Source organism: Amycolatopsis camponoti (assembly GCF_902497555.1).
Classification (GTDB): Bacteria; Actinomycetota; Actinomycetes; order Mycobacteriales; family Pseudonocardiaceae; genus Amycolatopsis; species Amycolatopsis camponoti.
The window spans coordinates 108934-165376 of sequence record NZ_CABVGP010000004.1; the positions used below are offsets into that span (position 1 = coordinate 108934).

At 72.0% G+C, this 56443-nt stretch carries 51 protein-coding genes and 1 riboswitch (2 of these 52 running past the window's edge); of the genes, 27 read left to right on the forward strand and 24 right to left on the reverse strand.

The window, feature by feature from the left end; translation table 11 throughout:
• The 3 genes from AA23TX_RS47515 to AA23TX_RS47525 all read left to right on the forward strand — a co-directional run.
• Window positions 1-706: the 3' portion of a helix-turn-helix transcriptional regulator gene (locus tag AA23TX_RS47515; RefSeq protein WP_155549625.1), read on the forward strand. 317 nt of this gene lie to the left of the window's left edge; 706 of the gene's 1023 nt are visible here — the last part of the coding sequence; the start codon falls outside the window, past its left edge; it ends in the stop codon at window positions 704-706.
• Window positions 707-801: 95 nt separating this feature from the next.
• Window positions 802-2481 carry an AbeC-like domain-containing protein gene (locus AA23TX_RS47520; RefSeq protein WP_155549626.1) on the forward strand — a complete coding sequence of 560 codons (1680 nt, stop codon included), beginning with the start codon at window positions 802-804 and terminating at the stop codon, window positions 2479-2481.
• A complete protein-coding gene (locus tag AA23TX_RS47525; protein WP_155549627.1) occupies window positions 2481-2822 on the forward strand; it encodes a hypothetical protein in 342 nt (113 codons plus the stop codon). The genes AA23TX_RS47520 and AA23TX_RS47525 overlap by 1 nt, the downstream gene beginning before the upstream one ends.
• Here the strand turns inward: AA23TX_RS47525 and AA23TX_RS47530 are convergent.
• A complete protein-coding gene (locus AA23TX_RS47530; RefSeq protein WP_155549628.1) occupies window positions 2815-3651 on the reverse strand; it encodes an alpha/beta fold hydrolase in 837 nt (278 codons plus the stop codon). The genes AA23TX_RS47525 and AA23TX_RS47530 overlap by 8 nt on opposite strands.
• A gap of 73 nt (window positions 3652-3724) precedes the next feature.
• Here AA23TX_RS47530 and AA23TX_RS47535 point away from each other — a divergent pair, with 73 nt between their 5' ends.
• Window positions 3725-4504: an enoyl-CoA hydratase/isomerase family protein gene (locus AA23TX_RS47535; RefSeq protein WP_196425952.1), complete on the forward strand. Its 780-nt coding sequence runs from the start codon at window positions 3725-3727 to the stop codon at window positions 4502-4504.
• A 46-nt stretch (window positions 4505-4550) separates the two neighbouring features.
• On the opposite strand, the gene AA23TX_RS47540 is transcribed toward AA23TX_RS47535, so the two are convergent.
• The 4 genes from AA23TX_RS47540 to AA23TX_RS47555 form a co-directional block, all read right to left on the reverse strand.
• The gene (locus tag AA23TX_RS47540; RefSeq protein ID WP_155549630.1) at window positions 4551-5114 is read right to left on the reverse strand and encodes a cytidylate kinase family protein; all 564 of its coding nucleotides are present in this window, start codon (window positions 5112-5114) and stop codon (window positions 4551-4553) included.
• Window positions 5115-5220: 106 nt separating this feature from the next.
• Window positions 5221-6030, reverse strand: a complete 810-nt coding sequence (locus AA23TX_RS47545; protein WP_155549631.1) for a hypothetical protein — start codon at window positions 6028-6030, stop codon at window positions 5221-5223.
• Window positions 6031-6141: 111 nt separating this feature from the next.
• The gene (locus AA23TX_RS47550) at window positions 6142-6921 is read right to left on the reverse strand and encodes an aminotransferase class IV (protein WP_155549632.1); all 780 of its coding nucleotides are present in this window, start codon (window positions 6919-6921) and stop codon (window positions 6142-6144) included.
• On the reverse strand, window positions 6921-7796 hold the full coding sequence (locus AA23TX_RS47555; RefSeq protein WP_155549633.1) for a peptidylprolyl isomerase: 876 nt from the start codon (window positions 7794-7796) through the stop codon (window positions 6921-6923). The genes AA23TX_RS47550 and AA23TX_RS47555 overlap by 1 nt, the downstream gene beginning before the upstream one ends.
• Window positions 7797-7944: 148 nt before the next feature.
• Between AA23TX_RS47555 and AA23TX_RS47560 the strand changes: the two genes are divergently transcribed.
• Together AA23TX_RS47560 and AA23TX_RS47565 are read left to right on the forward strand one after the other, a co-directional pair.
• Entirely contained in the window at window positions 7945-8511 is a 567-nt protein-coding gene (locus tag AA23TX_RS47560; RefSeq protein ID WP_155549927.1) for an MBL fold metallo-hydrolase, read from the forward strand.
• A gap of 2 nt (window positions 8512-8513) precedes the next feature.
• On the forward strand, window positions 8514-9164 hold the full coding sequence (locus AA23TX_RS47565) for a hypothetical protein (protein WP_155549634.1): 651 nt from the start codon (window positions 8514-8516) through the stop codon (window positions 9162-9164).
• Here the strand turns inward: AA23TX_RS47565 and AA23TX_RS47570 are convergent.
• The 3 genes from AA23TX_RS47570 to AA23TX_RS47580 all read right to left on the reverse strand — a co-directional run bounded on the left by AA23TX_RS47570 (window position 9136) and on the right by AA23TX_RS47580 (window position 12240).
• Window positions 9136-9381 carry a hypothetical protein gene (locus AA23TX_RS47570; protein ID WP_155549635.1) on the reverse strand — a complete coding sequence of 82 codons (246 nt, stop codon included), beginning with the start codon at window positions 9379-9381 and terminating at the stop codon, window positions 9136-9138. The genes AA23TX_RS47565 and AA23TX_RS47570 overlap by 29 nt on opposite strands.
• 73 nt (window positions 9382-9454) lie before the next feature.
• Entirely contained in the window at window positions 9455-11041 is a 1587-nt protein-coding gene (locus AA23TX_RS47575; protein ID WP_155549636.1) for a YibE/F family protein, read from the reverse strand.
• A gap of 221 nt (window positions 11042-11262) precedes the next feature.
• Window positions 11263-12240, reverse strand: a complete 978-nt coding sequence (locus AA23TX_RS47580) for a GlxA family transcriptional regulator (protein WP_155549637.1) — start codon at window positions 12238-12240, stop codon at window positions 11263-11265.
• 98 nt (window positions 12241-12338) lie between these two features.
• Between AA23TX_RS47580 and AA23TX_RS47585 the strand changes: the two genes are divergently transcribed.
• The 5 genes from AA23TX_RS47585 (at window position 12339) to AA23TX_RS47605 (ending at window position 18997) form a co-directional block, all read left to right on the forward strand.
• The gene (locus AA23TX_RS47585) at window positions 12339-13043 is read left to right on the forward strand and encodes a DJ-1/PfpI family protein (protein ID WP_155549638.1); all 705 of its coding nucleotides are present in this window, start codon (window positions 12339-12341) and stop codon (window positions 13041-13043) included.
• Window positions 13044-13144: 101 nt separating this feature from the next.
• Window positions 13145-16435 carry an AfsR/SARP family transcriptional regulator gene (locus tag AA23TX_RS47590; RefSeq protein WP_230863122.1) on the forward strand — a complete coding sequence of 1097 codons (3291 nt, stop codon included), beginning with the start codon at window positions 13145-13147 and terminating at the stop codon, window positions 16433-16435.
• A gap of 100 nt (window positions 16436-16535) precedes the next feature.
• Complete coding sequence (locus tag AA23TX_RS47595; RefSeq protein WP_155549639.1) at window positions 16536-17045, forward strand: hypothetical protein; 510 nt, start codon at window positions 16536-16538, stop codon at window positions 17043-17045.
• Between the two features lie 83 nt (window positions 17046-17128).
• Window positions 17129-17485, forward strand: coding sequence for an SPW repeat protein (locus AA23TX_RS47600; protein ID WP_155549640.1), 357 nt, complete (start codon window positions 17129-17131; stop codon window positions 17483-17485).
• A 60-nt stretch (window positions 17486-17545) separates the two neighbouring features.
• A complete protein-coding gene (locus tag AA23TX_RS47605) occupies window positions 17546-18997 on the forward strand; it encodes an MFS transporter (RefSeq protein ID WP_155549641.1) in 1452 nt (483 codons plus the stop codon).
• Between the two features lie 4 nt (window positions 18998-19001).
• Here AA23TX_RS47605 and AA23TX_RS47610 read toward each other — a convergent pair whose 3' ends face one another.
• From AA23TX_RS47610 to AA23TX_RS47625, 4 genes are read right to left on the reverse strand one after another with little or no spacing between them, the layout of a single operon-like run.
• On the reverse strand, window positions 19002-20069 hold the full coding sequence (locus tag AA23TX_RS47610; protein WP_155549642.1) for a DNA polymerase ligase N-terminal domain-containing protein: 1068 nt from the start codon (window positions 20067-20069) through the stop codon (window positions 19002-19004).
• Between the two features lie 55 nt (window positions 20070-20124).
• Window positions 20125-22134, reverse strand: a complete 2010-nt coding sequence (locus AA23TX_RS47615) for an ABC transporter ATP-binding protein (protein WP_155549643.1) — start codon at window positions 22132-22134, stop codon at window positions 20125-20127.
• Entirely contained in the window at window positions 22131-23864 is a 1734-nt protein-coding gene (locus AA23TX_RS47620; protein ID WP_155549644.1) for an ABC transporter ATP-binding protein, read from the reverse strand. The genes AA23TX_RS47615 and AA23TX_RS47620 overlap by 4 nt, the downstream gene beginning before the upstream one ends.
• Window positions 23858-24523 (reverse strand): TetR/AcrR family transcriptional regulator, encoded by a 666-nt coding sequence (locus AA23TX_RS47625; RefSeq protein ID WP_155549645.1) that lies wholly within the window; start codon window positions 24521-24523, stop codon window positions 23858-23860. Before AA23TX_RS47625 ends, AA23TX_RS47620 begins: the two co-directional genes overlap by 7 nt.
• Window positions 24524-24865: 342 nt before the next feature.
• Here AA23TX_RS47625 and AA23TX_RS47630 point away from each other — a divergent pair, with 342 nt between their 5' ends.
• The 7 genes from AA23TX_RS47630 to AA23TX_RS50660 all read left to right on the forward strand — a co-directional run bounded on the left by AA23TX_RS47630 (window position 24866) and on the right by AA23TX_RS50660 (window position 30132).
• The gene (locus tag AA23TX_RS47630; RefSeq protein ID WP_155549646.1) at window positions 24866-26095 is read left to right on the forward strand and encodes a sensor histidine kinase; all 1230 of its coding nucleotides are present in this window, start codon (window positions 24866-24868) and stop codon (window positions 26093-26095) included.
• Window positions 26092-26529, forward strand: coding sequence for a roadblock/LC7 domain-containing protein (locus AA23TX_RS47635; RefSeq protein ID WP_125315245.1), 438 nt, complete (start codon window positions 26092-26094; stop codon window positions 26527-26529). Before AA23TX_RS47630 ends, AA23TX_RS47635 begins: the two co-directional genes overlap by 4 nt.
• A 92-nt stretch (window positions 26530-26621) precedes the next feature.
• Window positions 26622-26990 (forward strand): DUF742 domain-containing protein, encoded by a 369-nt coding sequence (locus AA23TX_RS47640; RefSeq protein ID WP_086678176.1) that lies wholly within the window; start codon window positions 26622-26624, stop codon window positions 26988-26990.
• Window positions 26965-27585: a GTP-binding protein gene (locus AA23TX_RS47645; protein ID WP_155549647.1), complete on the forward strand. Its 621-nt coding sequence runs from the start codon at window positions 26965-26967 to the stop codon at window positions 27583-27585. The genes AA23TX_RS47640 and AA23TX_RS47645 overlap by 26 nt, the downstream gene beginning before the upstream one ends.
• A gap of 19 nt (window positions 27586-27604) precedes the next feature.
• A complete protein-coding gene (locus tag AA23TX_RS47650) occupies window positions 27605-28831 on the forward strand; it encodes a styrene monooxygenase/indole monooxygenase family protein (protein WP_155549648.1) in 1227 nt (408 codons plus the stop codon).
• A gap of 84 nt (window positions 28832-28915) precedes the next feature.
• Window positions 28916-29788, forward strand: coding sequence for a non-homologous end joining protein Ku (ku, locus tag AA23TX_RS47655; RefSeq protein WP_155549649.1), 873 nt, complete (start codon window positions 28916-28918; stop codon window positions 29786-29788).
• Window positions 29789-29922: 134 nt separating this feature from the next.
• Window positions 29923-30132, forward strand: a complete 210-nt coding sequence (locus AA23TX_RS50660) for a hypothetical protein (protein ID WP_155549650.1) — start codon at window positions 29923-29925, stop codon at window positions 30130-30132.
• 311 nt (window positions 30133-30443) lie between these two features.
• Here AA23TX_RS50660 and AA23TX_RS47665 read toward each other — a convergent pair whose 3' ends face one another.
• The 5 genes from AA23TX_RS47665 to AA23TX_RS47685 form a co-directional block, all read right to left on the reverse strand.
• A complete protein-coding gene (locus AA23TX_RS47665) occupies window positions 30444-30599 on the reverse strand; it encodes a hypothetical protein (protein ID WP_086678182.1) in 156 nt (51 codons plus the stop codon).
• Window positions 30600-30719: 120 nt separating this feature from the next.
• Window positions 30720-32180 carry an adenosylhomocysteinase gene (gene ahcY, locus AA23TX_RS47670; RefSeq protein ID WP_155549651.1) on the reverse strand — a complete coding sequence of 487 codons (1461 nt, stop codon included), beginning with the start codon at window positions 32178-32180 and terminating at the stop codon, window positions 30720-30722.
• Window positions 32181-32278: 98 nt separating this feature from the next.
• A riboswitch (S-adenosyl-L-homocysteine riboswitch) is annotated at window positions 32279-32355 on the reverse strand.
• 31 nt (window positions 32356-32386) lie between these two features.
• A complete protein-coding gene (locus AA23TX_RS47675; RefSeq protein ID WP_155549652.1) occupies window positions 32387-32869 on the reverse strand; it encodes a GNAT family N-acetyltransferase in 483 nt (160 codons plus the stop codon).
• On the reverse strand, window positions 32866-33546 hold the full coding sequence (locus AA23TX_RS47680; protein WP_155549653.1) for a hypothetical protein: 681 nt from the start codon (window positions 33544-33546) through the stop codon (window positions 32866-32868). Before AA23TX_RS47680 ends, AA23TX_RS47675 begins: the two co-directional genes overlap by 4 nt.
• Before the next feature lie 57 nt (window positions 33547-33603).
• Window positions 33604-34494 carry an AurF N-oxygenase family protein gene (locus tag AA23TX_RS47685; protein WP_155549928.1) on the reverse strand — a complete coding sequence of 297 codons (891 nt, stop codon included), beginning with the start codon at window positions 34492-34494 and terminating at the stop codon, window positions 33604-33606.
• 86 nt (window positions 34495-34580) lie between these two features.
• On the opposite strand from AA23TX_RS47685, the gene AA23TX_RS47690 reads away from it, so the two are divergent.
• Entirely contained in the window at window positions 34581-35228 is a 648-nt protein-coding gene (locus tag AA23TX_RS47690) for a TetR/AcrR family transcriptional regulator (RefSeq protein WP_155549654.1), read from the forward strand.
• Here the strand turns inward: AA23TX_RS47690 and AA23TX_RS47695 are convergent.
• Together AA23TX_RS47695 and AA23TX_RS47700 are read right to left on the reverse strand one after the other, a co-directional pair.
• Window positions 35225-36250: a DNA polymerase IV gene (locus AA23TX_RS47695; protein ID WP_155549655.1), complete on the reverse strand. Its 1026-nt coding sequence runs from the start codon at window positions 36248-36250 to the stop codon at window positions 35225-35227. The genes AA23TX_RS47690 and AA23TX_RS47695 overlap by 4 nt on opposite strands.
• 23 nt (window positions 36251-36273) lie before the next feature.
• Window positions 36274-36537, reverse strand: a complete 264-nt coding sequence (locus tag AA23TX_RS47700) for a DUF3040 domain-containing protein (protein WP_155549656.1) — start codon at window positions 36535-36537, stop codon at window positions 36274-36276.
• Window positions 36538-36766: 229 nt separating this feature from the next.
• Here AA23TX_RS47700 and AA23TX_RS47705 point away from each other — a divergent pair, with 229 nt between their 5' ends.
• On the forward strand, window positions 36767-37825 hold the full coding sequence (locus AA23TX_RS47705; RefSeq protein ID WP_155549657.1) for a cobalamin-independent methionine synthase II family protein: 1059 nt from the start codon (window positions 36767-36769) through the stop codon (window positions 37823-37825).
• A 28-nt stretch (window positions 37826-37853) separates the two neighbouring features.
• On the opposite strand, the gene AA23TX_RS47710 is transcribed toward AA23TX_RS47705, so the two are convergent.
• Window positions 37854-38486, reverse strand: coding sequence for a LysE family translocator (locus AA23TX_RS47710; protein ID WP_155549658.1), 633 nt, complete (start codon window positions 38484-38486; stop codon window positions 37854-37856).
• A 158-nt stretch (window positions 38487-38644) separates the two neighbouring features.
• Here AA23TX_RS47710 and AA23TX_RS47715 point away from each other — a divergent pair, with 158 nt between their 5' ends.
• Window positions 38645-39250 carry a GTP cyclohydrolase II gene (locus tag AA23TX_RS47715; RefSeq protein WP_155549659.1) on the forward strand — a complete coding sequence of 202 codons (606 nt, stop codon included), beginning with the start codon at window positions 38645-38647 and terminating at the stop codon, window positions 39248-39250.
• On the opposite strand, the gene AA23TX_RS47720 is transcribed toward AA23TX_RS47715, so the two are convergent.
• Window positions 39247-39780: a MarR family winged helix-turn-helix transcriptional regulator gene (locus AA23TX_RS47720; protein ID WP_155549660.1), complete on the reverse strand. Its 534-nt coding sequence runs from the start codon at window positions 39778-39780 to the stop codon at window positions 39247-39249. The two genes, AA23TX_RS47715 and AA23TX_RS47720, sit on opposite strands and share 4 nt — an antisense overlap.
• A gap of 99 nt (window positions 39781-39879) precedes the next feature.
• Between AA23TX_RS47720 and AA23TX_RS47725 the strand changes: the two genes are divergently transcribed.
• Window positions 39880-40842, forward strand: a complete 963-nt coding sequence (locus tag AA23TX_RS47725; protein WP_155549661.1) for an MBL fold metallo-hydrolase — start codon at window positions 39880-39882, stop codon at window positions 40840-40842.
• A 4-nt stretch (window positions 40843-40846) separates the two neighbouring features.
• The gene (locus tag AA23TX_RS47730; protein ID WP_155549662.1) at window positions 40847-42382 is read left to right on the forward strand and encodes an FAD-dependent monooxygenase; all 1536 of its coding nucleotides are present in this window, start codon (window positions 40847-40849) and stop codon (window positions 42380-42382) included.
• On the opposite strand, the gene AA23TX_RS47735 is transcribed toward AA23TX_RS47730, so the two are convergent.
• On the reverse strand, window positions 42284-44497 hold the full coding sequence (locus AA23TX_RS47735) for a discoidin domain-containing protein (protein WP_155549663.1): 2214 nt from the start codon (window positions 44495-44497) through the stop codon (window positions 42284-42286). The genes AA23TX_RS47730 and AA23TX_RS47735 overlap by 99 nt on opposite strands.
• A 509-nt stretch (window positions 44498-45006) precedes the next feature.
• Here AA23TX_RS47735 and AA23TX_RS47740 point away from each other — a divergent pair.
• Together AA23TX_RS47740 and AA23TX_RS47745 are read left to right on the forward strand one after the other, a co-directional pair.
• On the forward strand, window positions 45007-46701 hold the full coding sequence (locus tag AA23TX_RS47740; RefSeq protein WP_230863123.1) for a discoidin domain-containing protein: 1695 nt from the start codon (window positions 45007-45009) through the stop codon (window positions 46699-46701).
• 29 nt (window positions 46702-46730) lie between these two features.
• The gene (locus AA23TX_RS47745) at window positions 46731-49604 is read left to right on the forward strand and encodes a glycoside hydrolase family 3 C-terminal domain-containing protein (RefSeq protein WP_155549929.1); all 2874 of its coding nucleotides are present in this window, start codon (window positions 46731-46733) and stop codon (window positions 49602-49604) included.
• On the opposite strand, the gene AA23TX_RS47750 is transcribed toward AA23TX_RS47745, so the two are convergent.
• Both AA23TX_RS47750 and AA23TX_RS47755 read right to left on the reverse strand, forming a co-directional pair.
• Window positions 49547-50602 carry a LacI family DNA-binding transcriptional regulator gene (locus AA23TX_RS47750; protein ID WP_155549665.1) on the reverse strand — a complete coding sequence of 352 codons (1056 nt, stop codon included), beginning with the start codon at window positions 50600-50602 and terminating at the stop codon, window positions 49547-49549. The genes AA23TX_RS47745 and AA23TX_RS47750 overlap by 58 nt on opposite strands.
• 76 nt (window positions 50603-50678) lie before the next feature.
• A complete protein-coding gene (locus AA23TX_RS47755; protein ID WP_155549666.1) occupies window positions 50679-53735 on the reverse strand; it encodes a discoidin domain-containing protein in 3057 nt (1018 codons plus the stop codon).
• Between the two features lie 233 nt (window positions 53736-53968).
• Here AA23TX_RS47755 and AA23TX_RS47760 point away from each other — a divergent pair, with 233 nt between their 5' ends.
• Both AA23TX_RS47760 and AA23TX_RS47765 read left to right on the forward strand, forming a co-directional pair.
• Window positions 53969-54721 carry a sulfite exporter TauE/SafE family protein gene (locus AA23TX_RS47760; RefSeq protein ID WP_155549667.1) on the forward strand — a complete coding sequence of 251 codons (753 nt, stop codon included), beginning with the start codon at window positions 53969-53971 and terminating at the stop codon, window positions 54719-54721.
• Between the two features lie 43 nt (window positions 54722-54764).
• A protein-coding gene (locus AA23TX_RS47765) for a xanthine dehydrogenase family protein molybdopterin-binding subunit (protein WP_155549668.1) crosses the window boundary here: on the forward strand, window positions 54765-56443 show its 5' portion. The gene runs 586 nt beyond the window's last position; the window shows 1679 of its 2265 coding nt (coding positions 1-1679); the start codon lies at window positions 54765-54767; its stop codon lies beyond the right edge, outside the window.

The following is a 56443-nucleotide window of genomic DNA, read 5'->3' on the forward strand; positions in this document are numbered from 1 at the left end:
CGTCGAGCGCAGCGGGCGGCTCAACGAGGTCTGGCGGCCGCTGGGCCTGCGCCACGAGCTGCGCGTGGTGTTCCGGGTCGACGGGACGTCGTGGGGCGCGGCCGGCCTGGTGCGGCGCGGCGAGTTCGGCGACCGCGAGGTCGAGTTCCTGACGGCGATCGCACCGGCGGTGGCGGCGGCGACGCGGGTGGCCGCGCGCACGCGTGACGCGGGGGAGCGGGCGGACCCGGCGATCGTGGTGGCCGGCCCGGACGGCGGGCAGCGGGCGGCCACCGGCGCGGCCGCGGCGTGGCGGGCCGAACTGGACGCGATCGCCCCCGGCCGGTTCGCGGTGCTGCTGCGCGCGGTGGTGACCGGCGCGCGGGCGGCCGCGACGGGAACCTTCCGCGCCCGGGTCCGCGACGCCCGCGGTGGCTGGATCGTGCTGCACGCGAGCCGGCTGGTCACCGGGTCCGCCGACGACGAGACGGTGGTGACGATCGGCCGCGCGTCGGGGGCCGAACTGCTGAGCGTGCGGCTCGCGGCCTACGGGCTGACCGCGCGCGAAAGCGAAGTCTGCCGCGAGGTACTGGCGGGCCGGTCCACTTCGGACATCGCCGGCCGGCTCGGCATCTCGGCGCACACCGTGCAGGACCACCTCAAGGCCGTGTTCGGGAAGGTGGGCGTCCGCAGCCGCGGGGAACTGACGGCGGAACTGCTGGCGTGACCGGTGCCCGAAATACCGTCCCCCGTCCCCAATGTGCATGCTACGGTCGGCAACTTGCTGAGTGGGTCTTTCCGGAGTTCCCCGAGGGAGCGAGCATGTCCCCAGGCTCGGCCGACGACACCACGCGCTACCTGTGCGCGGCCTCCTACCTCGATCCCCGCTTCGGCACGCGGGCGATCACCGAGTTCCTCGTCGAGCCGACCCGGCCGGTCCCGCCGTCGCCCGGCCTCGACGCGGGCCGCGTGCTCACCGAGGCGGTGCGGGCACGGGCGCGCCGGAAGAACTACGACGGCCTGCTGGTGCTGCTGATGGCCGTCGTCATCGGGCTGTCGTGGGACAACCCGCTGCTGTACGGCTGGATCGTGCTCTCGATCGTGCTCGTGATCGCCCGGTCGGGGAAGAACGTCCGGGTGACCGAGCGGCCGCTCAGCCCGAAGACGCTCGCACTGGTGGGCGTCGCCGTCGTGATCGTCTGGCTGCTGCTGACCTACTCCGGCGAAATCTTCGACTCCGGCCGGAGCTATTCGTCGCGCTACTACGACGACGTCCAGTTCGACGACTCCTCGGGCGGCGACACCGCCCGGTACGTCATCGGCATCGTGCTCGCCGTGGTCGTCCTGATGGTCGTGACCTTCGAACGCTGGTCGCTGTGGAACCTGCTGACGACGCGCTTCAAGCGCTTCGCCCCGCCCGCTCCCGACACCGGCACCCTCGCCGGGCTGTTCACCGAAGACTTCCGCGCGCAGCTCGGGCGCTACCGGCAGATCGACGAGTTCGCCGGTGCGCCGGGCGCGCCCCTGGTGGTGTACCGCGGCTACAAACCGTTCGTGGGCGCGGGTTTCCGGCGCGACGCCTGGTCCATGGCGATCCCGCTCGAGCGCGTCGAGGACGACGGGACCGATCCGGCGGACCGCCGCGAGCTCACCACCGAGACGTTGTACGAGGAGATCCGCGGGGCCATCGCGGACCTCCGCCGCTCGGCGCCGCTGTCGCCGGACCGCCGGCTGGGCGGGCTGACGGTGACGGAGGCGGTGTTCACCCCGGCCGCCGAGCTCGTCGACCACCTGGGGGAGAGCGAGGCCGCCGCCTACCTGCCGGACATCGAGTACCCGCCGCACACCCGGCTGCCCGAGGCCGAAGTCGAGCGGATCCGGCGGGAACCGAAGGAGTGGGCGCGCTACTACCTGTGCTTCCAGGTGGAGACCTGGGACCGGGAGCTGGTGCTCACGACGTTCCTGCACGTGGCGGTGGACGAGACGACGCTGTACGTCGAGTGGACGCCGTTCATGCTGCCGCCGATCCGCGCCGAGTACCGCGCGGTGGACAAGATGCGGCAGGAGTCGTTGCGCCCGTTCGGTCAGGGGCTGGTCGGCTGGCTGGAGCTGCCGGCGAGCCTGCCCGGCCGGATCGCGAACCTGGCGTCGTGGATCCGGCAGCCGAGGCGCGAAGCCGGCGTCCTCGACCCGGAGCGCTACGGCGCCGCCAGCACCTTGCGCGAGCTCGCGTCGGCGAACCTCTTCACCGACTACTTCCAGCTCGTCGACATCGAGCGGTACGAGAAGATCATCGGGAGCCGGCTCCTGCCGACGATCGGCAAGCTGCTCGGCGACGCCGGGTTCTCGACGGCGAACTTCGACGAGCAGGCGGCGGTCGTCGTCAACAACGACATCACCATCGGCGGCGACAACAGCGCCCCGATCACCCAGACCGGACAGCGCGGGCCGCGGCCCCGCCCGTCCAGGATGACCGGGCGGCAGACCGGAGCGGAGGCCTGATGGGACACCGGATCACGAACAAGGTCAGCATCGGCGGCGACAACTCGGGCCGGATCACCCAGACCGGCATCGAGGGGGGCGACGCCGACGCCACGGTCTCTTCGCTGCTGGAGCTGATCGAGCGGCTGACGACCGAGGTGCGCGGCAAGGACCTCGCGAAGCAGGAGGTGCTGGAGGACACCCTGACCGACCTGGCCGGCGACCTGCGCGCGGGCGACGCCGCGGAGCCGGCGGTGGTGCGCAGCCGCTGGGAGAAGGTCAAGGGCCTGCTGGGCGGGGCGGTGCAGTTCTCCGAGCTGGTCGCGAAGATCTCCGATCAGGTGCAGAAGATCTTCAGCTGAGGACCTTCCGCAGCACCTCGTTGACCTCGTCGGGCCGTTCCATCGACGGCAGGTGACCGGTGTCGGGGAGTTCGACGAGCTCCGCGTCCGGCAGCGACGCCGCGAGGTGGTGGGACAGCTCGACGAGACCGGGCGCGTCCGCCGTCCCGATCACCACCAGGGCGGGCGTCGTGATCTCGCCCAGCCGGTGCCGGGTGTCCGGGACCTTCTCCGTCCACTGTGGAGCCGTCCAGTCGTGCCGGTAGACCTGCTCGCACATTTCCCTGACCAGCGCGACCATTTCCGGCGGCAGCACCGAGACGTCCCGCTCCGGGCCGGCGACCAGGTAGCGGATGTTCGCGTCGGCCATCACCCGTACGTCCGCCGGGTCGACCTCGGCTTCGCGGGCGGCGTACCGGGCGAGCCGCCCGGCGGGGAGCGCTTCCGCGGCCAGCCGCTCGATGTCCGCCAGCATGTGGTCCGGCCAGGTGTGCCCGGTCAGGCCCGAGCCGAGCAGCGCGAGCCGGGTGATCCGCTCCGGCGCGGCCAGGGCGGCGTCCAGCGCGCACGCCCCGCCCATCGACGCCCCGACCAGCGCGGCCCGCTCGATCCCCCGGGCATCGAGCAGGGCCAGCAGGTCCTCGTAGTGGGCGTACTCGCCGGGGCCGTCGGCGGTTTCGCCGAAGCCGCGGCGGTCGTCGCGGATCACCCGGTGCGTGGCGGCGAGCGCGGTGAACTGGGCGTCCCACATCCGGCGATCGCCGATCGCGGCGTGCAGCAGCACGACCGCGGGCCCCTCGCCCGCTTCGTCGTAGCCGAACGCCGTGCCGTCCACCTCGATCGTCGCCATGGCCCCAAGCTAGCGACCCGACCGCGTCACACACCGCAGTTTTCGCTCAGGGCGAGCAGCTATCGTGCGGTTCATGACCGACGGATTCGACCTGACGCGCGACGGCGAAGTCGCCCGGCTCACGCTGACCCGCCCGGAGAAGATGAACGCGATCACCTACGGCATGTGGTCGGCGATCCCGGACGTGGTGGCCGAGGTGGAGGCCGACCCGGGGCTGAAGGTGCTCGTGATCGCGGGCGCGGGGAAGCACTTCTCGGCGGGCGCGGACATCAGCGAGTTCGGCGAGCTGCGGACGACGGCCGAGGGCGCGGCGAGCTATGACAAGGCGGTCGAAGGCGCGGTGGCGGCGCTGACCGCGATGCGCAAGCCGTCGGTGGCGATGATCCAGGGCAACTGCATCGGCGGCGGCTGCCAGGTGTCGGTCGCGTGCGACTTCCGCTTCGCGGCCGAGGGGTCCCGGTTCGGCATCACCCCGGCGAAGCTCGGCATCGTCTACCACTTCGACTCGACGCGCCAGCTGGTCTCGCTCGTCGGACCGGCGCACGCCAAGTACTTCCTGCTCTCGGGCGAGCTGATCACGGCGGACCGGGCCCGCGAAATCGGGCTGCTCAACGACGTCTTCCCGGCGCCGGATCTGGAGACCTCGACGCTGGAGTTCGTCTCGACGCTCTGCTCGCGCTCGCAGGCGTCGATCCGCGGGATGAACCGGATCATCGAGAAGATCGTGGCGGGGCAGGAAACCTCGGACGCCGAGGTCGAGGAGATCCGGTCCGCAGCACTGCACGGTGTGGACTACGCGGAGGGCGTCGCCGCGTTCCTCGAGCGGCGCCCGCCGCGCTTCACCCACCGCTGACCGGCCCGGACCGCGGTCGTCCACATCGGACTCGGCCGCCGGAGCCTCAGGCGTCCAGGTAGGCGCGGAAGTGCTCGGCGACCACGTCGGTGACGCCGGCCGGGTCGAGCCGGCCGTCGATCTCGATGACGCGGATGCCGGCCTCCCGCGCCGAGCGCACGGCCTGCGCGGCGAGCATCCGGTCGCGCGTCAGGCGGGTGCGCTGCCGCGGGATCGTGGGCTCGTCCGGCCGGTGCCGCAGCTGGTGCTGGCGGAACAGCTCGGTCGGCACCAGCACGACCATCCGGCTCGGCGAGTCCACGAGCGGGGCGACCAGCTCCGGGCGCAGGCTCCGGCCCTCCGCGACGATCGGTCGCGGTGACTCCCACGCGCGCAGCTCGTCCAGCGCGGATTCGAACCGCCGCCGGAACTCGGCCAGCACCGCGGTCAGCTGGTCGCCGGCGGGGATGTCGTCGGCGGGGGCGGCGGCGGGCCGGGCCCGGTCGTCGTGGTGGTAAGCCGCCAGCCCATGCCGCGCGGCCAGCAGCCGGGCGACGGTGGACTTGCCCGTCCACGGGGCCCCACCGATCCAGAGCGTCTTCCGCAGCGTCCCGAACGGATCCGAGGTCATCGTTCGACTATTGCGGCACCGGCGGGCCGAAGCCAGTGTTCCGGCACCGGTTGAGCCGTTCAGCGCAGAGTGACCCGGCGCGCACGGGGGGCCACGAGCGGATCGGTCACGATCTGTCGCCTTCGTCGTCGACGACCAGGACGGTGGAGCCGTCGACGAAGCCCGGTTCCTTGTCGAAGCGGAACCGGAACTGCGCGCCGGGCCGGATCGCGGCGATCACCTGCGTGTCGGCGGTGTCGAGCACGATGATCGAGTGCTCGGCGGTGATCGGTTCCTGGCGCAGCAGCACCTCCGGCGTCGCGTCGGGACGGGGTTCGGGGACCACGACCGGGATCGGCAGGGTCCCGCTGACCGAGCCGGAGCCGTCGACGTCCTCGTGGTGCTCCGGCTGGAAGGGTGGCGGCGGGAGGAGCTGGGGACGGCGTCGCCACCAGAGCCCGGCGATCAGGCCGGTCAGCAGACCGCCGGTGCCGCTGACCGCCGAGGCCAGCCCGACGTCGAGCCCGGAGGACTCCTCGACGGGTTTCGCCTGCGGAACGACCGGGGGAGCGGCCGGCAGCGGGCCGAACTGCACGGCGGGGTCCCGGGCGTCCTCGGGCAGCTGCAGCACCTGGCCGGGCTCGATGGCGGTGGCGTCGGTGAACGGTGTCCCGTCCGGGCGCGGGCGGCCCTGGTTGAGCCGGAAGATCTCGGGGAACCGGTTTCCGTCGCCGAGGGCGCGCTCGGCGATCTTGAACAGCGAGATGTCGTCGGGGTTGTCGGCGTGCGGGACGATGTAGTACTTGACCGGAGGCGGCGGCGTGGCCTGCGCCAGCGCGGGCCCGCCCGCGAGCACGGCGAAGAGGACACCGGCGGCGCCGGCCTGCCCGGTCCGCCCGAGGACGCGGCGCACCGCGGGAACCCGGTTTCCGGCCATGGCTCTCCCACCCTCTCCCCGGCGACCCCGGCGGGTCCCGGTGTTGCCCTTGACACGGGGCCGGAGCGGGCGCGGTTCAGATCTTGCGATCGGGAGAGGGCGAGCCGTGGTTCAGATCTCGTCCCAGGGCACGGTTTCGTACGCCTTCGCGAGCAGCTCCACCGCGCGGTCCGCGGGCGGCAGCACGAGGTCGTCGACGGACGCCACCGCGCGTCCCGGCGTCTCGGAGTTCGTCACGAACATCGCGTCGAAGCCGCGGAGGTCGGCGGGCCGGACCTCGCGCGTCTCCTGCGGGACACCCAGGCGGCGCAAGGCTTCCTTCTGGACCAGCATCGTGATCCCCGGCAGCACCGCGGCTTCCGGCCAGACGACCGTGTCGCCGGCCAGGAACCCGGCGTTCCAGACGGATGCTTCGCTGATCCGCCCCGCGGGGTCGACGAACAACGCGTCGTCGTAGCCGGCCAGCTCGGCCTGGCGGGCGTGGTAGATCAAGCCGAACGTGCCGAGGTGCTTCACCTGCGGCAGATCCCGTTGGTAGCGCACCGTCCCGAGGCGCAGCGGTGCCGGCTCGGGCGGGTGCGGCGGGAGCGTCCGGACCAGGATCTCCGGCGTCATCGGTTCGGCGAACGAGCGTGTGAGCACCAGGACCCGCACCGAAAGCTCGGGTTCACCGGCGATCGCCCGGCGGACGTAGGACCGCACCAGGTCGACGTCGAGATCGGTGCCGAACAGCAGGCGGGTGCTCGTGGCCAGCCGTTCGAGGTGGTACGCGAGCCCGCGGACCCGCCCGTCCCGGACCTGCATCGCGGTGAAGTGACCGTAGGAGGTCATTCCCGCGACGAAGGCGTCCGGGCCGAGCGGGTCCCCGTTCAGCTCGATGCGCCGCGTCACTACTGGACGGTGACGCCCGTGAACTTGACCTGCTTCGTCGGCGCCCCGGTGCCGTCCTGCGGGTTCGGGTTCGCGATGCCCGCCTTGGCGACCGCGTCGAGCACCTTCAGGCCCTCGTCGCCGATGGTGCCGAACACCGAGTAGTCGGGCGGGAGGCCCTCGGCGTTGCCGTAGACCATGAAGAACTGGCTGCCGCCGGAGTTCGGGGCGGACGTCTTCGCCATCGCGAGGATGCCGCGGCCGTACTTGATCTCCGGGAACGCCTCGTCCGGCATCGTGTAGCCGGGGCCGCCCTGACCGTCCTGGGTCGGGTCGCCGGTGGCCGACGGGTCACCGCACTGCAGCATCTGCAGGCCCTCGGTGCCCAGCCGGTGGCACATGGTGTCGTTGTAGAAGTTCTGCTTCGCGAGGCTGATGAAGCTCTGCACCGCGCAGGGCGCGAGCGCCCGGTCGAGCGTCAGCGGAATGTCGCCCGCCGTGCTCTTCAGCGTCACGTTCACCGTGCCGGTCGACGGGACGTTCTTGCCGTCGGGCAGGTTCACCTTCTTCGGCGCCTTGCCCGTCGTGTCGGCCTTGAAGTCGCACGTCGTCGGGTTCGGCAGCGCCGTGGTCCGCTTCGCCGCCGCGGTGCGCTGCGTCGGGATCTGGACCTCGGTGGGCGTCGGGGCGGCCGAGGAGGAGGACGCCGCGGCGTCGGTGGTGTCCGCGCCGTTGGAGCTGACGATCCAGACCACGATGCCGGCGATGACGAGCACCGACACGGCCGTCACGCCGATGCCGATCTGCTGACGCCGCTTCCGCTGCTCCTTACGGCGATCGAGCTGTCGCTCGAGTTTGCGCTTCGCAGCTTCGCGGCGCTGCTGGTTGGTCGCCACCCCGTACCCTCCCAGGTTTCCGCTCGTGTCACACGTCTGAGGTAGCGGCAGTGTATGGGCACAGCCTGTGAGGACCATGTACAGGGCCCGCTAGTCTCAACCCGATCGTGATCGGCGCCATCCGGCGCGGATGTCCGGGAGGCGTTCGGTGCTCGTCGTCGGGTTCGGCAGCGGCCCGCTGCAGGCCAACTGCTACCTGCTGGCGGAGGCCGCCGGCGGGCCGTGCGTGGTCGTGGATCCGGGGCCGGAGGTGGCCGCGCCGCTGACCGCCGCGCTCGGGGAGCACCGGCTGGTCCCGGCGGCGCTCGTGGCGACCCACGGCCACCCGGACCACGTCGCGTCGGCCGCGTCGCTGTCGGCCGAGCACGGCGTCCCGCTGCACCTGCACCCCGGCGACGCGGAGCTCTACGACGGCGACAGCGTGCCGCTCGAGGCCGGGATCTTCGCCGGGTTGGCCATCGATGTCCGGCACCTGCCGGGGCACACGCCCGGATCTGTGGTGCTGGGCCTGGGGACGGCCGAGGGCGGGCGGCTCGCGCTGACCGGCGACACGCTGTTCGCCGGCTCGGTCGGCCGCGGCGCCGACCCGGCGGCGGTGCGGACCCTGCTGGAGAGCCTGCCGGACGACACGGTGGTGCTGCCGGGCCACGGCCCGGCGACGACGATCGGGCGGGAACGCGCGGGCAACCCGTTCCTGGCCGGGACGGGGGCGTGAGCATGGCCGAGGAGACAGAGAAATCATCGGAACGGGTGGCGCTGTTCGAGGAGGACCCGCGCGGACGTCGTCGCCGCGGGATCTCGGGGCTGATCGGCGTGGTGATCGTCGCCGCGGCGTTCGGCGGCGTCGCGGGCCTGATCGGCGGCACGGTGATCGGGCTGGTCGTCGCGCTGGTGATCGCGCTGCCCCTGCTGTACGTGATGGCCGTGAGCATCCGGCGCCGCGTCTGGCTGGAGGGCTCGACGCTGCTCGTGCGCACGTGGGGGCTGCGCCGGGTCGACCTGGTCACCGCCACGCGGCTCGACCTGGTGATCGGCGACGTCCGCGGCTCCCGCACGGTGAGCCTGCTGGTCAACGCCGGTCAGCGGGGCAAGGTCGGGAAGGTCGACCTCGCGGTGTTCTCCGGGACGGGCGGGCGCGAGCTGGGCATCCTGCAGCTGCGGAAGCTGGCGAACGCGCTGATGAACAACGTCGAGGCGAACGGCCTCGTGTTCGGGGAGCTGCTGGTCGCCGAGCTGAAGGCCGAGGCGCGCGGCTCCGGTGTGGCCGACCGCCCGCTCTACCGGCTGGCGTCGGTGGCGCCGTCGGGCAAGTACGTGCAGCGGTTCACGATGGAGGCCGTCAGCCGGTTCGTGGCGACTCTCGACTGAGCTCTTCGTCCGCCTCGCGCAGCTGCTCGAGCTGGTAGACGAGCTCCGGCACCTCCTGCGCGATGTACGCGGCGAGGCGCTCCACGTGGTGCAGGGTGGCCCGGACGTCCTCGAGGGCGGCCGCGATGCGCGGCAGCGACTCCACGGCCTGGACGGTGGCCGTGACGACCCGCAGCGCGCCGCGCACGAAGTAACGCGGACCGGCGAGCAGGAACATGGCGCCTCCCGGGGTCGGCTGCCGCCTTCCTACCGCGTTCCCGCCCGTCTGGCGCGGCCGGGGTGCGCCGGTGTTACGGGTGGGACGGAACGGCCTTCGTGGTGCTGCTGAGGTACCCGGCGGGCTCACGGGAGGCGATCAGCGCGGCCAGGACCGTCGTCACCGGGACGGCCGCCACGATGCCGACGCTGCCGGCGAGCGTCCGGATGATCTCCTGCGCGATCTCCTCGCTGCCGAGCAGCGAGCCCAGCCCGACGCCGGAGATGGACGAGTACAGCAGCACCGGCAGCGCGGCGCCGGCGTACGCCATGACGAGCGTGTTGACCGCCGAACCGACGTGGTCGCGGCCGATCCGCAGGCCCGAGCGGTACAGCTCCTGCCAGCTCAGGTCGGGGTTGGCGCGGCGCAGCTCCCAGACGGCGCTGGTCTGCGTGACGGTGACGTCGTCGAGCACGCCGAGCGCGCCGATGACGACGCCGGCGAGCAGCAGCCCGCGCGAGTCGATGCCGTGGCCCAGTGAGCCGATCAGGGTCGACGTGCTGTCGTCGAGCCCGGTGAGCGAAGCCGCGGCGGAGAAGATCGCCGACAGGACGCCGATGAGGGCGAGGCTGGCGAGCGTGCCGAGGACGGCCGCGGACGTTCTCGCCGTCAGCCCGTGGGTGAGGTAGAGCGCGATGAACATGATCGCACCGGACCCGGCGATGGCCACGACCAGCGGGTTCTCCCCGGCGAGGATGGCCGGGAGGATGAACAGCGCGATCACTAGGAAGGACAGGCCGAGCGCGACGAGCGCGGCCAGGCCCTGCCAGCGGCCGAGCACCAGCACCGCGACCGCGAAGAGCGCGGCGAGCACGAGCAGCGGGGTGCCGCGCTGGAAGTCGACCAGCTGGAAGCTCGCGGGGTCGCCGGCGTTCCCGCCGTTGTAGGCGAGCACGACGGCGTCGCCCGCACTGAACCGCGGCGTGCTGGGCTCGATCGGCACGGTCAGCTTGAGCTGCTTCCCGCTCGCCGGGCCGTCGGTCATGGTGAGGTCGGCGGTCAGGCAGGGTTTGGCGTTCGGGTCGGTCTGGTCGCCCACCTGGACCTGGCCCTGGGCGAGGCAGGGGCCGGTGTTCGTGGCGGTGATGTTCGCGGCCACGGGCGTCCCCTGCGGGACGACGCTGGTCGGGTCCGGCTTGCCCCAGGGGTACAGCACGATCATGCCGACGACGGTGGCCAGCGCGAGCGGGGCGAGCATCCAGATCAGGAGCAGCCGGACGCGTTTCGACGCCGGGGCGGCGGGACCGTGGCCATGTCCGTGCCCGTGGCCGGCTTCGGCCTCGGGTTTCTTCGCGGTGCGCGGCTTGGCCGGGACCGCCTGCGGGCCCGTATCGCCGCGGCGGACGGCGCGTTGGGGGCCGGTGTCCGGCCGCCGGGCGGTGCGCTGCGGGCCGGTGTCGGTCCGCTTGTCCGCGCCGGGAACGCGCTGAGCGCCGGTGTTCGGAACCCGCTGCGGTCCGGTGTCGGCGCGGCGGCGGGCGCCTTCGGGCGGCGCCGGGCGGGCGGGCTTGCGGGGCGTTCCCGGCTTTCCGGACGCGCCGCGGACCGGCGAAGGGGACACCTCGTCCGTGATCCGGCGAATCGGGCCGGTTGCGTCGTCGTCCAGGTCGGGGCGGTCCACGCGCACATCCTGACAGCGGGATTCCCCGCCCCGCGCAAGGGGCCGCCGACGGCCCGGTTCGTCCCGATGCGCCGTGTCGTCCCGTCAATCACGCGTGTCGACCCTCCAGTCACGCGTGTCGGCTTCCCAAGCACACGGCCCGGCCCGGCTCTCGGCGTGCTCCGGGAGTCGACACGCGTGATCAGGGGGTCGACACGCGTGATTGCGGGGTCGACACGGCGTCAGCCGTTGGCCTGGCGGACGTGGACGCGCCGGTAGGCCGACGGCGGGGTGTCGAAGTGGTCGAGGAAGGCCTGCCGCAGCGTCTCCGTCGAACCGAAGCCGCAACGGCGGGCGATGGTCGCCAGGGGGAGGTCGGATCCGGACAGGAGCCGGGCCGCCTGCTCGGTGCGGATCGTGCGGACGTACTTGCCCGGCGTCGTGCCCAGGTGCGCGTCGAACAGGCGGGTCAGCTGGCGGGTGCTGATGCCCGCCCGGAGCGCAAGGGCCGGCGTGCCGAGGTCCTCGTCGAGGTGCTCGGCGATGTACGCGGTGAGGTCGCGGACCTCGCGGTGCTCCGGCGGCGGGCCGGCCAGGAACAGGCTGACCTGGGCCTGGTTCCCCGGCCGCTGCAGGTACGTCACCAGGGAACGGGCCACCTCGCGGGCCAGCGTCGGGCCGTGGTCGGCCTCCACGAGCGCCATGGTCAGGTCGAGCCCGCTGGTCACCCCGGCGGCGGTGTAGACGTTGCCGTGCCGGATGTACAGCGGTACCGGATCCACCGTCACCGCCGGGTAGTTCTCCGCGAGCTGAGCCGCCCAGCGCCAGTGGGTCGTCGCGCGGCGGCCGTTGAGCAGGCCCGCCGCGGCGAGCACCTCCGCGCCCGTGCAGACCGACGCCACCCGCCTGCTGGTCTGGGCCAGCCGCCGGATGTGGGCCAGCACGCGCTCGTCGGACGCCGCCGTCGTGCTGCCCCAGCCGCCCGCGACGACCAGCGTGTCGAGGTCGCCCGCCACCTGGTCGAGCCGCAGGTGGGGCTGCAGGATCAGGCCGGAGCAGGTGCGGACGGCCTGGCCGTCGATCGTGGCCAGCCGGATCTCGTACGGCGGGCGCGCGCCGTGGCGGTTCGCCGCGTCGAGGACGTCGGCCGGGCAGGCGACGTCCAGCAGCTCCACGTCGGGAAATCCGACGATGGTTACCCGTCTGGGTGAACCTGCCATGATCGCACGCTAGCAGCCGGACCGGCCTTCGGACGCGGTTCGCAGGAATTCGGACATCCGCGCCCGCCGCGCCGGCGACCCCCGCCAGGGTGAGGGCCATGACCGCTGAGCAGAAGACCCTCGCTTTCGTCGTCTACCCGGGGCTGACGCCACTGGACCTGGTGGGCCCGCTCCAGGTGCTGAGCGCCCTCGCGCAAATGGATCGCGGCTACCGGACCGTCGTCGTGGGCGCCACGAAGGACACCATCGGCACCGACACGCCGCTGAGCGTCGCGCCGAGCCACACCTTCGACGAGGTGCCGTCGCCCTACGCGGTGCTGGTGCCCGGCGGCACCGTGCCGACCCTGAAGGCCATGTCGGACGAGCGCCTCCTCTCCTGGCTGCGCACCGCGGCCGCCGGCGCCGAGCTGGTGACGTCGGTCTGCACCGGCTCGATGATCCTCGGCGCGGCCGGGCTCCTGGACGGCAAGCGGGCGACGACGCACTGGATGTTCCGCGACCTGCTGACCGGTCTGGGCGCGACACCGGTCGCCGAGCGCTGGGTCGAGGACGGCCGGGTGATCACCGCGGCGGGCGTCTCGGCCGGGATCGACCTGGCGCTGCACCTGGTGGAGCGGCTGGCCGGGCGGCAGATCGCGACGAACGTCCAGTTCGCCATCGAGTACGACCCGGAACCGCCGCAGGGCGAACTGGATTGGGCGAACCAGCCCTACGGCGACCTCAAGCCGCTGCGCGAGCACACGCTGCGGGCCGGGCTGGGGGACAACCCGGAACTCCTGGGCAAGCTGCTCGCGCACACCTGAACCAACGTCGTCGGCCATCCGGGTGAACGAGGGAAATGCCAGACCCCGGGCGGCTAGATTCACCCCGCTCGATCAGGTGATCTCGCGGGTGAGGTGTAGCCGTGCGGTTCCAGGTCCTCGGTCCGATGACGGCCTCCGTCGTGCTGCCCTCGGCAGCCCAGCCGCGGCGGCTGCTCGCCGTCCTGCTCGCCCAAGCCGGCCGCTTCGTCGGCCGTGACACGCTGATCGACGAGCTGTGGCCGGACGGCGCGCCGTCGAGCGCCGCGGCGATCGTGCAGGTCACCGTGTCGAAGCTGCGCAAGTCGCTCTCGCCCGGTCTCGGGGCCGCCGAGGCCGGGCAGCGCCTGCTCTCCGGCCCGCGCGGGTACGCGCTCGTCGTCGAGCCGGGGGAGCTGGACGCGGACGACTTCGTGACGCTGCTGGCCGCGGGCGCCGACGACCGGGCCCAGCGCCGGCGCGCGCTGGAGCGGGCCTTGGCGTGCTGGCGGGGTGACGCCTTCGCCGACGTCGCGGGCGGGCCGCTGCTGGAGGCGCACAAGCTGTGGCTGGAAGACCGGCGCTCGGCGGCTCTGTTGCAGCTGGTCGAGCTGGAGCTCGCCGACGGCGACGGGCGGGCCGTCGTGGAGCGGCTCGACCCCGTCGTCGCGGCCCGGCCCGCCGACGAGCGGTTCGCCGCCCGGCTCGCGTCCGCGCTCGGCACCGTCGGCCGCCGCGAGTCGGCCCTGGAGGTGCTCCGCCGGACGCGGCGGGCGCTCTGGGAGGAGGCGGGCGTCCGGCCGGGCGACGACCTCGTCGCGGTGTACCGCCGGATCGCGGGCACCGACTGGACGACGCCCGGGCCGCCCGCCCAGCTCCCGCCCGCGGTCGCCGACTTCACCGGCCGCGTGGCCGAACTCGCCGACGTCGGCCGTGCGCTGCGTGGCCCGGGTCCGGTCGTCCTGCACGGAGCGGCCGGCGCCGGGAAGTCCGCGCTGGCCGTCCAAGCGGCCTGGCGGGCGCGCCGCCGGTTCCCCGACGGCCAGCTGACCGCGTCGCTGCGGGGCCAGGACGCCGACCCGGCGACGGTGCTGACCGGCTTCCTGCGCCTGCTCGGCGCGACGCCGGCGGAGCTGGCCGATCGAGCCGGCCTGACCGGGCTCTGGCGCAGCTACACCGCGGACCGGCGGCTGCTGGTGCTGCTGGAGGACGTCACGAACGAGGCCCAGGTCCGGGCGCTGCTGCCGAGCGGGCCCGGCTGCGCCACGCTGGTCACCGCGCGCCGGGAGCTGCCCGGCCTGTGCGGAGCGCGACCGGTGCCGGTCACCGGATTGTCCACAGAGGACGCGTGGGCGCTGCTGGCGGCGATCGCCGGGGAGGTGCGGCTGCGGGCGGAACCCGAAGCGGTGCAACGGCTTCTCGGCCACTGCGCCGGGCTCGCGCTCGCCGTCCGGATCGCCGGGGCGAAGCTCGCGGCGCGGCCGAACCAGCGCGTGGCCGACCTCGCCGGCCGCCTCGCCGACGACCGCCGGCGGCTCGACGAGCTGACCGCGGGCGACCTCGGCGTCCGCGCCACGGTGACGTCCGGGCTGCGCGAACGGCCCGCGCCCGACCGGTACCTGGTGCGCCTGCTCGCCGCTTTCCCCGGCCCGGTCCCGGACTGGTGCGCCGCCGCGCTGCTGGACCGCCCCCTCGACGAGGCCCGCGACCGGCTCGACGCCTTGGCCGGCGCCCACTTGCTGGAGCCGGCCGGACGGCACTGGGCGGTGGCGTCGTTCGTCCGGCTCGTGGTGGCCGAGGGTGTGTCGCCGGAGACGGACGGGGTCGCGCTGCGCCGCGCTTGCGAGGTCACCCTCGCACTGGCCGAGCACGCCCGGGGGGCTGCGGTTGGTGGGCCGGTGGGGGAGGGACCGGCGTGGGGGTCGCGGGCTTCGGTTGCCGGTCCGGGGGCGCCCGGGTCGGGTAGTGCGGTTGTGGCTGCCGACGCGGTAACGCGGGCCGGTACGTGCAATCCGGCTGGAGTTGCGGGCGCGGGGACATCACTCGGGTCGCGTAGTCCGGCCGCGGCGACCGCCGCGGGCGCGCTGCCCGGCTCGCATACTGCGGCGGCGGCGGTTGCGGCTGGCGGCGCGGGGACATCGCCCGGTTCACGTACTCCGGCCCCGGCGACCGGCGCGGTGACCCCTCCCGGGTCGCGTACTCCGCCCGAGGTCGTCCCGAGTGGCCCGGCACCGGCTCTCTCCCGGCCGGATCCCGCCGCGCTTCGGCAAGTCACTGCCGATCCGGCGGCCTGGGCCGCCGAGGAGACCGCGCACCTCGCCGCGGCCGCGCGGCTGGCCGGGGCGCACGGCTGGCACGACCTCACCGAACGTCTCGCCGATGCGTGCACCGCGCTGGCCGGCACGCCGTGGCTCGGCCATGCCGCCCGCGCCGTGTCCGTGCTCGGCCTCGCCGCCGCGCGCCGGCGGCAGGATCCGCACGCCGAGGCCGAAAAGCTGTACAACCTCGGCTCCGTGCACCTGCAGCACGGCCACGGACGGCAGGCGCGGAACTACTTCGTCATGGCCGAGCACCGCTTCCGGCAGCTGGACGACCCGCAGGGCACGGGCGCGGTGCTGGCCGCGATCGCCGACGTCGACCTCGACGGCGGGGACGCGCGAGCCGCCGAAGCCGCGCTGCTGGAGGCCCTCGACCTGCTGCGCGAATGCGGCGATCGCCACGGGCAGGCGGCCGCGGCGGCGCAGCTGGGTTCGCTGGCCGAGGACGTCGGGGACGTGCGGCGCGCCGTCGAGAGCTTCGAGGTGAGCATGCTGCTCGCCCGGGAGTGCGACGACGGCCGCGGGCACGACCACGCCGCCAAGCGCTACGCCGACGTCCTGCGCCGGCACGGCGGCTGCGACCAGGCGGCCGACCTGCTGACCGGCGCGCTCGGCGGCACCGTGCGCACCCGCGAGCGGCACTGGGAGGCCCACGTCCTGCGCAGCCTCGGCGACCTGCACACCGAGGCGGGGGAGCTCGGCGACGGCGAACGCTGCCTGACGCGCTCGCTGGCCCTGTTCGAGCAGATCGGGCACCGGCACGCCGCCGCGTACACCCACCGCTCCCTCGCCGAGCTGCGGCTCCGCGCGGGCGATCCGGCGGGCGCGCGGTGGCACCTGCGCGTCGCGATGGGCGTCTTCCGGGAGCTGCGCGACCGCCGCGGTGCCGGGTACACCCTGCTCAGCCTCGGCCGGACCCACGCCGACGAGGGCGCCGGGCCGGAGGCCGCGCGGCTGCTGCGGACCTCGGCCGGCCTGTTCGAGGAGCTGGGGTTCCCGCTGTGGGAGCTGCGCGCGCTGCGGGAGCTCACCGCCGTCTCCAGTGAATCCCCGGCCCGCGAGCGGACTCGTGAAGTCTTGACGAAGATCAGGACCTGACCCGCTCCCGCCGGGGTCCGCGACGAGGTCGTTTGGCGAAGTTATGGCCGTCCCGTTTTGGCTGCCGCCGTTCGGTCCGTCGCAGGAGAAGGAGCAAGGCATGCCGGGACAACGGATGCTCGCGCGCGTGGCAGTGGGATTGACCGCTTCGGCCGCGACGGTGGTGTTCGCGACCATCGGCACGGCTTCGGCGAGCGTCGAGGTCACGAAGCTCAGCCAGTCGGCCGCCGCGTCGCAGCTGTCCGCCGCCGGGGTGACGCACTCGTCGAGCGGGGGCTGCACCACGCGGTCGAACTCGACCTGCACGTCCTACGAGCAGATCAACCAGACGACGGTCACCGGCGTGATCACGCTGAAGCGGGCCAGCGGCTGCGCGATCAACATCACCGGCGGCACCGAGGTCGGCCACGCGTCGGGCACCTACAGCCACTACAACGGCTACAAGGTGGACATCTCGCACAACAGCTGCATCGACAGCTACATCAAGAACAACTTCGGCTACATCGGGCTGCGCGGCGACGGCTACCCGCAGTGGCAGGCCGGCTCCGGCAACCTCTACTGCGACGAAGGCAACCACTGGGACATCACGTACTACACCTGCGGCTGCTGAGGTCCGGGTCCGGGGACTGCCCGTCTCGAGGGCTGCGGGCAGTTCCCGGTTACCGGCCGCGACCGCCGGGGTATCACTCCGGGGTGAAGACGACTTCGCCCGCGGGCCGGTGGGCCGCCGGTCTCGTGCTGCTCGCCGGTGCTTACCTCGTGCTCGCGCCCTGGGTCGCCGGTTTCGGCGGGGCGGGCGTGCTCGCCCTGACCAACACCGTCGTCGGCGTCGCTCTGATCGCGCTCGCGATCGCCGGCATCGTGACCCGGCGCCCGCGCGGGCTCGGCTGGGTCGTCCCGGTCCTCGGTGCGTGGGCGGCGCTTTCGCCGTGGCTGCTGCGGTCCGCCGCGCAGACGCAGCCGTCGGCGGCCGCGTTCGCCGGCAACGCCGTCGCCGGCGCGGTGGTCGTCGTGGCGGGCGTGCTCGTCCTTGCGCAGCGGGGGAGATGAGCGCACCGCCTCGCGGTTCGTACGGTCGGTCGCACGACCGGAACGAGCATGGGAGCGCGGATGACCCTCGCAGAATCGGCGCGGCCGGACTCGGCCGCGCGGCCCGCGGACCCCCGCCGCCTGGCGGCGCTCGTCCTGCTCTGCGCGGCCAACTTCATGGTGATCCTGGACGCCCAGAGCGTGATCATGGGCGTGCCGGTGATCGCGGCGGACCTCGGGCTGTCGCCGGTCGAAGCCCAGTGGGTCCTCTCGGCCAACCTGCTGACGTTCGGCGGCCTGCTGCTGCTCGGCGGCCGGGCCGCGGACCTGCTCGGCCGCCGCAAGCTCTTCATGGCGGGCACGGCGCTGTTCCTGCTGGTGTCGCTGCTTTCGGCGGTCGCCACCGCGGGTCCGCTGCTGCTGGCCGCGCGGTCGCTGCACGGGGTTTCCGCGGCGCTGATGGCGCCGACGGCGCTCGCGATCCTCACCGACACGTTCCCGGAGGGGCGCCCGCGCAACCGGGCTCTCGCCATCTGGTCGGGGATCGCCGCGCTGGGCGCGACGATCGGGCTGCTGCTCGGCGGCGCGCTGCTCGACTGGTTCGGCTGGCAGAGCCTCTTCTACGTCAACGTCCCGGTCGCCGTGCTGATGCTGGTGCTGAGCCCGGTCCTGCTGCGGGAGAGCCGGGACACCTCGGCGCACCGCACCTTCGACGTCGCCGGCGCGGTGCTCAGCACCGCGGCGCTGGTCCTGCTGGTGTACGTGCTCGTCGAGGCGCCCGCGTGGGGCTGGGCCAGTTTCCGGACGCTCGGCCTCGGGGCCGTCTTCCTGGTCTTGACCGCGACGACGATCGTCGTCGAACGCCGGTCGGCGGCTCCGCTGCTGCCCGCCCGGTTGTTCCGGTCGGCCACCGTGCTCGGCGGCAACGTGCTGACGGTCCTGATCGCGATGCTCGCCTTCGGGTCGTCGGTCGTGCTTTCGCAGTATTCGCTGGGCGTGCTCGGCTACACGCCGATCGTGTTCGGGCTGAGCCAGTCCGCGATGCCGGTCGCGGCGGTGCTCGGTGCGTACGCCGGACAAGCCGCGCTGGCCCGGCTCGGCATCCGCCCGGTCGCGGTGACCGCGCTGCTGCTGATGGCCGTCGGCAGTGCCCTGCTGACCGGGCTCTCACCCGATTCCGGCTACCTGACGAGCGTGCTGCCGGGCCTGGTCGTGTTCGGCCTGGGACTCGGCATCGGCCCGGTCGTCCTGGCCGCGGCCGCGCTCAAGGGCGTCACCACGGCCGACGCGGGCATCGCCTCGGGGATCAACGTGGCGGCGTTCCAGGTCGGTGGCGCGCTCGGGGTCGCGGTGGTGTCGACGGTCATCGCGACGACCATGGCGGCCACCCCCGGACCGGCGGGCGCGCTCGCCGGGTTCCACACGGGGATGCTCGTCTGCGCGGGGATCGGGGCGGCCGGGGTGGTGGTCGCGTTCTTCCTGCTGAAGAACGCGAAGCGCGGGCAGCTCGCCGCGGTGCCGCGCGTGCACTGACGCGTCAGTTCCCGATGAACAGCCAGTCGCCTGAGTGGTCGCCGGGGCGATAGACGCTGTCCGCCCGCTTGGCCACCACGCCCGGCAAGCCATGCTGGCGGCTGGCGCCGAGCACGTCCTCGCCACCACCGAGGAAGTAGCCGGGGACCTGCCAGCGGCCGTCCGTCACGGGCAGGTCCGCCAACAGCTCGCGGCGTTCGGTGTACGGCAGCGAAAGCGTCGGCTTGCCGTCGAGGTGCAGGATGTCGCTGGCGAAGTAGAACACCGGGCAATGCGTCTTGAGGCGCTTCGCCGCCGCGCCGTCGGCCCGGCGGCGTTCCTCGAGGCCTTCCGGTGAGGGCTTGCCGTCCTTCACCACGACCACTTCGCCGTCCAGCAGCACTTCCGTCGACCCGAGCTCTTCGCCCAGCTTGTGCAGGTCCGGGTAACGGCCGGTGACGTCGGCGCCGGAGTCGTCGTGCGCGGTGACGCGGCCGCCCGAAACCTGGAGCATCGTGCGCAGGCCGCCCCACGCGAACTCGTAGGCCCACTCGCCGTCGTCCGCCGGGAGCCCGCCCGGGACCGCCGCCATTGGCTCCAGGAACTCCGGTGCGTCCTCGTGGCCCGGCTCGGCCGGGTCGAGGCGCCGCAGCGTCCAGTCGCGGTCGTCGTCGTGGTGCCGGTTGACGAACAGGTACTTGCCGCGCGCCCGCTCGCCGTGGAAGACGACCTCGACCTTGTGGTCGTTCCAGTGCAGGGTTTCGTACTTCCCGGTGTCCCACACGGTCATCCGGCCGCCGCCGTACTCGCCCGCCGGGATCTCGCCGGAGAACGTCAGGTACTCCATGGGGTGGTCTTCGGTGTGCACCGCGAGCCGGTTCACGCCAGGCGCGAGCGGCAGGCCGCGCGGCACCGCCCACGACACGAGGACGCCGTCGCGTTCCAGCCGGAAGTCCCAGTGCAGCCGGGAGGCGTGGTGCTCCTGGATGACGAAGAGGTCGTTGCCGCCCGGTTCCGGCGGCCCCTCGGGCCAGGGCTCGGGGGTGCGGTCCTTCCCGCGCTTGCCGCGGTACTCCTCGAGTTTGTCGGCCATCGCCGCCCCGGTACCCCTTCCGCTCGGGAGCGTCCAGGATACCGGGGTGACGACGTCAGTCCGTCTCCGCCATGGCTTCGGCGAACTGGGCCGCGTACAGCCGGGCGTAGGCGCCGCCGCTGCCGAGCAGCGTTTCGTGGTCGCCGTGCTCGACGATCTGCCCGTGCTCCATCACCAGGATCACGTCCGCGTCGCGGATCGTGGACAGCCGGTGCGCGATGACGAAGCTCGTGCGCCCGCTGCGGAGCGAGTTCATCGCCCGCTGGATGAGCACCTCGGTGCGGGTGTCGACCGAGCTGGTCGCCTCGTCCAGGATGAGGATGACCGGCCGGGCCAGGAACGCCCGCGCGACCGTGATCAGCTGCTTCTCGCCCGCGCTGACCGTGCCGCCCTCGTCGTCGAGGACCGTCTCGTAGCCGTCCGGCAACGTCCGGACGAAGCGGTCGACGTACGTCGCCGTCGCCGCCTCGATGATCTCCTCGCGGGTCGGGTCGTCCGCGCCGTAGGCGATGTTCTCCGCGATCGTGCCGCCGAACAGCCACGCGTCCTGCAGCACCATGCCGGTCTGGTCGCGCAGCTCCTCGCGGTTCATCTTCGCGATGTCGACGCCGTCGAGCGTGATCCGCCCGCTGTCGAGCTCGTAGAACCGCATGAGCAGGTTGACCAGTGTCGTCTTCCCGGCCCCGGTCGGGCCGACGATCGCCACCGTCTGGCCGGGTTCGACGGTCAGCGACAGGTCGTCGATCAGCGGCTTGTCCGGCAGGTAGCGGAACGAGACGTCCTGGAACTCGACGCGTCCGCGGATCACCGGCGGCCGCTCCGGGTGCTCCGGCTCCGGCGCCTGCTCCTCCGCGTCCAGCAGCGCGAACACCCGCTCGGCCGAGGCGACGCCGGACTGCAGCAGGTTCGCCATGCTGGCGATCTGCGTCACCGGCTGGCTGAACTGGCGCGAGTACTGGATGAACGCCTGCACCTCGCCGAGCGTCAGGCTGCCCGACGCGACGCGCAGCGCGCCGATCACCGCCACCAGCACGTAGCTCAGGTTGCCGATGAACATCATCGCCGGCTGGATCATCCCGGAGATGAACTGCGCCCGGAAGCTGGCCTCGTACAGCGTTTCGTTCTGCTTGTCGAAGATCGCCGCGGACTCGTCGCGGCGGCCGAACACCTTGACCAGCGAGTGCCCGGTGTACATCTCCTCGACGTGCGCGTTGAGCTTCCCGGTCGTCGACCACTGCTTGATGAAGTTCGGCTGCGCCCGCTTGCCGATCTTCGCCGCCACGACGGCCGAGAGCGGCACCGTGAGCAGCGCGATCAGCGCCAGCAGCGGCGAGATCAGGAACATCATGATCAGCACGCCGATCACCGTCAGCAGTGACGAGACGATCTGCGACAGCGTCTGCTGCAGCGACATCGCCAGGTTGTCGATGTCGTTGGTGACGCGGGAAAGGACCTCGCCGCGCGGCTGGCGGTCGAAGTACTTCAGCGGCAGCCGCGCGAACTTCTCCTCGACGTCCTGGCGCAGCCGGTAGACGGCGTTCTGCACCAGCGTCGTCGTCAGCCGGGCCTGGATGAGCCCGAAGAACGACGCGATGACGAACAGCGCCAGCACGGTCAGCAGGATCTGCCCGACCTTGTCGAAGTCGATCCCGACGCCGGGCACGAGGTCGACGCGACTGTAGATGTCGGCGAGCGTGCCGTCACCACGGGCGCGCAGCCCGGCGACGATCTGCTCCTTGGTGACGCCCGGCGGCACCTGCTTGCCGAGCACGCCCGCGAGGATCGCGTCGGTGGCCTGGCCGAGGATCTTCGGCCCGATCACCGTCAGCGCGACGCTCGCCGCGCCGAGCACGAGCACCCCGATGAGGTGGAGCCGTTGCGGGGCCAGCATGTGCAGCAGCCGTTTGAGGGAGCCCTTGAAGTCGAGCGCCTTCTCCGGCGGTGCGCCGCCGGCCATCCACCGGCCGGGCCCGACGGTGGCGGCCCCGGTGTTCTTCTGCCGTTCCGCGGTCGGCCGTTCGCCCGCTTCGGTGACGGCGGTCTTCGGCGATTCCGTGGTACTCACGCCGCCTCCTGCTCGGTCAGCTGGGACAGCACGATCTCGCGGTAGGTCTCGTTGCCGTCGAACAGCTCGTGGTGGGTGCCGGTGCCGACGACGCGGCCCTCGTCGAGGACGATGATGCGGTCGGCGCCCCGGATGGTGCTCACCCGCTGCGCGACGATGATCACCGTGGCGTCGGCGGTCTCCGACACCAGCGCGCGGCGCAGGGCCGCGTCGGTCGCGTAGTCCAACGCCGAGAACGAGTCGTCGAAGAGGTAGATCTCCGGCTTGTGCACCAGCATCCGCGCGATCGCGAGCCGCTGCCGCTGACCACCGGAGACGTTCGTGCCACCCTGCGAGATCGGTGCGTCCAGGCCTTCGGGCATCGCCTCGACGAAGTCCTTGCCCTGAGCCACTTCGAGGGCGTGCCACAGCTCTTCGTCGGTCGCGTCCGGGTTGCCGTAGCGCAGGTTGCTCGCCACGGTGCCGGCGAACAGGTACGGCTTCTGCGGCACCAGCCCGACCGCGCGGGCGAGCACCCCCGCGTCGAGGTCGCGCACGTCGACGCCGTCGACCTTCACCGTGCCGCGGGTCGCGTCCATCAGCCGCGGGATCAGGTTCAGCAGCGTCGTCTTCCCGGTACCCGTGGACCCGATCACCGCGGTCGTCTCACCCGGCCGCCCGATCAGCGAGATGTCCTGCAGCACCGGCTTTTCCGCGCCGGGGTAGCGGAACTCGACGCCGGAGAGCTCCAGGTGCCCGTGGAGCGTGCCCGGCTTGATCGGCGAAACCGGCAGGCGGACGCTCGACTCGGTGTCGAGCACCTCGCTGATCCGCTCGGCGCTGACCTCCGCGCGCGGCACCATCATGAACATGAACGTGGCCATCATGACCGACATCAGGATCTGCAGCAGGTAGGACAGGAACGCCGTCAGCGCCCCGATCTGCATGCTGCCGGAGTCGATGCGCTGCCCGCCGAACCACAGCACCGCGACGCTGGAGGCGTTCATCACCAGCATGACGATCGGGAACATCAGCGCCATCAACCGGCCGACGCGCAGCGACACCGTGAGCAGCTGGTCGTTCGCGGCGTCGAAGCGTTCGCGCTCGTGCTTGTCGCGGACGAACGCGCGGATGACGCGGATGCCCATGATCTGCTCGCGCAGCACCTGGTTGATCTTGTCGATCCGCTCCTGCATCTTGCGGAACGCGGGGCGCATCTTGGTGATGATCGTGCCGACCGCGACCGCCAGGACCGGCACGATCACCAGCAGCAGCGAGGACAGCGGCACGTCGAGGTTCAGCGCCAGGATGATCCCGCCGACGCACATGATCGGCGCCGACACCATCAGCGTCAGCGTCATCACGACCAGCATCTGGATCTGCTGGACGTCGTTGGTGGTGCGGGTGATCAGCGACGGCGTGCCGAACTGGCCGACCTCGCGGGCCGAGAAGTCCTGCACGCGGTGGAAGACGCCGGCGCGGATGTCGCGCCCGACCGCCATCGCCGTGCGGGCGCCGTAGTACACCGCGCCGATCGAGCCGGCGATCTGGGCGAGCGTCACGGCGAGCATCACGGCGCCGATGCGCAGGATGTAGGCCATGTCGCCCTTGATCAGCCCGTTGTCGACGATGTCGGCGTTGAGCGTGGGCAGGTAGAGCATGGCGATCGTCTGCACGAGCTGCAGCGCCACGATCACCCACAACGTGGTTTTGTACGGGCGCAGGTGACTGCGCAGGAGCTTGACTAGCACAACGGTTCCCCCAGTGTGGTGGTGGTGTTCGGTCCGGGTGTCGGTGCGGTGCCGCCGGTCAGGCCGGGCATCCCCGTGGCCAGCTCGTCCAGCAGCCGTTCCAGGGTCGGGAGGAACGGCTCGCCCTCGGTCATGAACCAGTTGACGAAGGCGACGCGGACGGCGCTTTCCACCGTGGAGGCCATCAGCCGGCACAAGAGGTGGTCCGCTCCGCCCGCCCGCTTCGCGATGGTCTCGGCGAGGACGCGTTCGACCGCCGCGTGGGCGTTGAGGAACTCGCCGCGCAGCATGAGCTGGCCCATCAGCTCCCGGATACGCGCAACATACGCGCGATCCGGCTCGCCCTCACGCGAATATTGCTCGATCACCGCCTGCTTCACGGACTCCCAGAGCGGCTCGCCCTCCGGGCGTGCGAGCAGGGCTTCGCGCATCCCCTCGTGGCGGTCGACGACCATCGAGCAGACCGCCTGCTCCTTGCTGGAGAAGTAGTTGTTGAATGTGCGGGGCGAGACGCCGACCTCGGCGGCGATGTCCTCGACCCGCACGTTCTCCAGCCCGCGGTCCATCGAAAGCCGCAACGCGGCCTGCGCGAGCGCCCGGCGGGCCTCGCGCTTCTTGCGTTCCCGCAGCGTCAGCTTCGGTGGTTCCTCCGGCGGCATGAACGGAGTGTAGCGAAAAACTTGCGGGCCACGCAAAAAAGTGCGCGGCCCGCAAAATCAGGGCGAACCGGACACGCCCGGGATTCCGGCGTGCGGACCCGCCCGGCCTGCGGTATCGGCCCCGGTGTGCGCTGTGTCGCGAACAGCAAATTGCAAAAATGAACCGAATGGCCTAACGCACTGCGCTCATCAGGAGCGACGCTGCCGATCGGTGCTCACTCGGCGCGATCGCGCGGGGACGGGTTGTGGACACGTCACGAGCCTTTCTGCTTGCATGTCGGTCGTCGCCGGGGGTCGGCAGAAGCACCGCGTCCGAACTGAGCAAGGAAGAAGTGGGACCACATGGCCAGCCGGGCCCGGGAACTCCTGGATCGATCACGCGTCCTGCTGGACCGCTCGCGGGTCGCGGCGGCGCAGTACCTCACCGCGCCGCCGAAGCACGGCGGGTACGAGCCCGCGGCCGGGCCGGCGCTCACGCAGCTGCAGCCGCCCGTGGTGGCGCAGGCGGACGACGCCGTGCTGGCCGAGATCTGCGCCAGCGTCGCCCTGCGTGACCTCAACCTGCTCGACCAGCTCCTCGCCCGGCTCGAAGAGCTGGAGGCGGGGGAGGAGGACCACCACCGCCTCGCCGAGCTCTACCAGCTCGACCACCTCGCGACGCGGCTGCGGCGCAACGCCGAGAACCTGCGTGTCCTGGCCGGCCAGGAGACCGCCGACGACGCCGCCCGCGCCACCTCGCTGCTCGACGTCATGCGCGCGGCGATGTCGTCGATCGACCACTACGCCCGGATCACCATCGGCCGCGTCGTGAACCTCGGCGTCGTCGGCTTCGCCGCGGAGGACCTGGGCCGGGTGCTCGCGGAGCTGTTCGACAACGCCGCCAACCAATCTTCGCCGAGCTCGCCGGTGAACGTCAGCGCCCACCTGACCGAGCAGGGCAGCGTGCTCGTCCGGATCGAGGACGAGGGCATCGGCATCCCGGCCGACCGCGTCGACGGCCTCAACGCGCGGCTGGCCGCCGGCGGTGACCTCGACGACGCCGCGGCGCGCCACATGGGGCTCGCGGTGGTCTCCCGGCTCGCCGCCCGCCACGACGTCACCGTGCGCTTGGACCGGCGCAGCCCGCACGGCACGGTCGCCACCGTGCTGCTGCCCACCGGCATCGTCACCGAGCTCGCCGAGCACGCCTGGTCCGGCACTCGCACCGTCACGGCCGAGCCGGTCAAGGCACCGGCAGGCGAGCCGGCCACCGTCGGCGGGCTCCCGCGCCGCCGCCCCGGCACCTTCCCCCGCGAGGAACCGGTCACGCCGATCCCGCGCAAGCCCACCCCTCGCCCGCGGCCGGTCGAGCAGACCGGCGGGACCACGGCCAACGGCCTGCCGCGCCGGGTGCCCGGCAGCATCCGTGCCGCCGCGCCCGAACCGCCACCACCGCCCGCGGCCGCCGAACCCGCGGCGAACGGGCACGAGCGGCTGCTCGCCGACCTCGGCGCCTTCACCGACGGCGAGCGGGCCGCGCTCGCCGAGAACCGTTCCCAGCAGGACGAGACGCCCGGAGGAACCGCCTCGTGAGCGCCCCCCACCCGGCCCCGGCGAACTTCGCCTGGCTGCTCGACGACTTCGTGCGCAAGGTCCACGGCGTCAGCCACGCGCTGATCATGAGCGTGGACGGCTTCCCCCTGACCGCGTCCGACTCGGTCGGCGAAGCCGAGGCCGAGCAGCTCGCGGCGATCGCCAGCGGCCTGCTCTCGCTGGCCGGCAACAGCGCGGCGCTGTTCGGGAAGGGCGCCTGCGAGCAGATCATCATCCGGCTCACGCACGGGTACTTCCTCTTCATGGGCATCGGTTCCGGTGCCGGGCTCGCGGTGCTGACCTCGGGCGAGGCGGACATGAAGGTGGTCGCCTACGAGATGACCCAGTTCATCACCAACGCCGGCCACGCGCTCACCCCCGAGGTGCGCGCCGAACTGCGCCAGGTGCTCACCGCGCGCCGCCCCCGGGTGTGACTCGCGTGGCCGATGACGAGTCTTTCGGGGGTCCGGGTGGCGAAGCCCCCGGCTCGGGGCGGAGCCCCGGACAGCACAAGGATGTGATTCCCGTGTCCGAGAAGGACACCGCCTTGCCGCGGCGCAGCCGCCGGATCCGCGCGTACGCGCTGACCGGCGGCCGCACCAGCACCCGCCACCAGCTGCTGGTGGAGACGCTGGTCTCGGTCCCGCGGTACGACCCGGCGCTGAGCGGCACGCTCATGCCCGAGTCGCGCTCGCTCTACGAACGCGCCCGGGCGCGGTGCTCGATCGCCGAGCTGTCGGTCGGGCTGGACCTGCCGCTCGGTGTGGTGCGGGTGCTGATCGGCGACCTCGCCTCGCAGGGCGCGGTGTTCGTCCACCCCACGGCGCACGCCTACCACCACGACACCAACGTCCTCGAGAGGATCCTTGATGGGCTCAAGCGGCTCCCCGCCTGAGGGCGATCTGCTGACGATCTCCGCGAAGATCGTCGTCGCCGGGGGCTTCGGTGTCGGCAAGACCACGTTCGTCGGGTCGGTGTCGGAAGTGCCCCCGATGAGCAACGAAGCGTGGATGACCGAGGCCGGCGACGGCATCGACGAGATCCCGCCCGGCGGCAAGTCGACCACGACCGTCGCGATGGACTTCGGCCGCATCACGCTGCGCCCGGACCTGCTGCTCTACCTGTTCGGCACGCCCGGCCAGGCGCGGTTCTGGTTCCTCTGGGACGACCTGAGTCGCGGCGCGCTCGGCGCGGTCGTGCTGGTCGACACCAGCCGGATCGACGAGTCGTTCGCGGCGATCAACTACTTCGAGAACGACTCGGAGCTGCCGTTCGTCGTCGCGGTCAACCAGTTCGAGGGCATGCCCGTGCACGACCTCGACGAGGTGCGCGACGCCCTCGCGCTCGACCCGAGCGTCCCGCTGGTCACCTGCGACGCCCGTGACCGCGCTTCGACGATCGCCACCCTGACCGAGCTGGTCGGCCACACGCTGTCGCTGGCCGTGCTGTCCGGCCCGCGCGAGCTGGCCGCCAGCGTCCCGCAGGCCTGAACGAGGAGAGAAGAGCTTCATGCGCAAGGTCCTGATCGTGGGCGCCGGGCAGTCCGGGCTGCAGCTGGCCCTCGGGCTGCTGGCGAAGGACTACGACGTCACGGTGATGTCCGCGCGGACACCGGAGGAGATCCGGAACGGGCGCGTGATGTCGACGCAGTGCATGTTCCACGACGCGCTGCAGCACGAGCGGGACCTCGGCATCGACCAGTGGGAAGCCGACACCGTGAACGTCGAGGGCCTCGGCGTGTCGGTGGCCGCGCCCGACGGCGGGCGCGCGCTCGACTGGTTCGCCGAGCTGGACCACGTCGCGCAGTCGGTCGACCAGCGGGTGAAGATGGCCGGCTGGCTCGAGCTGTTCGAGGACCGCGGGGGCAAGCTCGTCATCCACGGCGTGATGACGTCCGAATTGGACGCTCTCGCCCGGCTGTACGACCTGGTGATCATCTCGGCCGGCAAGGGCGAGCTGGTCCAGCTGTTCGACCGGATCCCGGAGCGCTCGCCGTACACGAAGCCGATGCGCGCGCTGTCGCTGGCCTACGCCCACGGCGTGCGCCCGCGGCCGGAGCACCCGGACAAGATGGCCGTGCGGTTCAACATCGTCCCGGGCGTCGGCGAGCTGTTCATGATCCCCGCGTACACCCTGAGCGGGAACTGCGACATCCTCTTCTTCGAAGGCGTGCCCGGCGGTCCGCTGGACTGCTTCGACGACCGCACGGGCCCGGCCGAGCACTTCGGGCGGATCCTGGACCTGATGAAGCAGTTCGTGCCGTGGGAGTACGAGCGAAGCCGCGACGCCGAGCTCACCGACGCGAAGGCCACCCTGGCCGGCGGCTACACGCCGGTGGTGCGCAACCCGGTCGGCACGCTGCCCGGCGGCGCGATCGTGCTGGGCATGGCCGACGTCGTCGTGGCGAACGACCCGATCACCGGCCAGGGTTCGAACAACGCGAGCCACTGCGCGGCGACCTACCTGGACGCGATCGTCGAGCACGGCGACCGGCCGTTCGACGCGGGGTGGATGGACGCCACGTTCGAGCGCTACTGGGAGTACGCCCGGCACGTCACCGAATGGACCAACGCGCTGCTCATGCCGCCCCCTCCGCACGTGCTCCAGATCCTCGGGGTGGCCGGCCAGAACCCCGCGGTGGCGAAGCGGTTCGCGAACGGGTTCACCGATCCGACGGACTTCCGGAACTGGTTCATGGACCCCGTGCTCTGGGAGAAGTACCTGGCAGAGGTCTAGATCAGACTGTCGCCGGGGGACGATTCGGGCTACGGTAGTTACCGAGCGTGAAGTCGGCAGGGTCGTCTCTCGGAGGTGCGTGGCATGCGGGCGATGTGGAAGGGCTCGGTGTCGTTCGGGCTGGTGAGCATCCCGATCCAGCTGTACGCGGCCACCGAGAACAAGAACGTCTCCCTGCGCCAGGTGCACGAGGCCGACGGCGGCCGCATCCAGTACAAGCGGTTCTGCACGATCGACGGCGCCGAGGTGCCCTACGCCGAGATCGCCAAGGGCTACGAGCTGCCCGACGGCGAGATGGTCGTCATCACCGACACCGAGATGGCCGACCTGCCGCTGCCTTCGCAGCGCACGATCGACGTCCTGGAGTTCGTGCCGCTCGAGTCGATCGACCCGATCCAGTACGACCGGACGTACTACCTGGAGCCGCAGAAGAACGCGGTGAAGCCGTACATCGTGCTGCGGGACGCGCTGCACAAGTCGAGCCAGGTGGCGATCGCGAAGGTCGCGGTCCGGCAGCGGGAGAGCATGGCGGTGCTGCGGGTGCACGCCGACGTGCTGGTGATGACGACGATGCTCTGGCCGGACGAGGTCCGCGAGCCCGACTTCCCCTTCCTGCGCGACGACCCGCCGCAGATCCGGCCGCAGGAGCTGACCATGGCCGGGTCGCTGATCGACTCACTGGCCGAGCCGGTGTTCGAGCCGGAGAAGTACCACGACCACTACCGCGAGGCCCTCGAGGAGATGATCGAGGCCAAGGTGGCGGGGGAGGAGACGACCAAGCCGGCGGCGGTCACCGCGAAGGCCGACGTGGTCGACCTGATGGCGGCGCTGCAGGCCAGTGTGGACGCGGCGAAGAAGTCGCGTGGGGCGAAGTCCACTTCGGAAGAGTCCGATGAGGACGAGGCGCCGGCTCCGGCGCCGGCGAAGAAGAAGCCGGCGGCCCGGAAGCGGGCTTGAGGGCGGCCCCGGCCGGTCGTTCCGTCCGGGTGGCGGGGCCGACACGCGCGGTTCCGGTCCCGCGTTCGCTTGCTTCCCGGTGGTACCAAGGAGGGCGAGCACACCGGGCACCAACGCGGAAGGGCGGGCCGGTCATGGAGTGCGCTTCTTGTGACGCGGGGATCGATCACTGCCACGGCACGCTGGTGGTGCACCCGGACGGCGGGTTCGCCGAATGCACCGAGCCGTCCTGTGGGGACGGTGACCGCCTCCGGCACGCGCTGATCGTCGACTGCCAGGCTCTCGGCCGCGGGTGCGGCTGTGCGGCCGAACCGGGAAAACCCCGGCTGCGCCAAGCTTCCTGAGCCTCCCGCCAGGACCGTGAAGGCCTCCCCGGCTCGGCCGGGGAGGCCTTCACGGCGTCAGGGAAGCGTCAAGGGCATGACACGATCGTGTATGCAGCTGTGTACACGGGCTGGGCGATGTGCTAACACTAACGGGGTCCTTCGGCTCTCCCTCCCCCTCGGAGCCGGAGGACCCTTTTCATTCCCGTCCCGGGTGTCTCGCCGGCAAGCGGACTTTGCTCTGCGCTTACCTTCGTGGTGGTGAAAGGCCGAACGGCCCGGCACGGCGAGCATTGCTGCTGCGCCGTGCCGGGCCGTTCGCGAGTACTCGATCAGTACCAGTGCGCACGCCCACCGATCCGGCGGCCGGTGCCGCCCAGGATGGCCAGTGCCACACCGGCCACCGCGAGAATGATGCCGATGGTGTAAAGCACCGGGATACCGACGATAAACCCGATGATGAGGAGAATTACACCGAGAACGATCACTTTGACACACACTCCTTCGCATGGGACCCATCCGCCGTACGGGCCGGACGGATGCGCTGTCACGGGGAGGATGGCCACTTTCGCGGTGCGGCAAACTGCGTCAAATGGAGCAATCTCGAATCAGTACCGGTAGTGATCGAGCTTGTACGGACCCTCGACGTCGACTCCGATGTACTCGGCCTGCGCCTTCGAGAGCTTGGTGAGCTTCACGCCGAGGGCGTCGAGGTGCAGCCGGGCCACCTTCTCGTCGAGGTGCTTCGGCAGCCGGTGGACGTCGGTGGCGTACTCGCCGGGCTTGGCGAACAGCTCGATCTGCGCGATGGCCTGGTTGGTGAACGAGTTCGACATCACGAACGACGGGTGGCCGGTCGCGTTGCCGAGGTTCATCAGGCGGCCTTCGGAGAGCACGAGGATCGCGTGGCCGTCCGGGAACGTCCACTCGTGCACCTGCGGCTTGATCTCCTTCTTGACGATGCCCGGGAGCTTCGCCAGGCCGGCCATGTCGATCTCGTTGTCGAAGTGCCCGACGTTCGCGACGATCGCGTTGTGCTTCATCCGGCTCATCTGCTCCGCCGAGATGATGCCGAAGTTGCCGGTGGTGGTGATGAAGATGTCGGCCGTCGCGACGACGTCGTCCAGCTCCACCACGTCGAGGCCGTCCATCGCCGCCTGCAGCGCGCAGATCGGGTCGATCTCGGTGACCGAGACCCGGGCGCCCTGGCCGCGCAGTGCCTCGACCGCGCCCTTGCCGACGTCGCCGTAGCCGCAGACGAGGACGCGCTTGCCGCCGATCATCACGTCGGTGGCCCGGTTCAGGCCGTCCACAAGGGAGTGCCGGATGCCGTACTTGTTGTCGAACTTGGACTTCGTGACGGAGTCGTTGACGTTCATCGCGGGGAAGAGCAGCTCGCCGTCCTTGGCGAGCTTGTAGAGCCGCTTGACGCCGTTGGTCGTCTCCTCGGTGACGCCGCGGATCTCCTTGGCCATGCGGGTGAAGCGGTCGCCGTCGGCGGCCAGGCTCGCGCGCAGGGTCTCCAGGACGATCCGGTACTCCTCGGGGTCCTCTTCGGACGGTTGCGGCACCGCGCCCGCCGCTTCGAACTCGACTCCCTTGTGGACGAGCAGGGTGGCGTCGCCGCCGTCGTCGAGGATCATGTTCGGCGCCTGGCCGCCCGAGAACGCGAACAGCCGGTCGGTGCACCACCAGTACTCTTCGAGCGTCTCGCCCTTCCAGGCGAACACGGGAGTGCCGGACGGCGCGTCGACCGTGCCGTCCGGCCCGACGACGACCGCGGCGGCGGCCTCGTCCTGGGTGGAGAAGATGTTGCAGGACACCCAGCGGACCTCGGCGCCGAGCGCGACCAGCGTCTCGATCAGCACGGCGGTCTGGACGGTCATGTGCAGCGACCCGGCGACCCGGGCGCCCTTCAGCGGCTGCGAGGCGGCGTACTCCTCGCGGATCGCCATCAGGCCGGGCATCTCGTGCTCGGCGAGCCGCAGCTGGGTGCGGCCGGCCTCGGCCAGTGCGAGGTCGGCGACGGCGAAGTCGAGGCCGTTTCGGGTCTGCAGTTTGTCACTCATGCTTGCGCGCACTCCGGAGTTCGTTTGCGGAACGCTCGGGAGGCGGCACGGGACAGTCCACGCGCACGACGACGGCGGGACACCGAAAAGCACCTCCCTCGCGGGAGGCGCCCTTGGAGTCGTGGTCCGGGCCGAGCGTGGCGGAAAGAGTTCCGTCGCAGCGCCTCTCGGCCCACGACCAGGATGGCAAAGCCGCCGGGAAGCTGTCAAGCGAGCCGGCGGGCCATGAGAACGTCGTCGAGGTCCTCGCCGCCGACGTGGAATTCCCCGCGCAGCACGCCTTCGACGACGAACCCGGCGCTCTCGTAGAGCCGCCGGGCGGCGGTGTTGTGACCCAGGACGCGCAGCGTCACCTTGCGCGCGCCGCGCCGGCGCGCCTCGGCCACGGCGGCGTCGACGAGCCGCCGGGCGATGCCGAGCCGCCGCCGGTCCGGGTCGACGGCGAGCCCGCCGATCACCCGGACGTGAGCGTGGGCGGGAATGGGGAACCCCGCGTCGAGACGGACGTAGCCGGCGACCATGCCGTCGTGCTCGGCGACGAGGACGTCTTCGGGGTGGGTGCTTTCGTCGAAGAACGGGGTGCCGGCCGGCGGCGGGGGAGCGGGGGACACCGCCGTCGTCCAGGTGCGCTCGTCGAGCTTCGCCAGCACGGCTTCGTCACCGGCGCGGGCCGTCCGGACGGTGCTCACCCGAGCTCCTTCCAGGCCTGCTCGACGATCCCGGCGAGCTCTTGGGGGTCGTGGTTGCCTTCGGTGCCCAGGCTCCGCACCGCGACGGTCAAGCCGGGGCCGGTGCGCTGGCAGTTCAGGACGAAGGACTGGTCCGGGTCCGGGGTCGCGCCGGGCGCGGCCGGGGCGTTGTGCACCAGGCATTGCACGGCGCCGACGCTGACCAGCTCGGTGCCCGGCTTGGCCACGCCGAGGGCCTGGACGTCTTCGTACGGCGCGAACAGCTGCGGCGAGGGCGCGCGGACGGCGACCAGCTGGAAGGACCGCAGCAGCCGCTCGTCCTGGTAGTCCTGGACCACCGCTCCGGCGCCGCCGTAGGCCGCCGAGACCCGGGACGTCGTCTCTTGGTCGGTCTTGTCGATGCGGTCGATCGTCGCCTTGCCGCGCACGGAGTCGACCTTCGCGATCGCGTCCTGGGCGCGGCTGAGCCCGCCCAGGTTCGCCGGTGCGGCCAGTGCCTGCCCGCTCGGCCCGCCGAGCAGGCTCAGCGCCAGCCACGGCACGCCGACCAGGATCGCGCCCACGAGCACGCCGATCAGGCCGGCGACGACCGGCCGCCTGAGCGGCGGACGGGGTGCCGGGTGTGGCGGCCCGGACGGGGGTCCGGCCGGGAAGTCCTGCGAGTAGCCCTCGGTCACCCGGGAATCGTGGCGCAGTCCGGTGCCTCCCGGGAAGGCAATTTCGCGGCCGGTTCGTCAGAGCAGGTGCGCGCGCCGCCAAATGCCCTCGGACCGGCCGCCGATCAGCCCCGCCTCGCGGAGGAACGGCACGATCTTCTCCGCCATCCACCGGCGCGTCTCGTGGAAGTGCGGGTTGGCGAGCGCCGCGGCCCGGCCTTCGCGCGCGTCGATCCCGACGCTGCGGTACACCCGCGGGTCGACCATGGCATCGACGACGCCGAACGCGACCAGCGCGGTCCGCAGCCGGTGCCGCTGCAGCGCCGCCTTCGACAGTTTCGGCGTCTCCCGCAGCACTTCCTCCTTGGCGAACCGGACGTGCCGGGCCTCCTCGACGACGTGGATGCGGTTGACCGAGCGGATCAGTGGCTGGATGCCGTCGTCGTCCATCATCGAGCGCTGCAGCCGGTCGGTGGTCTCCTCGGCGACGAGCACGCTGGCGAACATCGACGGCCCGGCGGCGGTCGCGCCGAACACCTTCGCGGCGCGGTGCACGACCTTCGGGACGCCGTAGCGCGGCACGCCGAGCCGGTCGGCGGTGCGGGCGAACATCACCGAGTGGCGGGTCTCGTCGCCGATCTCGGTCATGGCGTACTGCGCGTGCTCGGTGCGCGCGTCGAGGTCGAAGACGTACCGGGCGAGCAGCTGCATCAGGACGATCTCGAACCAGAGGCCGACGCTCATGATGCTGGCGATCTCGTGCTTGGACAGCTCGATCCGCTGCTCCGGCGTCAGCCGCGCCCACAGGTCGGTGCCGTAGAGGGAGACGCGCTCCAGCGGCATGTACGCCTTGCCCTCGGCCAGCGGGGCGGTCCAGTCGATGTCGACGTACGGGTCGTAGGAGTTCTTCGCGGAGCTTTTGAGCAGGCGAGCCGCGGTGACGTCCCGGTCCTGGGCCTCGACGCCCATGGTGGCCTCCGGAAGTAGGGGGTACATGCTGTACTAGCTACTTCGGGAGCGTACACGCCCTCGCGGGCGCTGAGTAGGCTTCCGTCGTGACCAAGGTCGACGGACGGGCGACGCGGTGGGCGGGCCAGCAGGAACGGCGCCGCGCCGAGTTCGTCGACGCGGCCCTCGAAGCGATCGCCGAGCACGGCCCGGACGTCTCGACCGAGCAGATCGCCGAGCGCGCCGGCGTGGCCAGGACGCGGCTGTACAAGCACTTCGACGGCGCGTCCGACCTCCAGCGGGCGATCGCCGAGCGCGCGGCCGAGCTGGTGACGGCCGAGCTGGAGCCGCTCTGGCACCCGTCGGGCTCGCCGAACGAGATGATCTCGACGGTGATCGCGACGCACCTGCGCTGGCTGACCGAGCACGTCCCCCTGCACCGGTACCTGACGCGCGCGGCGCCGGGACCGGTGGACGTCCGCGGCACGATCGCCCGCCACCTCAGCCGGCTGCTCACCGGCTACCTGACGGCGTTCGGCCTGGACCCGGCCCCGGGGGACACGATCGCGTTCGGCCTGGTCGGCTACGTCGAGTCGGCGACGACCCGCTGGCTCGACCACCCGGGCACGCTGAGCCTGGAGCAGCTGACCGGCCAGCTGAGCGGCACGATCTGGGCGATGCTCGACCACACGCTCCGGGCGGGCGGGGTCGAGCTGGACCCGGACCGGCCGCTGCCCTTGCCGGAGGGGCTTTAGTCCTCCCTGAGGAACTCCGCCCGCACACCGAGCAGCCGCACCGCTCGGGTCAGCTCGAACATCGCCAGTACCTCCTGCGCCGCGCGGTCGATCTCGCCGGCGTCCGACGTCGGCTCGGGGAGGGTGATGCTGTGCGTGTGGGTCAGGAACGGCACGAACCGCACCTTCACCGCGACTCGCGCCGCCGGCCGGCCTTCGTCGAGGACGTCCTGGGACACGCGCTTGGCCAGCGCCGACACCTCCGCCGCCATCTCCGCCGGATCGGTGAGGTCGCGCTGGAACGTCGTCTCGCGGCTGCGGGAGCGGGCCACGTACGGCGTCGCGCTCACCTCCGCATCGCTGATGCCGCCGCCGAGCAGGCGCAGCCACGGGCCGGTCTTCGGGCCGAACCGGGCGGCCAGCGCCGCGGCGTCCGCGCCCGCGAGGTCCAGGACGGTGTGGATGCCCAGCTCGGCGAGCTTCTTGGTGGTCTTGCCGCCGATGCCCCACAGCGCGTCGGTCGGGCGCGAAGCCATGACCTCCCACCAGTTCGCCTGGGTCAGCCGGAAGATCCCGCCCGGCTTGCCGAACCCGGTGGCGAGCTTGGCGCGCAGCTTGTTGTCGCCGATCCCGACCGCGCACGACAGCCCCGTCTCGCGCGCCACGGCGTCTTTGATCGAGACGGCCAGCGCCTCCGGGTCGTCGGTCTCCGCGCCGACGAACGCCTCGTCCCAGCCCAGCACCTCCACGACGACGGGGAGTTCCCGCACCGCGGCCATCACGTGCTCGGACACCTCGAGGTAGGCCGGCGGGTCACTGGGCAGGAAGACGGCGTCCGGGCAGCGCTTGGCGGCGATCCGCAGCGGCATGCCGGACTGGATCCCGAACTCGCGGGCCTCGTACGACGCGGTCGCGACGACGGCGCGTTCGGTCGGGTCGCCGTTGCCGCCGACCACCACGGGCTTCCCGCGCAGCTCCGGCCGACGGGCGATCTCGACCGCGGCGATGAACTGGTCGAGGTCGACGTGCAGGACCCACTTCACGAGGCCCAGTGTGCCCCAGGACGTCAGACGCGGTGGCGCGCCACGTGGGTCCAGACGGTGCCGGTGAGGGCGAGGATCCCGCAGAGCGTGACCCCCGGGTCGGGCAAGATCAACCCCAGGACCAGCAGCGTCACGGCGACGACGTCGACGGCGATCAGCAGGGCGCTCCGGAGCGCGCGCGACTTCGGGCGCTTGCCCTCGCGCAGGGCGGTGGCCAGGTCGGGGTCGGTGACCTCGAGGTTCCGCTCGATCTTCTCGAGCTCGGTGCGATCGTGGTGACTGAGCATCGGGGTACTCCTTCGGCGCCGAACCCGCCGTGTCGCCGTAGCGAATACCCAATCGTCCTCCCGGCTAACCGCCAAACGTCTTCTTATTTCGTGCTTTTCGCTGCTCCGACCGGGTGATCCGCGCTCCGTGACCGCCCGGGAGCGCGTTAGGTTCGCCTGACACGAGGCCGGTCAGGCCGGCTTCGCGCCGGTCGAAGCCGGTCAGGACCTTCAAGCAGCGGAGGACTCCATGACCTTGCCGACCGAACCGATCGGCAGCATTCCCCGTCCCGGCTACCTGATCGACGGGCTCGGCGCGTTCGCCGCCGGACGGATCGACGCCGCCGCGCTCGCCGAGCTGGAGAGCCGCGCCCTCGCGGACACGCTCAGCCGGTTCGAAGAGACGGGGTCGCCGGTCGTGTCCGACGGCGAACAGGGCAAGCCGAGCTTCGCGACCTACCCGCTGGCCGGGCTGACCGCGCTGGCGCCGGACGGCGTCGTCATCCCGTTCGCCGACGGGCACACCCGGCAGCTGCCGCGGCTGACCGCGGGCCCGTTCCGCTACGCGACGCACGCCGACGAGTACCTGACGCGGGCGAAGGCGCTCACGGACAAGCCGGTCAAGCAGGCCGTGATCGCCGCGTCCGCGATCTCGCTGATCTACCCGGCCGACGGCATCGACGGGTACCCGCAGGAGCAGTTCGTCGCGGACTTGGTGAACGAGGCGGAGGCCGACATCCGGCGCAGCCTCGACGCCGGGGCACACGCGGTGCAGATCGACTTCACCGAGGGGCGGCTGTCGCTGAAGCTGGACCCGTCCGGCGGGCTGCTGCGGCAGTTCGTCGAGCTCAACAACGCTGTGCTCCAGCGGTTCACGGCGGAGGAGCGCGCGAAGATCGGCGTCCACACCTGCCCGGGCGGCGACCAGGACTCCGTGCACAGCCTCGACGTCGACTACGCGGACCTGCTGCCGGAGCTGTTCCGGCTGGAGGCGGGGAACTTCTACGTCCAGCTGGCGAGCGAGGCCGACCCGGCTCGCGCGCTGCAGGTGATCGCCGATCACCTGCGGGCGGACCAGCGGATCTTCGTCGGGGTGATCGACCCGATCGACCCGCGGGTGGAGACGCCGGAGGAGGTCCGCGACCGCGTGCTCACGGCGGCGAAGTACCTGCCGGCCGATCGGCTCGGCACCTGCGACGACTGCGGGTTCTCGCCGTTCGCGGACGACACGTCGACCTCCCGCGACATCGCGTTCGCGAAGATCCGGGCCCGGGTGGAGGGCACCCGCCTGGCGGCCGAAGCGCTGTGACGGCCGGAGGGCCCGCCCCGGCGGGCCCTCACGCCGCTTCGGCGGCGACCTTCACCCCGAGCGCGACGAGCACGCTGCCGAGGACGGCGTCGAGCCCCCGACGGACGCGTCCGTCACCGAAGAACCGCTTCAACGCGCCGACCACGAGGGCGAGCGCCCCGAACCACAGGACCGTGCCGGCGGTCGCGATGGTGGCGAGCTCGAGCGTCTGCAGGGTGGAGCCGCCCGCGGGCAGGAACTGGGGGAGCAGGGCGAGGAAGTAGACGGCGACCTTGGGGTTGAGCAAGTTGGTGAACAGCCCCTGCCGGAAGGCGGCACCGGCCGCGAGCGGCGGGGCGTCCCCGGCGTCGCCGAGGTCCCGGTATTCGCCGCGGCGCACGGCCAGCCAGGCTTTGACCCCGAGGAAGACGAGGTAGCCGGCGCCGACGAGCTTGACGACGCTGAAGGCGACGGCCGACGCGGTCAGCACGGCGGCGACCCCGAAGGCGATGGCGACGACCCAGGCGAAGACCCCGAGCGAGATCCCGGCCCCGGCGGCGATCCCGGCCCGTCGCCCACCGGTCAGGGAGGACCGGGTGACGACGACGAAGTCGGGCCCGGGCGACATCGCCCCGAGGACGACGACCAGCAGGAACGACGCGGCGGTGGTCCCGGGGATCATGGCTCGAGGATACGACGTGACGTAACCGGTTTTCGGGGCCGATCGGGAAGATCCGGTGATCCTCCGGTGTTGGCCCCAGTGATGTTCGGCGCGATCACCGATGTTCGAATTTGAACTTCCGGTAGGGTCGATCACGTGGGCGATCCCAGGGAGAAAGCATGACGGCCGAGGTGCGGACGCGGGTGCGGATCCCGCTGCGACTCCACGGCGGCGTCGCCGTCGACGCCGAGGCCGTCACCTTCCGGGGTCTGGCCGACGGAGGCGAGCACCTCGCCTTCGTCCTCGGCACTCCCGGGGACGTGCCGCTGGTGCGGCCGCACTCAGAATGCCTCACCGGGGACGTCTTCGGCTCCGCGCGCTGTGATTGCGGGCCTCAGCTGGCCGAGGCCGTCGAGCGGATCTCCGAGGCCGGCGGCTACCTGCTCTACCTGCGTCAGGAAGGCCGGGGGATCGGCCTCTACAACAAGCTCGACGCGTACGCGCTGCAAGACCAGGGCCTCGACACCTACGCCGCCAACGCCGCGCTCGGCCTGCCCGAGGACGCCCGCGACTACGCCGTCGCCGCGCAGATGCTCGAAGCGCTGGGGGTCACCGAGGTGGACCTGCTGTCGAACAACCCAGACAAGGCCGCCCAGCTGCGCAAAGCCGGGATCGCCGTGCGCGAGCAGGTGCCGACCGGGGTCTTCGCCACCGAGAACAACGTCCGGTACCTCCGCGCGAAGGCCGAGCAGACCGGGCACACCCTGCCCGGGTTGGCCAGCTAGGCGAGCCGCTGGGCCGCCGCGGCCACCGGGCTCGTGGTGAGCTTCTCCAGCAGTCCGATCAGGACTGTCTGCTCCGACGGCGTCAGCGACGCCGCCCACTCCTTCTCGCGCGCGTTGTGCGCCTGGTACGCGTCGGTCACCGCCGAGTGGCCCCCCTCGGTCAGGGCGAGCCGGACGGCCCGTCGATCGCTGGGGACCTGCGTGCGGGTCACCAGGCCGTCGCGCTCCAGGGTCTTGACCAGGGCCGACACCGCCGCGCGGCTCATCCCGGCCAGGCGCGCCGCGTGGCGGGACTCCTGCGGGCCGGCCAGCCACAGCACGAACAGCACCCGGAACCCGCCCCAGCTCAGGCCGCGCGGCCGGTGCACCGTCGACTCCCAGTCGTACACCAGCGCGCCCGCCAGCCGGTGCAGCGTGAGGCCGAGGCGCATCGCGACGGGGTCGGTGGCCGGCAGCTCCGCCTTCGTCTTCCCGATCGCGTAGTCGACGAACGAGAGGTAGTCGAGGTCTTCGGCCGGTCGGTCGGTCATGCGGCCCAGATTAGGCGAAGGGGTTCCGCGCGCCGGTGCGGCGGGTTAGTGTGACCGGCGAGATAGTCAAACCTTTGACGATCATGAGGAGCGCTCGCCGTGACGAAGAAAGCCTTCGCCTCTTCGGCCGACCTGGCGGAGAAAGCGCAGACCCTGGAAGTCCTGGACGACGGCGTCTACGCGCTGACCGCCGAAGGCGACCCCAACATCGGCGCGATCGAGGGCGAGGACTTCCTCGTCTGCTTCGAGGCGCTGGCCACGCCGGTCGCCGCGGGCGAATGGCTCGCGAAACTCCGCGAGCACACCGACAAACCCGTGCGCTACCTGGTCTTGAGCCACTACCACGCGGTGCGCGTGCTGGGCGCGTCGGCGTTCGACGCCGACGTGATCGTCGCGCACGAGAACACCCGGGCCCTGGTCGCCGAGCGCGGCAAGGAGGACTGGGAGAGCGAGTTCGGCCGGATGCCGCGGCTGGCGAAGGCCGCGGACTCGGTGCCGGGCCTGACCTGGCCGACGCTGACCTTCTCCGACCGGCTCACCATCGACCTCGGCGGCGACCGCGGCGACCTGGTCCTCCAGTACTGCGGCCGCGGCCACACCGAGGGCGACATCGTGGCCTGGCTGCCGCGGCGGAAGATCCTCTACGCCGGCGACCTCGTGGAAGCCGAAGCCGCGCTGTACACCGGCGACGCGTTCCACCGCGAATGGGCATCGTCCACTTTGGACCGCGTCGGCGCCTTCGGGGCCGAGACACTGATCGGCGGCCGCGGCGGGGTGAGCCGGGGAGCGAAGGCGGTCGAGGCCGCCATCGCGCAGACCCGCCACTTCCTGGACACGATGATCCGCGAGGTCGGCGCGGCGCGGGACGCCGGCGGGACGCTCAAGGACGCCTTCGAACGGACCCACGCGGCGCTCGTCGGGCAGTACGGCCAGTGGCCGATCTTCGAGCACTGCCTGCCCTTCGACGTCTCGCGGCTGTGGGACGAGCTGGGCGGCATCGAGCGGCCGGTGGTGTGGACCGCCGAACGCGACCGCGAAGTCTGGGACCAGCTGCAGGACTGAAGCGATGACCGTCGCCGTTCTCGGCAGCGGCCCCGTCGGCCAGACGGCCGCGCTGCTGCTCGCGCACTGGGGCGTACCCGTCGTGCTCGTCGACGAGCACGAGGTGCGCGACCCCGTCGGGTCCAAGGCCATCTGCCAGCAACGGGACACTTTGGACGTCTGGGCGTCCCTCGGCGCGGGCTGCCTCGCCGAGGAAGGGCTCACCTGGACGACCGCGCGGACGTTCCACCGCGACACCGAGCTGTTCTCGCTGAAGCTGCCCGACGGCGGCTCGGCCCTGCCGCCGTTCGTCAACCTCTCGCAGGCCCGCGTCGAGGAGGTCCTCGACGAGCTGATCGCGCGGCAGCCGCTGATCGACGTCCGCCGCGGGCACCGCGTCCGGCGCCTGACCCAGCCCGGCCGGGTGGTCGTCGAGTGCGACACGGCGGCCGGGCCGCGCCGGATCGAAACCGACTACGCCATCGCGTGCACCGGTGCGCGCGGCGACATCGTGCGACGGGCGCTCGGCCAGCGTCTCGACGGCGTGTCCTTCCGGGACCTGTTCCTGATCTGCGACATCCGCGCCGACCTGCCGGGCTGGGCGGCCGAGCGGCGGTTCTACTTCGACCCGCCGTGGAACCCCGGCCGCCAGGTGCTCATCCACCCGTGCCCGGACTCGGAGTTCCGCATCGACTGGCAGGTCCCGGCGGACTACGACCTCGCGGCCGAGGAGTCGGGCGGGGCGATGGAGGCGCGGATCCGCGCGATCATCGGATCGGTGCCCTACGAGGTGATCTGGCGTTCGGTGTACCGCTTCCACACGCGGCTGGTCCCGCGGATGCGGGTCGGGCGGGTGCTGCTCGCCGGGGACTGCGCGCACCTCGTCGCGCCGTTCGGGGCGCGCGGGCTCAACTCCGGCGTGGCCGACGCGGAGAACGCGGCCTGGAAGCTGGCGTGGGTCCTGCGCGGCGACGCGGGGGAGGAACTGCTGGAGAGCTACCACACCGAGCGGCACGCCGCGGCGGTGGAGAACGCGGCCGTCACCACGGCCACGATGGACTTCCTGGTGCCGCAGGACGATGAGCGGCACCGGCGCCGACTGGACGTCCTCACGCGTGCCGCACACGACCCGGCCGCGTGCGAGCAGGTCGACTCGGGCCGCCTGGCGGAGCCGTTCTGGTACGCGGATTCGCCGTTGACCACGACAGATCCGGGACGCCCGTTCGCCGGACGGCCGCCGCGAGGGGCGGTGCCGCCGCCGGGGCCGGGTGTGCTGCTACCGGACCTCACCGTCGCGAGTGGACGGTTGCGGGACCTGGCCCGGCGGGGGTTCCTGCTGCTGACGACGCCGGGCGTGCGGGCGGAGGGTGCGCGGTCGGTGGGGATCCCGGTGGGCGGGGTGCTGGGTGCGCGTCCGGGCGAAGCCTGGCTGGTCCGCCCGGACGCGTACGTCGCCGCCGTGCTACGGGTAGGAGACCAGCGGGCTCACCTGGTGCCCGGTGTTCGCGGCGTCACCCGAATCGTTGATGACGTGGGCGATCGTGCCCACGCCACCGAGTGACACCGAAACGAGGTTGTGGAACCGGACCCCGCCGTTGTTCGGCACCTCGAAGGAGTGACTGGCCACAATGGACGGATTCGTGTTGAAGAAGCAGTAGCTGCCCAGGCCCCAGCCTTCGTGGCTGGTCACCGAGTCGGCCACCTTGTACGCCGCCCAGCCCTGCCGGCCGCCTCCGCTGGACCAGGACGCCTGGTCCGGCGGGTCGTACGGCATCTCGTTCTGGAAGAAGTACGTCCGCCCGCCGTTGCCGTTCCACAGCACCTCGTACTGCTGGTAGTGCTCGACGAACAGGCCGTACATGGTCACGTTGGCGCCGTTGACGACCAGGCCGTTCGCCGCGGTGTTGACGTTCCAGCCGACGCCGTTCGAGTGGTCGCCCCGCCACAGCCACATGTGGTCGCCGATGACGTTGTTCGAGTTGACCACCAGCGTCTGCGTGGCCTTCCCGACGGCCGCGCCGCCGATCCGGAAGAACACGTCGTGCAGCGACGTCGGGTCGGCCGCGTGGTTGGCGTTCGAACCCGGCTGGCCGACCTGCACGAGCACCGGCGAGTTGACCGCGCCCGCGTCGATCAGCAGCCCGGCGATCTTGACGCCGTCCACATCGGACGTCGTGATCGCCGCCGTCCCGGTGGTGGGCATCAGCGTCGCCAGGCCGAGGCCGAGCACCACGGTGTCCGGGCGCGTGACGTTCAGCGCCTGGTCCAGGTGATAGACGCCCGGCGTCACCAGCAGGTTTTTGCCCGCGGCCAGAGCCGCGTTGATGGTCGCGGCCGAGTCGGACGGGTGCGCGACGTAGAACTCGCTGAGCGAGATCGACTGCCCGGCCGGCGCGCCGTGGCCCCAGCTCGTGCCCGAGGAGTTCTGCCGCAGCGCCGGGACGAACACGTTGTAGCTGCCCGAGCCGTCGACGTAGAGGAACGGCTTCTCGCGGATCACCGGCGTCTGGCCGACGACCGTTTCGGGCGGGTTCGGGAACGACGCCGGCGGGGTGCCGGTCGAGCCGACGAACACCATGTTCCAGACGCCGCCCTGCCAGCCGCCCAGCTCGCTGTTGCGGGTGAGGAACTGCTGCTGCGAGCCGGAAACGGCCACGCCGTCGATCTTGCTGTCGGCGATCAGGCCACCGCTGGCCCAGCCGTCGCCGCCGTTCCACAGCTGGATCTGGCTGCCCTTGAGGTGCATCCGGCGGTACGGCGCGGCCTGCGCGACGGCCCAGCGTTCGACCTGCCCGGCGGGCAGCGTCACCGAGAGGTTCTCGGCGGAGCGCCAGAAGTTCTGCGTCGCGTTGCCCTTGTTGGCCGGGTTGTCGCCCTGCTGCAGCCAGTCCGCTTCGACGCGGACGTGGCCGTTGAGGTTGACGTCGTCGGGGGAGAGGCCCAGGCCCGCGACCTGCTCGTAGAAGCCCAGGTTGACGTCGGCGGTGTAGTTCCCGGGCTTGAACAGCACGGCGTAACGCTCGTTGCCGAACTGGTTGGTGTGCTGCTGGTCCGCCAGCTGCGTCAGCCGGTTCTGGATGGTCGCGGCCGGGGTCGACGGGTCGAACACCGACACGTTCGGCCCGAGGTCCGGGTTGCGCGGGTCGGTCGGCGGGATGGTCGTCCCGCCGCCGGTGCCGTGCACCGCGACTTCCCAGAGCGAATAGCCGTAGCCGGTCGCCCGCTGGGTGCCGTAGACCCGCAGGTAGCGGGCGGTGCCGGTGACGGACACGGTCTGCGTGCCGCCGGCGCCGGTGGTGGTCGTGTACGCCGTAGTCCAGGTGTTCGCGTCCGAAGAGAGCTGCACGCTGTACGCCTTCGCGTACGCGGCTTCCCAGCTGAGGACCACGTCGCAGAGCTGCTGCGCGGAGCCCAGGTCGACCTGCAGCCACTGCGGGTCGCTGAACGCGCTGGACCAGCGCGTGCCGGCGTTGCCGTCGACCGCGGCGGACGCGGGCGTCCCGCCGTTTTCGGTCGAGGACGCGGTCGCCGTGTGGCCCTGCGCGAGGTTCGTGGTCCCGCACGCGGCGGCCTGCGCCGGAGCGGACCCGACCACCACCGCGGTGGTGACCGCGGTGACGAGGGTGGTCGCGAGAACGAGGAGGCGGTGTGCGGGGGAGAACGTCGGTGATCTCATCTGCCTGCCTGCTGATCGAGGTGCGGGGAAGAGACCGCGCGGCAACGCCGGGCGGCGGCGGACCGGGCGAGCCCCACAGCTCGCGCCGGCGTCGGGTGGTGCGGCGGGTCCGCGGCCGCCTCATCCGCCCGGCGCCGTGAGCCGGAGGAGCGGTGCGAGGCGGGTGCGACGGCGCGAACCGGTCATCCCGAAGGGGTGCGTGTCGCGGCGGAACGATCCCGGGTGGCGGTCACGGAACCGGTTCCGACGGCGGTTCGCAGTTAACAGCGCGGGGTTCGGCGGAGTCAAGGATCCGGCGGGGATTCGTTCTCCCGGACCAGTGTGCGGGGTGGTCCGCGACCGTCCGGCGCAGCGCCGTTGACATTTTACGGCTCTTTATTTATATCCTGAACTAAGAGCGTGCCGAGGGCGGGACCCACACCCGCGCCAAGGACCACGTGAGCCGATCCGCGCCGGGGCAAGGCCGTCCCGGCGCCGGTTCGCCGTGGAGGTGCCCCATGCAACGCCGCATGCCGAGAACCCGGGTTCTCGCCGTCCTCGCCCTGACCCTCGCCGCCCTGCTCACCGCGCCGGTGGCCCAGGCCGCGCCCGTCCTGCTCTCCCAAGGCCGTCCGGTGACGGCGTCCTCGACCGAGTCCGCCGCCTTCCCGGCCGCCGCCGCGGTCGACGGTGACCCCGGCACCCGCTGGTCCAGCGCGTTCGGCGACCCGCAGACGCTGCAGGTCGACCTCGGCTCCACCCAGCAGCTGTCCCAGGTCGTGTTGAGCTGGGAAGCCGCCTACGCCAAGGCCTTCACGATCCAGGCGTCCACCGACGGCGCCACCTGGACGTCGCTCTACTCGACCACCACCGCGACCGGCGGCACCCAGACGCTGAACGTCACCGGCAGCGGCCGGTACGTCCGGCTGACCGGCACCCAGCGCGCCACGCAGTACGGCTACTCGCTCTGGGAGTTCCAGGTCTACGGCGGGGGCGGGACGACCCAGCCCGGCGACGCCCTGCTGTCCTACGGCAAGTCCGGCACGGCCTCCTCGTACCAGGACGACGGCGCGTGCCCCGGCTGCCTCCCGGCGAAGGCGTTCGACCACGACCCGGCCACGCGCTGGGCGACGAGCGCGACCACCGGCTGGGTCGACCCGGGCTGGATCACCGTCGACCTCGGCGCCACCGCGGCCGTGCACCAGGTCGTCCTGCAGTGGGACCCGGCCTACGCCGTCGCCTACCAGCTCCAGATCTCGAACGACAACGCGAACTGGACGACGCTCTACTCGACCACGACCGGCAAGGGCTTCAAGGAGACGCTGACCGTCAACGGCAGCGGCCGGTACGTCCGGATGTACGGCACCGCCCGGTCGAACGGCTACGGCTACTCGCTGTGGGGCTTCGACGTCTACGGCACCGGCGGCAACCCGACCACCCCGCCGCCCGCGCCGCCGGCCCCGCACTTCCCGGGCACGCTGGTCTGGAGCGACGAGTTCAACGGCGCCGCGGGCGCGGGCCCGGACGCGAGCAAGTGGACCGCCGAGACCGGCCCCGGCGTCAACAACGAACTCGAGTACTACACGAACAACAACAACGCCAAGCAGGACGGCCGGGGCAACCTCGTCATCCAGGTCCGCCGCGAAGCCACCCCGGGCAGCGCCTGCCCGGTCGACCCGATCAGCGGCAGCGGCACCTGCCAGTACACGTCCGGCCGGATCAACACCGCGGGCAAGTTCAGCTTCACCTACGGGCACGTCGAGGCGAACATCAAGGTGTCCGGTTCGCAGGGGCTCTGGCCCGCGTTCTGGCTGCTGGGCGCGAACTTCTTCAGCGGCACGCCGTGGCCCAACTGCGGCGAGATCGACATCATGGAGCACGTCGGGAAGTCGCCGAACCTGGCCTACTCGACCATCCACGCGCCCGCGTACAACGGCGCCGGCGGCATCGGCGCGCCGCTCGACCTCGGCCAGGACGTCTCCGCCGGGTTCCACAAGTTCGGCCTCGACTGGGACGCGTCGCACATGACGTTTTACGTCGACGGGAACGCGTTCGAGACGATCAACCGCGACACCGTCGAGAGCACGCGCGGGCCGTGGGTCTACGACCACCCGTTCTTCCTGATCCTCAACAACGCGATCGGCGGCGACTTCCCCGGTCCGCCGGGAGCCGGGACCGTCCTGCCGCAGGACATGGTGATCGACTACGTGCGGGTGTACCAGTGAGGCGGTTCGCCCTCGGTGCGGCGGTGGTGATGGGACTGCTCGCGGTCCCGCCGCTCACCGCCCAGGCGGCCCCGGCCCTGCTCTCCCAAGGGCACGCCGTGATCGCCTCCTCCACCGAAAACGCCGCTTTCCCCGCGAGCGCGGCCGTCGACGGCGACCCGGGCACGCGCTGGTCCAGCCTGGCCGCCGACCCGCAGACGCTGCAGGTCGACCTCGGTTCGTCGCACAGCCTCAGCCAGGTCGTCCTCCAGTGGGAGGCGGCGTACGCCACGGCGTTCACGATCCAGGCCTCGGCCGATGGCGGCCAGTGGTCCACTGTGTACTCGACCACGACCGGCACCGGCGGTACCCAGACGCTGCCGGTGTCCGGCAGCGGCCGCTACGTCCGGCTGACCACCACCCACCGCGCCACCCAGTGGGGCGTCTCGCTCTGGGAGTTCCAGGTCTTCGGCGACGGTTCGTCGCAGGCGTGCGGCAGCGCCGACGCGGCACTGCGGCAACCGGCGACGGCGTCGAGCGTGCAGTCGGACGCCTTCCCGGCGTCAGCGGCCGTCGACGGGGACGGTGGCACCCGGTGGTCGAGCCTGGCCGCGGACCCGCAGTGGATCCAGGTCGACCTCGGCAGCTCGCGGCCGGTCTGCGGCGTCGACCTGACCTGGGAGGCGGCCTACGCGAGCGCGTACACGATCCAGCTGTCCACCGACGGGACTTCGTGGACCACGGCGGCGACCGTGGCCGGTACCGGCGGCACCGAACACCCCGCGGTGTCCGGCACGGCTCGCTACGTGCGGATGACCGCGACCGCGCGGGCCACGCAATGGGGTGTCTCGCTGTGGGAGTTCGCGGTGCACACGACCGACGGCACAACGCCACCACCGACGGGCTGTCCGTGGGTCGGCTCGACGGCCCCGGTCGCCGACCGCGTCACCCAGCTGATGGCGGCCATGACGGCGCAGCAGAAGATCAAGGTGCTGCACGGCAACGGCGCGACCGGGCCGTACATCGGCAACACCGACGCCGTGCCCGAGCTGTGCATCCCGGCCCTCGGCCTGCAGGACGGCCCGGCCGGGGTCGGCGACGGCCTCGACGGCGTCACCCAGTTCCCGGCGCCGGTGTCGGCCGCGGCGACCTGGGACACCGGCCTGATGAACCGGTACGGCTCCGCGATGGGTGCCGAGTTCGCGGGCAAGGGCGTCGACATCGCCCTCGGCCCGACGATCAACCTGGTCCGCGACCCCCGGTGGGGCCGCAACTTCGAGACCTACGCCGAGGACCCGTACCTCGCCGGGGCGGCCGGGACGGCGACGATCCAGGGCATCCAGAGCCAGGGCGTCATGGCGCAGGCCAAGCACGCGGCGGCGTACAACGTCGAGGCCGGGGCGTCGCGCGGGACGCCGTCGGACAACGTGATCATCGACGACCGCACCCTGCACGAGCTGTACCTGCCGGCGTTCCAGCAGGTGGCGAGCCAGGGGCAGGTGGCGTCGATGATGTGCGCCTACAACCAGATCAACGGCGTCCCGGCGTGCCAGAACAGCGGGGTGCTCGCCACGGCGATCAAGCAGGACGCCGGCTGGGGCGGCTTCGTCGGCTCCGACTGGGGCTCGGCGACCGGCGGCCCGCGGCAGCTGGCCAACGGCGGGCTCGACATGGAGATGCCCGGCGGCGCGTTCTTCGGCCAGGGCCTGCTCGACGCCGTCTCGCGCGGTGAGGTCACGCAGGCGCGGGTCGACGACATGGTCCGGCGGGTGCTGACGCAGATGTTCAGGTTCGGCGTGTTCGATCGGGCCCGGCGCGGCACGCCGCAGTCGGTCGTGACGAACGCGGCGAACGTGACGACCGCCCGGGACGTCGCGGCGGCCGGGTCGGTGCTGCTGAAGAACACCGGCGTCCTGCCTTTGACCGCGTCGACGAAGTCGATCGCGCTGTCCGGCGGCGACGGGATCGACCCGCAGAACATCGGTGGCGGCAGCGCCAAGGTCAACCCGTCCCCGGCGTCGGTGAACCCGATCAACGGCATCAGGGCACGGGCCGGGTCCGGCGTCACGGTGTCCTATGTGGACGGCGCCGGTGAGCACGTGCAGACGCCGAACATCCCGGGCGCGGTCACCGCCGCGAAGGCCGCGGACGTCGCGATCGTGTTCGCCAGCTACGGCGAGTCGGAGACGCAGGACCTCGACACGATCGACCTGCAGAACCAGCAGAACGACCTGATCGACGCGGTCGCCTCCGCCAACCCGCGCACGATCGTCGTCCTCAACACCGGCTCGGCGGTGACGATGCCGTGGCTGTCGAAGGCCGCGGCGGTCATCGAGGGCTGGTACCCGGGGCAGGAGAACGGCAACGCGATCGCGTCGCTGCTCTACGGCGACGTCAACCCGTCGGGCAAGCTGCCGGTCAGCTTCCCGAAGCAGCTCGCCGACCTGCCGACGGCGAACGTCCAGCAGTTCCCGGGCGCCAACGACCGGATCGAGTACTCGGAAGGCCTCAACGTCGGGTACCGGTGGTACGACAGCCGGAACATCGAGCCGCTGTTCCCGTTCGGCTTCGGCCTGTCGTACACGACGTTCGGGTTCTCGAACCTGGTCGTGTCGCCGCAGGGGACGAACGGCACGGCGACCGTGACGGCGACGGTGACCAACACCGGCCCCCGCGCGGGCGCCGACGTCGTCCAGCTCTACGTCGGCCAGCCCGCCGGGAACGGCGAGCCACCGAAACAACTGAAGGGATTCAAGAAGGTGCAGCTCAACCCGGGACAGAGCCAGCAGGTGTCGTTCCCGCTCACCCCGCGGGACCTCGCGCACTGGACCGGGTCGTGGACGACCAACGCGGGCCAGTACCGGGTCTACCTCGGTGACTCCTCGCGCAACGTCCCGCTCTCGGCGGCGCTGACCGTCTCCTGAGCCTCCCGGGTCGACTCCCGGATCACCAGGGAGGTCGGGACGATCAGCGGCTCGTCCGGCTGGGGTGCCCCACCCAGCTGGGCGAGCAGCTGCCGGGCCGCCGTCTCGCCCATCTGCCGCAGCGGCTGGCGGACGGTGGTCAGCGGGGGCTGGGTGTGCGCGGCCAGGGGGATGTCGTCGAACCCGACCACGGCGACGTCCGCCGGCACCGCACGCCCGGCCTTCCGCAGCCCGGCCAGCACACCGGCCGCGGTGAGGTCGTTGTGCGCGAAGACGGCGTCGAACTCCGGGCCGGTGGCCAGGAGCTGGAGGATGGCCGCCTCGCCGCTTTCGCTGGTGAAGTCGCCTTCGATGATCAGGTTCGGGTCCAGCGCCAGGCCGGCTTCGCGGATGACGTCGCGGAAGCCGTTGAGCCGGTCGCTGGTGCAGCCGAAGTCGCGCGGGCCGGTGACGGTCGCGAGCCGCGTGCGCCCGGTGGCGAGCAGGTGCCGGGCCGCGGACGCGCCGCCCTGCCGGTTGTCCGTGCCCACCGACGGGAACGCGGGACGGCGGCCGCGGTCGTCGATCACCACGACCGGCAGCCCGGAGTCGTGCAGCACGCGCAGGTGCCGCACGGCGTCCGGCGGTTCGACGAGCAGCAGCCCGTCGAACGCCTTCGCGGACACCTGCCGGGAGAACTCGCCGAGGGAGTCCGCGCCGCGGTTGGCCGTGGACAGCAGCAGGCCGTAGCCCTTGGCCTCCACGACGTCGGCGACGCCCTGCAGCACCTCGCCCATCCACGGCCAGGTCAGGCCCGGCACCAGCATCCCGACCGTGCGGGTCACGCCGCGGGCGAGCCCGACCGCGCCGGCGCTCGGGATGTACCCGGTCGCCGCGATCACCTCGCGCACGCGGATCGCGGTCGCCGCGTCCACATCGGCTTTGTTGTTGAGCACCCTCGACACGGTCGTCTTGCTCACCCGCGCGCGGCGGGCGACCTCGGCGATCGTGACGCGCATCCGTCCTCCCGGGCCGGCGAGACCTGTGGTGCCAAGGTACTCGCCCCGGGGCCCGCCGCGGGCGCTGCGAGATCGATCAAGTCCGGACGGAAAGCCGCGTGAGGCTCGCATCGCCGCTTCGCCAGCCCGTCCGGACCGCCACGTACCGGGCCGGGCCGGAGCTCGCCGTCCGGTAGGTGACGCCGTCGACGCTGGTTTCGACGCTCGCCTTCGGCCGGCGTCCGGGTGTCCAGGCCAGTTCGACGGCGGAAACCGCCGTCACCGCCCCGAGATCTACGACCAGCCGACCGTCCGGGCCGGGCCGCCACGCCGTCGCCGGGTCGTCGTCGACGGCCGCCCCCGGGCTCGACATCCCGGGCGGCAGGGGCTCGGCGGGGAAGGTGGTCCGCCCGAGCGCGAGGTCGGCCAGGGGGTACGGCCGGACGTCGCCGAACACGACGGGCACCGTCCGGCGGGGCGGCAGCAGCACCGGCCGCGGGCGGCCGCCGTCCGGCGTCACGGTGACGACGACCGGGAGGAACCCCGGCGGCGCCGTCAGGTCGACCCGGCTCGCGTCGCGCACGACCGCCTTCAGCCCGGCCGGTCCCCGCACGGTGAACCGCGGGGGCTCGATGCGGCCTTCCGCCGCGGCCAGCGCGTAGGAGACTTCGGTGCCGGTCCGGGTGACGGTCTGCTCGCCGCGGTAGAGCCGGTAGGTGCCGCCGTCCTGCGGGAGGGTCGCCGTGCCGGTCGCCGCGGTGCCGGAAAGGTTGACCAGCACGAGGAAACCGTCGGTGACGCTCGCGCGGACCGCGCTCGCCGTGGTGGTGGCCTTGGGGCGGGCGGCGAGCTTCGCGAGGTCCTCGGTGTGCGGGTACAGCTCGGCGAGCAGGGGCGCGGCCGGCCCGTCGGAGAGCGTGACGCGGTCGGCGGTGACGGTGAGCGGGTTCGCGCTCTCGACGAGGACCCCGGCCCGGCCGTCGATGTCCAGCCGGCCCTTCGTGCTGCGCAACGCGGGCACCGGGTAGGTCGCGACTGTCGTCCAGGTCGCGCCGTCCGGCGACGTCTCGATCCGGTACTTGCGCCCGGCGGCCGCTTCCCAGCTCAGCCGCACACGGTCGAGGGTCTGCGGGGTGCCGAGGTCGACCGCGAGCCAGCTGTCGGCGCGCGGACGGTCCGATGTGGACACTGCCCAGCGGGTGGCCGCGTCGCCGTCGGTGGCGTACTTGGCTTCCTTGCCCGAGCTTGCCGAGGACGCCGACGCGGTTCCGGCTCGCGCGAGGTCCGGGCCGTCGCCGTCGCGGACCTCGAAGGCCCAGAGCGAATAGCCGTACGTCGGGTCCGGCTGGACGCCGAGCATCCGGACGTGCCGGGCCGTGACCGGGGTGAACGTCAGGTCGTCGGTCCGGGCGCCGGTGGGCGCGGCCGTGGCCTTGAGCGTGACCTTGCCTTCGGCGGCGGTGTAGGTGCGGTCGCCGTCGAGACCGGGGACGCCCGGCATGGCGAGGTTGTAGACGTTCAGGACGCCTTCGCTCTCGGCGACGCCGGTGCTGGCGTACACCGCGGCACCGGTGGGAAGGGTGGCGAGCGCGGCGTACCCGGCGTCGAAGCGCAGGACGCCTACGGTGCCGTCGAAGCCGTCACGGACCTTCTCGTAGGTGGTGGCGTGGCGTTCTTTGACCGCGATGTTCGTGGCCGGGAGCAGCATCGGGTTGGCGCCGCCGAGCACGAACAGCCAGTCGTCGTGGTGCGGCTGCCAGGCGAACTTCACGAACCCGGTCTTGGTCACGGTCGCGGCCCAGGCGGCGGGGGAGCGGTGGGCGAGGAGGCCGGGCGCGGCGCCGAAGTCGGCGACCCCGGCGGCGTGGGCGTCGAACTCGCTCGTGCTCACGGGCTCGATCGGGCCTTGCCGCGCGCGCCATTCGTGCAACAGGTAGCTGATGGCCAGTTCGGCGCGGGCCTCGGGCTCGTACTTCGGTTCGCCGGAGAACTTCGTGATCCGGTCGGCGGGCGCGTAGGCCTGGTAGGGCTCGAGCCGCGCGGCGAGGTCGGCCTCGGCGCGGGCGGCATGGCGGTCGCCGAGCACCTGGGCGCGGAAGGCCAGCGGGATGACGTCGCGGCCGTAGAGGTGCTCGCGGTCGGCGACCATGGGCATCAACGGCTCGCCGGCGTCGCTGGTCATCAGCAGCATGGTGCGCCAGAGGAGCTCGCCGTTCGGCTGGGCGGTGAGGACTTCGGGCAGCGGGGCACCGGCCGCGAGGAAGTGCATCGCGTTCCGGCCGGAGGTGCGCCACAGCTCTTCCTGGTAGTGCGGGCCGAACGAGCCGTGGTTCTCGACGAGGAAGGTGTCGTAGAGGTTGGTGGCGGTGTTCGCGCTGATCGGGTGGCCGTCGACGAGCCGCGGGTTGGCGAGGTCGGCGGCCGGCAGCCCGGTCTCGTTGCGGCTCCACGCACCGAAGGCTTCGCGCCAGTCCTTCGCACGCGGGTCGCCCGGCGCCCACGCGAGCGCGGGGGCGAGCGACTGGGCGTAGACCCCCATCTCTTCGAGCTTGGTGTCGCCGACGAAGCCACCCTTCAGGCCGTTCGGCGTCCAGCTGCCGGAGGTGGGGTCGTCCGCGGTGCCGAGGGCGGTCGTGTAGGCGGCCTGTTCGGTGGTGATGCGCTCGACGTTCCGTTTCGTGGCGTCGTCGAGGTCCGTCCACAGGAGACGGGCGGCGAGCAGGAAGTACGACTGGAAGGTGGTGTCGAAGAACAGCTTCCGGCCCCACTCGGTGCCGCCGGTGAGCAGGTTCGACGCGGCGAAGTGCTCGATGGTGGCGAGGGTGTGGGCCTTGAGGGTCGCCTGGCTGACGCCGGCGGTGGTCTCGTCGTAGCCGGGGCGGGTGAGCAGGAGGGCGTTGCCGAGCACGACGGCGAAGGTGAAGTCCTTCGCGGGGTAGATCCCGGCCGTGGCGTCGAACTGCTGCTCGGCCCAGCGGGTGTGCCGGAGCAGCACGCGCAGGTAGGTGGCGGCGACGGGATCGGGCGGTCCGCCGGGTGCCTGCCCGCTCGCCGCGCCCGTGGCCGCCGCGACCCCCGGCAGCAGTCCCGAGGCCAGGAGGGCCGCGACGCCGCCCGCGCCCACGAGGGCCTTCCGCCGGTTCAACTCGCCCATGGTCCGGTCTCCGCTCGCTGACAACCTTGTCAGCGCGGATTCTGTGACGGCCCGTCGCCGCGGGGCAAGCCCGTCGCCGGATCCCGTCCGGTTTCGGACAACGCCTGGGTAATTCGTATAACGACCTATACCGCAGCTCGCCCGGGGTCGTGAGTGAGAAACCGGGTTAGAACACTGTTTCTCACTCACGACCCCGGCACGGCCCCCAAAGCCCGCCGTGTTGAGATGACAACGTGATCACCGGCCCCGGCGTCTTCCTCCTGCTCGTCCTGGCCGGCGTCGGCGCCGGCCTGACCGGGTCGATCGCCGGGCTGGCCTCGCTGGTCTCCTACCCCGCCCTCCTCGCCGCGGGGCTGCCACCCGTCACCGCCAACATCACCAACACCGTCGCCATGCTCGGCACCACCGCCGGGGGCGCCGCCGGGGCGCGTCCCGAACTGGCCGGTCAACGGCAGAAGCTCGTCCCGCTCTGCGTCATCACCACCGTCGGTGGCGCGTGCGGCGGGCTGGTGCTCCTCCTGACCCCGTCCGACGCCTTCACCGCGATAGTCCCGTGGCTGATCGGCGCCGCCTCGATCGTCCTGATGGCCGGGCCGCGGCTGCGCCGGCTGGCCGAAGGCGCCGAGCACCACGGCCTGCGCCCGGCAACCGGCGTCGCCGCGTTCTTCATCGGCATCTACGGCGGCTACTTCGGCGCCGCCGCGGGCGTCTTGATGCTGGCCCTGCTCGTCTCCGTCTGGACGCAGCCGCTGGCCCGGACGAACGCCGCGAAGAACCTGGTCACCGGCTCGGCGAACCTGCTCGCCGCGATCGTCTTCGCCGTCACCGGCAAGGTGGTCTGGACGGCCGCCCTCGCCGTCTGCCTCGGTTCCCTCGGCGGCGCGTGGCTGGGCTCGACGCTCGTGCGCCACCTGCCCGCCACGCCGTTGCGCATCGGGATCGGCATCGCCGGCCTGGGACTCGCGGCGGTGCTGGCGTTCTCCTGAAAACAGGGCATGATCGGCGGGGTATCGGCGAGCAGGAGACCAGATGAGCATTGTCGGGACCCGGGTGGTCCGCCAGGAGGATCAGAACCTGATCACCGCGGGCGGCACCTACGTGGACGATCTGCGGGAGGAAGCGCTTTCCGGCGCCGCGCACGCGGTGTTCGTGCGCAGTCCGGTGGCGCACGCGCGGATCGAAAGCATCGATGTCAGCGAGGCGAAGGCGGCGCCGGGGGTGCTCGGGGTGTTCACCGCCGCCGACCTCGGCCTCGACCCGCACGCCGCGGGGCCGGTGAAGGAACCGTGGCTGGCCGACGGGGTGGTGCGCTACGTCGGCGAGCCTGTCGCGCTCGTCCTCACCGAGGAGCGCTACCAGCTGGCCGACGCGGCCGAGCTGGTCGACATCGACTACGACCCCCTCGGCGCCGTCGCGAGCATCGACGCGGGCCTGGCGGACGAGACGCTGCTGTACCCCGAGACGGGGAGCAACGTCGTGCAGGTCAACGGCGCGAAGGAGTTCGACGACGGGATCTTCGCGGACTGCGAGGTCGTCGTCTCGCAGACGATCGTCAACCAGCGTGTCGCACCCGCGCCGCTGGAAGTCCGGGGCGCGTCGTGCGCGTGGGGCGAGGACGGCAGGCTGACGGTCTGGCTTTCCACGCAGAACGCCCAGATCGCCCGCACGCAGGTGGCCATGAGCCTCGGCGTCGGCGAGGAGAACGTGCGGGTCATCGCGCCGGACGTCGGCGGCGGCTTCGGCGCGAAGATCGGCGCGGACCCCGAAGCGACCGTTCTCGGCTGGGCCGCGAAGGAGATCGGCCGGCCGGTCCGCTGGATCGAGTCGCGCAGCGAGAACCTCACCTCGATGACGCACGGCCGCGCGCAGCAGAACACCGTGACCATCGGCGGGAAGCGCGACGGCACCGTCCTCGCGTACCGCCTCGACGTCATCCAGGACGCCGGCGCGTACCCGCGGACGCTGTTCCTGCCCACGCTGACCGAGCTCATGGCCGTCGGCGTGTACCGGTTCCCGAAGGTGGAGACGCGCAGCCGGGCCGTCGTCACGAACACGACGCCGATCGCGGCCTACCGCGGCGCGGGCCGCCCGGAGGCGACGGCCGCGCTCGAACGGGCGATGGACCGCTTCGCCGCCGAGATCGAGGTCGACCCGGCCGAGGTCCGGCGGGTCAACTTCATCCGGCCGGAAGAGTTCCCCTACACGACGCCGACGGGCGCGTCCTACGACACGGGCGAGTACGCGGCGGCGCTGGACAAGGCCCTCGAAGCCGGCGGGTACGCCGAGCTCCGCGCCGAGCAGAAGCGGCGCCGGGAAGCCGGCGACCCGATCGAGCTCGGCCTCGGCATCGCCGCCTACGTCGAGATCACCGGCGGCGACGCCGGCGGGGAGAGCGGCCGCGTCGACCTCTTCCCGGACGGCTCGGTGGTCGCCTGGACGGGCAGCTCACCGCACGGGCAGGGCATCGGGACGTCGCTGGCGATGCTGCTGGCCGACCAGCTCGGCGTGCCGCTGGACAAGATCACCGTCCGCCACGGCGACACCGACGAGGTGCCCAAGGCGGTCGGCACGTTCGGCTCCCGGTCGCTGCAGCTGGGCGGCTCGGCGATCCGGCAGGCCGCCGACGAGGTGATCGCGCAGGCCCGCGCACTGGCCGCCGACCTGCTCGAAGCCGCACCGGAGGACCTCGAGCTGGACGCCGAACGCGG

Excerpts from the sequence above, each read along its gene's own strand:
- AA23TX_RS47520 (WP_155549626.1), top strand. The coding sequence starts at position 802 with ATGTCCCCAGGCTCGGCCGACGACACCACGCGCTACCTGTGCGCGGCC.
- AA23TX_RS47525 (WP_155549627.1), top strand. The coding sequence starts at position 2,481 with ATGGGACACCGGATCACGAACAAGGTCAGCATCGGCGGCGACAACTCG.
- AA23TX_RS47530 (WP_155549628.1), bottom strand. The coding sequence starts at position 3,651 with ATGGCGACGATCGAGGTGGACGGCACGGCGTTCGGCTACGACGAAGCG.
- AA23TX_RS47535 (WP_196425952.1), top strand. The coding sequence starts at position 3,725 with ATGACCGACGGATTCGACCTGACGCGCGACGGCGAAGTCGCCCGGCTC.
- AA23TX_RS47540 (WP_155549630.1), bottom strand. The coding sequence starts at position 5,114 with ATGACCTCGGATCCGTTCGGGACGCTGCGGAAGACGCTCTGGATCGGT.
- AA23TX_RS47545 (WP_155549631.1), bottom strand. The coding sequence starts at position 6,030 with ATGGCCGGAAACCGGGTTCCCGCGGTGCGCCGCGTCCTCGGGCGGACC.
- AA23TX_RS47565 (WP_155549634.1), top strand. The coding sequence starts at position 8,514 with ATGGCCGAGGAGACAGAGAAATCATCGGAACGGGTGGCGCTGTTCGAG.
- AA23TX_RS47570 (WP_155549635.1), bottom strand. The coding sequence starts at position 9,381 with ATGTTCCTGCTCGCCGGTCCGCGTTACTTCGTGCGCGGCGCGCTGCGG.
- AA23TX_RS47580 (WP_155549637.1), bottom strand. The coding sequence starts at position 12,240 with ATGGCAGGTTCACCCAGACGGGTAACCATCGTCGGATTTCCCGACGTG.
- AA23TX_RS47585 (WP_155549638.1), top strand. The coding sequence starts at position 12,339 with ATGACCGCTGAGCAGAAGACCCTCGCTTTCGTCGTCTACCCGGGGCTG.
- AA23TX_RS47595 (WP_155549639.1), top strand. The coding sequence starts at position 16,536 with ATGCCGGGACAACGGATGCTCGCGCGCGTGGCAGTGGGATTGACCGCT.
- AA23TX_RS47605 (WP_155549641.1), top strand. The coding sequence starts at position 17,546 with ATGACCCTCGCAGAATCGGCGCGGCCGGACTCGGCCGCGCGGCCCGCG.
- AA23TX_RS47610 (WP_155549642.1), bottom strand. The coding sequence starts at position 20,069 with ATGGCCGACAAACTCGAGGAGTACCGCGGCAAGCGCGGGAAGGACCGC.
- AA23TX_RS47625 (WP_155549645.1), bottom strand. The coding sequence starts at position 24,523 with ATGCCGCCGGAGGAACCACCGAAGCTGACGCTGCGGGAACGCAAGAAG.
- AA23TX_RS47630 (WP_155549646.1), top strand. The coding sequence starts at position 24,866 with ATGGCCAGCCGGGCCCGGGAACTCCTGGATCGATCACGCGTCCTGCTG.
- AA23TX_RS47645 (WP_155549647.1), top strand. The coding sequence starts at position 26,965 with ATGGGCTCAAGCGGCTCCCCGCCTGAGGGCGATCTGCTGACGATCTCC.
- AA23TX_RS47650 (WP_155549648.1), top strand. The coding sequence starts at position 27,605 with ATGCGCAAGGTCCTGATCGTGGGCGCCGGGCAGTCCGGGCTGCAGCTG.
- ku (WP_155549649.1), top strand. The coding sequence starts at position 28,916 with ATGCGGGCGATGTGGAAGGGCTCGGTGTCGTTCGGGCTGGTGAGCATC.
- AA23TX_RS50660 (WP_155549650.1), top strand. The coding sequence starts at position 29,923 with ATGGAGTGCGCTTCTTGTGACGCGGGGATCGATCACTGCCACGGCACG.
- ahcY (WP_155549651.1), bottom strand. The coding sequence starts at position 32,180 with ATGAGTGACAAACTGCAGACCCGAAACGGCCTCGACTTCGCCGTCGCC.
- AA23TX_RS47685 (WP_155549928.1), bottom strand. The coding sequence starts at position 34,494 with ATGGGCGTCGAGGCCCAGGACCGGGACGTCACCGCGGCTCGCCTGCTC.
- AA23TX_RS47700 (WP_155549656.1), bottom strand. The coding sequence starts at position 36,537 with ATGCTCAGTCACCACGATCGCACCGAGCTCGAGAAGATCGAGCGGAAC.
- AA23TX_RS47705 (WP_155549657.1), top strand. The coding sequence starts at position 36,767 with ATGACCTTGCCGACCGAACCGATCGGCAGCATTCCCCGTCCCGGCTAC.
- AA23TX_RS47710 (WP_155549658.1), bottom strand. The coding sequence starts at position 38,486 with ATGATCCCCGGGACCACCGCCGCGTCGTTCCTGCTGGTCGTCGTCCTC.
- AA23TX_RS47715 (WP_155549659.1), top strand. The coding sequence starts at position 38,645 with ATGACGGCCGAGGTGCGGACGCGGGTGCGGATCCCGCTGCGACTCCAC.
- AA23TX_RS47720 (WP_155549660.1), bottom strand. The coding sequence starts at position 39,780 with ATGACCGACCGACCGGCCGAAGACCTCGACTACCTCTCGTTCGTCGAC.
- AA23TX_RS47730 (WP_155549662.1), top strand. The coding sequence starts at position 40,847 with ATGACCGTCGCCGTTCTCGGCAGCGGCCCCGTCGGCCAGACGGCCGCG.
- AA23TX_RS47735 (WP_155549663.1), bottom strand. The coding sequence starts at position 44,497 with ATGAGATCACCGACGTTCTCCCCCGCACACCGCCTCCTCGTTCTCGCG.
- AA23TX_RS47740 (WP_230863123.1), top strand. The coding sequence starts at position 45,007 with ATGCCGAGAACCCGGGTTCTCGCCGTCCTCGCCCTGACCCTCGCCGCC.
- AA23TX_RS47745 (WP_155549929.1), top strand. The coding sequence starts at position 46,731 with ATGGGACTGCTCGCGGTCCCGCCGCTCACCGCCCAGGCGGCCCCGGCC.
- AA23TX_RS47750 (WP_155549665.1), bottom strand. The coding sequence starts at position 50,602 with ATGCGCGTCACGATCGCCGAGGTCGCCCGCCGCGCGCGGGTGAGCAAG.
- AA23TX_RS47755 (WP_155549666.1), bottom strand. The coding sequence starts at position 53,735 with ATGGGCGAGTTGAACCGGCGGAAGGCCCTCGTGGGCGCGGGCGGCGTC.